At 54.0% G+C, this 57,671-nt stretch carries 45 protein-coding genes (1 of these 45 running past the window's edge); 32 read left to right on the top strand and 13 right to left on the bottom strand.

Annotation, left to right across the window (positions count from 1 at the left end; translation table 11 throughout):
- The 6 genes from tssG to V3W49_RS00200 form a co-directional block, all read left to right on the top strand.
- Positions 1-1,010, top strand: partial view of a type VI secretion system baseplate subunit TssG gene (tssG, locus tag V3W49_RS00225; RefSeq protein WP_500142876.1) — the 3' portion only. 91 nt of this gene lie to the left of the window's left edge; 1,010 of the gene's 1,101 nt are visible here — the last part of the coding sequence; its start codon lies beyond the left edge, outside the window; the stop codon is at positions 1,008-1,010.
- Positions 991-1,527 (top strand): type VI secretion system lipoprotein TssJ, encoded by a 537-nt coding sequence (gene tssJ, locus V3W49_RS00220; protein WP_500142875.1) that lies wholly within the window; start codon positions 991-993, stop codon positions 1,525-1,527. Before tssG ends, tssJ begins: the two co-directional genes overlap by 20 nt.
- Position 1,528: 1 nt before the next feature.
- Positions 1,529-1,966, top strand: coding sequence for a type VI secretion system baseplate subunit TssE (tssE, locus tag V3W49_RS00215; RefSeq protein WP_500142873.1), 438 nt, complete (start codon positions 1,529-1,531; stop codon positions 1,964-1,966).
- 44 nt (positions 1,967-2,010) lie between these two features.
- Positions 2,011-3,246 (top strand): VasL domain-containing protein, encoded by a 1,236-nt coding sequence (locus V3W49_RS00210; protein ID WP_500142872.1) that lies wholly within the window; start codon positions 2,011-2,013, stop codon positions 3,244-3,246.
- Positions 3,247-3,323: 77 nt separating this feature from the next.
- The gene (locus tag V3W49_RS00205; protein ID WP_500142870.1) at positions 3,324-3,536 is read left to right on the top strand and encodes a hypothetical protein; all 213 of its coding nucleotides are present in this window, start codon (positions 3,324-3,326) and stop codon (positions 3,534-3,536) included.
- A 566-nt stretch (positions 3,537-4,102) separates the two neighbouring features.
- Positions 4,103-5,278: a M20 metallopeptidase family protein gene (locus V3W49_RS00200; RefSeq protein WP_500142868.1), complete on the top strand. Its 1,176-nt coding sequence runs from the start codon at positions 4,103-4,105 to the stop codon at positions 5,276-5,278.
- Positions 5,279-5,318: 40 nt separating this feature from the next.
- Here the strand turns inward: V3W49_RS00200 and nifJ are convergent, their stop codons facing one another.
- The 4 genes from nifJ to V3W49_RS00180 all read right to left on the bottom strand — a co-directional run bounded on the left by nifJ (position 5,319) and on the right by V3W49_RS00180 (position 12,114).
- Positions 5,319-8,906 carry a pyruvate:ferredoxin (flavodoxin) oxidoreductase gene (gene nifJ / locus V3W49_RS00195; protein ID WP_500142867.1) on the bottom strand — a complete coding sequence of 1,196 codons (3,588 nt, stop codon included), beginning with the start codon at positions 8,904-8,906 and terminating at the stop codon, positions 5,319-5,321.
- Positions 8,903-10,399, bottom strand: coding sequence for an NAD(P)-binding protein (locus V3W49_RS00190; RefSeq protein WP_500143246.1), 1,497 nt, complete (start codon positions 10,397-10,399; stop codon positions 8,903-8,905). Before V3W49_RS00190 ends, nifJ begins: the two co-directional genes overlap by 4 nt.
- Positions 10,339-10,536: a hypothetical protein gene (locus V3W49_RS00185; RefSeq protein WP_500142865.1), complete on the bottom strand. Its 198-nt coding sequence runs from the start codon at positions 10,534-10,536 to the stop codon at positions 10,339-10,341. Before V3W49_RS00185 ends, V3W49_RS00190 begins: the two co-directional genes overlap by 61 nt.
- A 162-nt stretch (positions 10,537-10,698) precedes the next feature.
- The gene (locus tag V3W49_RS00180) at positions 10,699-12,114 is read right to left on the bottom strand and encodes a sodium:solute symporter family protein (protein ID WP_500142862.1); all 1,416 of its coding nucleotides are present in this window, start codon (positions 12,112-12,114) and stop codon (positions 10,699-10,701) included.
- 889 nt (positions 12,115-13,003) lie between these two features.
- Here V3W49_RS00180 and gcvT point away from each other — a divergent pair.
- The 13 genes from gcvT to V3W49_RS00115 all read left to right on the top strand — a co-directional run bounded on the left by gcvT (position 13,004) and on the right by V3W49_RS00115 (position 30,961).
- Positions 13,004-14,107: a glycine cleavage system aminomethyltransferase GcvT gene (gcvT, locus tag V3W49_RS00175; protein ID WP_500142860.1), complete on the top strand. Its 1,104-nt coding sequence runs from the start codon at positions 13,004-13,006 to the stop codon at positions 14,105-14,107.
- A gap of 68 nt (positions 14,108-14,175) precedes the next feature.
- Positions 14,176-14,562, top strand: coding sequence for a glycine cleavage system protein GcvH (gene gcvH / locus V3W49_RS00170; protein WP_500142858.1), 387 nt, complete (start codon positions 14,176-14,178; stop codon positions 14,560-14,562).
- Between the two features lie 59 nt (positions 14,563-14,621).
- On the top strand, positions 14,622-17,501 hold the full coding sequence (gene gcvP, locus V3W49_RS00165; protein WP_500142856.1) for an aminomethyl-transferring glycine dehydrogenase: 2,880 nt from the start codon (positions 14,622-14,624) through the stop codon (positions 17,499-17,501).
- 157 nt (positions 17,502-17,658) lie between these two features.
- Positions 17,659-19,071 carry an alanine/glycine:cation symporter family protein gene (locus tag V3W49_RS00160; protein WP_500142855.1) on the top strand — a complete coding sequence of 471 codons (1,413 nt, stop codon included), beginning with the start codon at positions 17,659-17,661 and terminating at the stop codon, positions 19,069-19,071.
- Positions 19,072-19,120: 49 nt separating this feature from the next.
- On the top strand, positions 19,121-20,791 hold the full coding sequence (locus tag V3W49_RS00155; RefSeq protein WP_500142853.1) for a formate--tetrahydrofolate ligase: 1,671 nt from the start codon (positions 19,121-19,123) through the stop codon (positions 20,789-20,791).
- 15 nt (positions 20,792-20,806) lie between these two features.
- The gene (folD, locus tag V3W49_RS00150; RefSeq protein ID WP_500142852.1) at positions 20,807-21,652 is read left to right on the top strand and encodes a bifunctional methylenetetrahydrofolate dehydrogenase/methenyltetrahydrofolate cyclohydrolase FolD; all 846 of its coding nucleotides are present in this window, start codon (positions 20,807-20,809) and stop codon (positions 21,650-21,652) included.
- Positions 21,653-22,109: 457 nt separating this feature from the next.
- Positions 22,110-22,901, top strand: a complete 792-nt coding sequence (locus tag V3W49_RS00145) for a class I fructose-bisphosphate aldolase (protein WP_500142850.1) — start codon at positions 22,110-22,112, stop codon at positions 22,899-22,901.
- A 14-nt stretch (positions 22,902-22,915) separates the two neighbouring features.
- Positions 22,916-23,497, top strand: a complete 582-nt coding sequence (locus tag V3W49_RS00140) for a glycerol-3-phosphate responsive antiterminator (protein WP_500142849.1) — start codon at positions 22,916-22,918, stop codon at positions 23,495-23,497.
- Positions 23,487-25,025, top strand: a complete 1,539-nt coding sequence (locus V3W49_RS00135; RefSeq protein ID WP_500142847.1) for an FGGY-family carbohydrate kinase — start codon at positions 23,487-23,489, stop codon at positions 25,023-25,025. Before V3W49_RS00140 ends, V3W49_RS00135 begins: the two co-directional genes overlap by 11 nt.
- A gap of 12 nt (positions 25,026-25,037) precedes the next feature.
- On the top strand, positions 25,038-25,799 hold the full coding sequence (locus V3W49_RS00130) for an SDR family NAD(P)-dependent oxidoreductase (RefSeq protein ID WP_500142846.1): 762 nt from the start codon (positions 25,038-25,040) through the stop codon (positions 25,797-25,799).
- A 17-nt stretch (positions 25,800-25,816) separates the two neighbouring features.
- Positions 25,817-26,812, top strand: a complete 996-nt coding sequence (locus V3W49_RS00125) for a 2-hydroxyacid dehydrogenase (RefSeq protein WP_500142845.1) — start codon at positions 25,817-25,819, stop codon at positions 26,810-26,812.
- Between the two features lie 91 nt (positions 26,813-26,903).
- Complete coding sequence (locus tag V3W49_RS00120; RefSeq protein WP_500143245.1) at positions 26,904-28,166, top strand: PTS galactitol transporter subunit IIC; 1,263 nt, start codon at positions 26,904-26,906, stop codon at positions 28,164-28,166.
- 359 nt (positions 28,167-28,525) lie between these two features.
- Positions 28,526-30,961, top strand: a complete 2,436-nt coding sequence (locus V3W49_RS00115) for a glucose/quinate/shikimate family membrane-bound PQQ-dependent dehydrogenase (RefSeq protein WP_500142843.1) — start codon at positions 28,526-28,528, stop codon at positions 30,959-30,961.
- Between the two features lie 55 nt (positions 30,962-31,016).
- On the opposite strand, the gene V3W49_RS00110 is transcribed toward V3W49_RS00115, so the two are convergent.
- Entirely contained in the window at positions 31,017-32,291 is a 1,275-nt protein-coding gene (locus V3W49_RS00110; protein WP_500142841.1) for an MFS transporter, read from the bottom strand.
- Between the two features lie 552 nt (positions 32,292-32,843).
- Between V3W49_RS00110 and V3W49_RS00105 the strand changes: the two genes are divergently transcribed.
- The 6 genes from V3W49_RS00105 (at position 32,844) to V3W49_RS00080 (ending at position 39,705) form a co-directional block, all read left to right on the top strand.
- A complete protein-coding gene (locus V3W49_RS00105; protein ID WP_500142840.1) occupies positions 32,844-33,455 on the top strand; it encodes a hypothetical protein in 612 nt (203 codons plus the stop codon).
- 74 nt (positions 33,456-33,529) lie between these two features.
- Positions 33,530-34,108, top strand: a complete 579-nt coding sequence (gene ecpA, locus V3W49_RS00100; RefSeq protein ID WP_500142839.1) for a common pilus major fimbrillin subunit EcpA — start codon at positions 33,530-33,532, stop codon at positions 34,106-34,108.
- Between the two features lie 69 nt (positions 34,109-34,177).
- Positions 34,178-34,855, top strand: coding sequence for an EcpB family pilus assembly chaperone (locus V3W49_RS00095; protein ID WP_500142838.1), 678 nt, complete (start codon positions 34,178-34,180; stop codon positions 34,853-34,855).
- Positions 34,856-34,863: 8 nt separating this feature from the next.
- A complete protein-coding gene (locus V3W49_RS00090) occupies positions 34,864-37,398 on the top strand; it encodes a TcfC E-set like domain-containing protein (protein ID WP_500142836.1) in 2,535 nt (844 codons plus the stop codon).
- Positions 37,388-38,995 (top strand): fimbrial adhesin EcpD family protein, encoded by a 1,608-nt coding sequence (locus tag V3W49_RS00085; RefSeq protein ID WP_500142834.1) that lies wholly within the window; start codon positions 37,388-37,390, stop codon positions 38,993-38,995. Before V3W49_RS00090 ends, V3W49_RS00085 begins: the two co-directional genes overlap by 11 nt.
- 11 nt (positions 38,996-39,006) lie before the next feature.
- A complete protein-coding gene (locus V3W49_RS00080) occupies positions 39,007-39,705 on the top strand; it encodes a molecular chaperone (protein WP_500142831.1) in 699 nt (232 codons plus the stop codon).
- A 21-nt stretch (positions 39,706-39,726) separates the two neighbouring features.
- Here the strand turns inward: V3W49_RS00080 and V3W49_RS00075 are convergent, their stop codons facing one another.
- Together V3W49_RS00075 and V3W49_RS00070 are read right to left on the bottom strand one after the other, a co-directional pair.
- On the bottom strand, positions 39,727-39,996 hold the full coding sequence (locus tag V3W49_RS00075; RefSeq protein ID WP_500142829.1) for a LuxR C-terminal-related transcriptional regulator: 270 nt from the start codon (positions 39,994-39,996) through the stop codon (positions 39,727-39,729).
- Positions 39,997-40,005: 9 nt separating this feature from the next.
- Positions 40,006-40,323, bottom strand: coding sequence for a hypothetical protein (locus tag V3W49_RS00070; RefSeq protein ID WP_500143243.1), 318 nt, complete (start codon positions 40,321-40,323; stop codon positions 40,006-40,008).
- A 464-nt stretch (positions 40,324-40,787) separates the two neighbouring features.
- Between V3W49_RS00070 and V3W49_RS00065 the strand changes: the two genes are divergently transcribed.
- The gene (locus V3W49_RS00065) at positions 40,788-41,438 is read left to right on the top strand and encodes a hypothetical protein (protein ID WP_500142827.1); all 651 of its coding nucleotides are present in this window, start codon (positions 40,788-40,790) and stop codon (positions 41,436-41,438) included.
- A gap of 2 nt (positions 41,439-41,440) precedes the next feature.
- Here V3W49_RS00065 and V3W49_RS00060 read toward each other — a convergent pair whose 3' ends face one another.
- Positions 41,441-41,794, bottom strand: a complete 354-nt coding sequence (locus V3W49_RS00060) for a nitrous oxide-stimulated promoter family protein (protein ID WP_500142825.1) — start codon at positions 41,792-41,794, stop codon at positions 41,441-41,443.
- Positions 41,795-41,973: 179 nt separating this feature from the next.
- On the opposite strand from V3W49_RS00060, the gene V3W49_RS00055 reads away from it, so the two are divergent.
- On the top strand, positions 41,974-43,251 hold the full coding sequence (locus V3W49_RS00055) for a mechanosensitive ion channel family protein (RefSeq protein ID WP_500142823.1): 1,278 nt from the start codon (positions 41,974-41,976) through the stop codon (positions 43,249-43,251).
- 307 nt (positions 43,252-43,558) lie between these two features.
- The gene (gene agp, locus V3W49_RS00050) at positions 43,559-44,806 is read left to right on the top strand and encodes a bifunctional glucose-1-phosphatase/inositol phosphatase (RefSeq protein ID WP_500142821.1); all 1,248 of its coding nucleotides are present in this window, start codon (positions 43,559-43,561) and stop codon (positions 44,804-44,806) included.
- A gap of 61 nt (positions 44,807-44,867) precedes the next feature.
- On the opposite strand, the gene V3W49_RS00045 is transcribed toward agp, so the two are convergent.
- Together V3W49_RS00045 and wrbA are read right to left on the bottom strand one after the other, a co-directional pair.
- Entirely contained in the window at positions 44,868-45,095 is a 228-nt protein-coding gene (locus tag V3W49_RS00045; protein ID WP_500142819.1) for a YccJ family protein, read from the bottom strand.
- Between the two features lie 24 nt (positions 45,096-45,119).
- Positions 45,120-45,716, bottom strand: a complete 597-nt coding sequence (wrbA, locus tag V3W49_RS00040) for an NAD(P)H:quinone oxidoreductase (protein ID WP_500142817.1) — start codon at positions 45,714-45,716, stop codon at positions 45,120-45,122.
- 385 nt (positions 45,717-46,101) lie between these two features.
- Here wrbA and V3W49_RS00035 point away from each other — a divergent pair, with 385 nt between their 5' ends.
- Positions 46,102-46,278, top strand: coding sequence for a con-10 family general stress protein (locus tag V3W49_RS00035; protein ID WP_138096901.1), 177 nt, complete (start codon positions 46,102-46,104; stop codon positions 46,276-46,278).
- A 158-nt stretch (positions 46,279-46,436) separates the two neighbouring features.
- Positions 46,437-47,072, top strand: a complete 636-nt coding sequence (gene rutR, locus V3W49_RS00030; protein ID WP_500142815.1) for an HTH-type transcriptional regulator RutR — start codon at positions 46,437-46,439, stop codon at positions 47,070-47,072.
- Here rutR and V3W49_RS00025 read toward each other — a convergent pair.
- Together V3W49_RS00025 and putA are read right to left on the bottom strand one after the other, a co-directional pair.
- The gene (locus tag V3W49_RS00025; RefSeq protein ID WP_500142814.1) at positions 47,069-47,464 is read right to left on the bottom strand and encodes a lysozyme inhibitor LprI family protein; all 396 of its coding nucleotides are present in this window, start codon (positions 47,462-47,464) and stop codon (positions 47,069-47,071) included. The genes rutR and V3W49_RS00025 overlap by 4 nt on opposite strands.
- A gap of 56 nt (positions 47,465-47,520) precedes the next feature.
- A complete protein-coding gene (putA, locus tag V3W49_RS00020; protein WP_500142812.1) occupies positions 47,521-51,495 on the bottom strand; it encodes a trifunctional transcriptional regulator/proline dehydrogenase/L-glutamate gamma-semialdehyde dehydrogenase in 3,975 nt (1,324 codons plus the stop codon).
- 423 nt (positions 51,496-51,918) lie between these two features.
- Between putA and putP the strand changes: the two genes are divergently transcribed.
- Both putP and phoH read left to right on the top strand, forming a co-directional pair.
- On the top strand, positions 51,919-53,430 hold the full coding sequence (gene putP / locus V3W49_RS00015; protein WP_500142810.1) for a sodium/proline symporter PutP: 1,512 nt from the start codon (positions 51,919-51,921) through the stop codon (positions 53,428-53,430).
- A 507-nt stretch (positions 53,431-53,937) separates the two neighbouring features.
- Positions 53,938-54,726: a phosphate starvation-inducible protein PhoH gene (gene phoH, locus V3W49_RS00010; protein ID WP_500142809.1), complete on the top strand. Its 789-nt coding sequence runs from the start codon at positions 53,938-53,940 to the stop codon at positions 54,724-54,726.
- Positions 54,727-54,783: 57 nt separating this feature from the next.
- On the opposite strand, the gene V3W49_RS00005 is transcribed toward phoH, so the two are convergent.
- Entirely contained in the window at positions 54,784-56,862 is a 2,079-nt protein-coding gene (locus V3W49_RS00005) for an EAL domain-containing protein (RefSeq protein WP_500142808.1), read from the bottom strand.
- Between the last annotated feature and the right edge of the window lie 809 nt (positions 56,863-57,671).

The raw sequence follows: 57,671 nt of genomic DNA, 5'->3' as shown, positions 1-57,671 counted from the left end.
TTTGCCAGCTACTGGAGCAGAGTCAGCCGGAACAACCGGTTATCGGTAGCACCTGGCAGGTGGGTCTGGAGCCGGTACGCTTTCGTCCGCATCCCGGTATGGGTTTTCCTGCCTCGGAAATTAAGGGGCTGGAGCAGCCTGAGCATCCGCATCTGCCGCCCACTGTCAGAATCACCTTTATGGGGCTGTATGGGGTGGAATCACCGCTGCCCACGCACTATATCGATGATATCGCCCAGCGCAGGGAAGGGGTTGAGGCGACCACGGATTTCCTGGATATCTTCAACCACCGCCTGATCGCCCAGTATTACCGGATCTGGCGCAAGTACTCGTATCCGGCCACCTTTGAGGCCGGGGGAAAAGACCGAACTTCACAGTACCTGCTGGGGCTGGCAGGGCTGGGAATTGACGGCTGTGCAGAGAATATTGCCACCCCGGCGTCGCGGTTTCTGGCGCTGCTGCCGGTCATGCTGCTGCCGGGGCGCACGGCGGAAGGCATGAGCTCCCTGGTCAGTCTGCTGGCGCCGGATACCCGGGCACAGGTCTGGCATCACGACCGGCGCAGGGTGGCGCTGAAAAAAACGCTTGCCATGCGCGTACGTCAGCCGGTCAGTCTGAAAGGGCGCCCGGTGATGGGCGCTTACGCGACCGACGTTAACAGCCAGGTGCTGATGCGCCTGACCACCACTAACCCCGACGAGGTACGGGGCTGGCTGCCGGGTGGCGATTTGCACACCGATCTGATGGCGCTGCTGCATGTTTACCTGGGGGCCCGGCTGGATGTCCGGCTGCAATTGTGTGTGAAACGCAGCCTGTTGCCGGATGCGGCGCTGAAAGCCCGGTCGGGACAGGGGGGAGTACAGCTGGGGCGTACCTCCGTGCTGCGTCCGCTGAGTCGGGAAGCAGAACAACAAGAACACACCATAACCATCAACCTGGGGCGCTATGAGCGGGTTCAGGAGAATGTTCGCCGAAGGGAGGCCGATGAAGATGGCGATTATCACTGGTAAAACGGGCAACCTGTTACTGGCGCTGGCCGCGGTAAGCGCGCTGAGTGGCTGTGGGTTGACGCAGAAGGTCACCGATGGCACGGTCGCTGTGACAAAATCGATTTTTTATAAGCAGGTGAAAACCCTGCATCTGGACATTCGCACCCGCGAGGCGGTCAACAGCAATGCCCGGGGTGAAGCGCTCTCCACGGTGATTCGTATCTACCAGTTGAAAGACCGGAAAACCTTTGACGCCACGGATTACCCGTCGCTGTTCGCCAGCGACAGTCAGGCAATAAAAGCGGACCTGGTGGCGCAGAAGGATGTTCGCCTGACGCCCGGCGGCGCGGTGATGGTAGATATGCCGATGGAAGAGAGCGCGCAGTACGTCGCGGTGGCGGCGATGTTTATGGCGCCGGACCAGCAGAATGACACCTGGCGGCTGGTGCTGTCCCGCGACTCCCTCGATCCGGATAAAGCGCGTGTTATCGAGGCCGGTGATAACCGCCTGACCCTGAAACCGGTGAAGGATGACTGATATGTCGCAGCCCTCACTCTACGAAACCCTCTATGGCAACTTCTCCGGCGGTCTGGATCTGCACCAGGTCAGCGAAGAAAACCAGGTGATTTTGTCGGTACTGGACAATATGCAGCGAATTCTTAACTGCCGTGCCGGCACCCTGGCGCATCTGCCGGACTACGGCCTGCCGGATATGACCAAAATCCTGCAGGGGATGCCCGGTACGGCGCATCAGCTGATGACCACGTTTTCTGACGTGTTACTGAAATATGAACCGCGCCTGAAGCGCATCGAGGTGGTGATGCTGGAACAAAAGGTGCCCGGCGAGCTGCGTTACGCCATCGATGCCGAACTGAAAGGCGTGGGGCTGGTGCGCTACGGCACCGAATTTATGCCGGAAGGGCGGGTGCTTATCCGCCATCTGAAGCAGCAGTATCTTGATAATCGTATGGTGTGAACTGCCGTTTTGCCCTTATTTTCCTGCCTGATGGATAATATCCCGTGAAGAATCGTAATCCTCTGACAACCGGTGGCGATCCGCGCCAGCTTCCCGACTATGCTGCGCTGCGCGATGAACTGGCGAAGCTGAACCATCCGGCCCGGCCGGATGTGGACTGGCAGCATGTGGAGCAGCTGAGCCTGTCGCTGTTTCGCCACAATGGCGTTGAATTACAGACCGCGTGCTGGTACACCCTGGCCCGCACCCACCTTGCCGGTATGGCCGGGCTGAATGAGGGGCTGGCGATACTGGATATGCTGTTTACCCGCCAGTGGGACAAGATGTGGCCGCAGCCGGTTCATGCCAGAATGGAAACGCTTGCCGGATTCAGCCAGCGCCTGCAGCAACTGATGCGCACGCTGACGCTGCATTATGCTGACCTGCCCCTGATTTATCAGGCTGAAAAGCATCTCAGCGCCCTGTGTGAGGTGCTGCAGCGTCAGGAACTGAGGCATATCAGCCAGCTACGGGGATTGTGCACCTTTATGCAGAATGCCGCGGCCCGGCTGGAGGATAGCGGCGGGGGCCACACGGAAGAAGGGGAGGTTACCCTGCCGGCGGCCATGGCAACCAAACCCACGCCGGAGCCAGCCGCCCCCTTTGAACCCCTAGTCTATACCGTTCATGAAGCCTCTTCCGTTCCGCAAGCGGCGGCGGCCGCGCCTTCTCACGGGCGCCCCTGGCGGGCTTTTACTGCCGGAATGCTGACGATGCTGGTGGCAGGGGGCGCCGGGATATGGGGCTGGCAGGTTACCCATCCGGCACCGGACACGCCGTTACCCCTGGTCGCCAGCGAAGCCTCGCTGAAGACGTTGGGCCAGCTCCCGCCGCTGTGGCGCCAGGATTATGGCTTCGTGCTGGCGGCCCGGGCAGCGCCCGGAGAGGCGGAAAAACTGAACGCCCGGTGGCAGCAGTATATCGATGGAAACGCCCTTCCGGCTGAGACGCTCACCGGCTGGTATCAGGGAATGGAAGGGTTACAGGCGCTCACCCGCCGCCTGAATACGCTGGATGAGCGCCGGGGAAAATACCTGACCGGCTCTGAGCTGAAATCCATGGTGTTTACCATCACGCAGAATTTTGCGCGCGCGATACCGGTTGAAGAGCAACTGCGCCAGTTGAGTCTGACGAAAGCCGGAACGCCGCTGCCGGAAGCCTTACTGCTACAGACGGATATCCATATTAATCAGTTACTGAATCGCTATGTGCTGATAAAACAGCAGGCAACCGCGCCGTGATACAGGGAGCGCTACGCGGATAATTTACTGCTAGTACTGATCAGGCTATTCCATGGACAGTCCAGGAGCTTCAGTATGTGGAAAAACACTACAAACACCAGCCTGTGGACGCCATTGCGGCGGAGCCGGGAAGAAGCGTGGGGAGTGTAAGAAGGATGGCGGGTATGCCGGGTTGCAGCGGCAATAGCTGGAGCGATGATGAGAAGCGATTTCTGAAAAAAACTACGGCCATCAGCCGACCCGGGATATTGCGACCGTTCTGGGAAGAAGCGAGAGCGCAATCCGAATGATGGTGACCAGGCTGAACCTGGCCCGGGGGCCGAGCCGTCCATGGACAGAAGCGGAAATGGCGGTGCTGAGAGAGCGCTTCCGGAAGGAGATATACCGCCGCTAAGGCACCTGCCCGGGTTGATGCCGGTGGATTTGATATAGCCTGACCGAATGGTCGTGGTTTTTTAGATTTCTTCGGATGGTATTGTATCGGTATAAGGCGGACTGCGCTGTCGCCATATTTAAACCCCATGATGCAGAGCATTATGGGGTTTTTCTTTATGTACGGAATGGGATATGTCAACCGTCCGTCGCTGTGTCAGCGCCAGCCACCAGCTTTTCAGGTTACATTTATCGGCTGAGCTCGTTTCATGGCGTGATGGGCCGACCGGGGCAGGGGAATATCCTGCCCGGTATCTAAATGATAATGCCTGAACGATGATCCCTTCCCTTTTGGATAGCGACCGGCTTTCCCTGGGTAGGGCGTGTTGGGGGAGTTGCCGGTTCCAGGAAGGATCTCTCTACCAGTACCCGGACTGGCACGTTTGATGCTGCATGTATCCTTTCTGCGTAAACGGAGACGATCATGACTTTCGATCCCAACTGGCAGCGGCTCTACCAGCAAATGTGCGACTGGCGCGCCGCCATTCATCGCTATCCGGAACTGTCGCACCAGGAGACGGCGACCACTGAATATATTATCCGGCAGCTTTCGGCCTGCCCGGCGTTGCAGATTACGCGCCCGGCGCCAACCGGCGTCGTTGCTCGGCTGAAGGGCGGGCATCCGGGAAGAACGCTCGCTTTTCGCGCCGATATTGACGCGCTGCCGATAACAGAAAAAACCGGTCTGCCTTTTCAGTCCATAAGACCCGGTCTGATGCATGCCTGTGGACACGATATGCATACCGCTATGCTGATGGGGGCCGCGAGCGCTCTGGCTGATTGTCAGCAACAGCTGAAAGGGGAGATTGTTTTTATTTTTCAGCGCGGCGAAGAGATGTCGCCGGGCGGCGCAAAAGAGCTGGTTGAGTCCGGCGCCTTAAAGGGCGTGGAGATGTTTTTCGCGCTGCACGTTTTGCCTGCCCTGGCCTGCGGCACTATCGCCCTGAAGCGCGGCATCGCGACGGCGAACCGGGATACCTTTCATATCCGGCTGCGGGGTAAAGGGGGGCACAGCTCCATGCCGCATCTGGTTATTGACCCCTGTGTGGCCGCGGCTGAAACGCTACTGGCGTTGCAGACGATAGTGGCGCGGGAAGTGAATCCCAGCGATAGCGCCGTGCTCTCTGTATGCAGTCTGGTGTGCGGCGATGGCACCACCGCGGCGATTCCAGACGACGCCCGCCTCTGCGGCACCAACCGTACCTTTAGCGCGCCGGTTCGTCGGCAGCTTAAGCAGGCGATGACGCGCATTGTGCAGGGCGTCGCACAGGCTCATCGCTGCGAGGCCGAGGTGATTTTCGACGACTGGGACTACTCGGCCATAGTAAATGATGAAGGATTATGTGATATCGCCGCTGATGTGATACGGCATCTGGTGGGTGAGTCTGGTCTCAGGCTGGAGCCCGAGCCCATGTGCGTCGGCGAGGATTTTTCAGAATATCAGGCGCTGGCGCCGGTCTGTTTTGCCTGGCTGGGCGTTGGAAACGGTCAGAGGGAGCAGCCCGCGCTGCATAACGCCCACTTCAATCCCCGGCAGGAAGCGATGCTGCTGGGGGTTAAATATTATGTGGAGCTGGCGCATCGGCTGCTGATGTCGTGATGACAGGGGGCCGCCGTCGGCGACCCCCGATCCCGAACGGCTAGCGGCGGGCATCCGGATGGAAAGCGCTTGCCGGTCTGGCGGCAATGCTTTCGTAGGTGGCCCATTTTTGATGGGCCACGTGTTGCGCAATCTCCATCAACCGCTGCGCCTCTTCGGGATTCTGGCGCATCAGCGCCAGGAATCGCGTTTCATGCCTGCGGTATTCATACAGCGGTAGGGTGGGGCGCAGGCAGTCGAGGGTGAACGGATTATGGCCTGATTCGCGCAGTATCGGGTTATAGCGAATAAGCGGCCAGTGTCCGGAATCTACCGCGCGCTTCTGTTGCAGCAGCCCCAGCTGCATGTCGATACCGTGCGCGATGCAATGGCTGTAGGCGATAATCAGCGAAGGGCCGGGGTAGGCTTCGGCTTCGCGCATGGCCTGTAGCGTCTGCTGCGGATTCGCGCCGAAAGCCACTCTGGCGACATAAACGTTGCCGTAAGAGATGGCCTGGAGCGCGATATCTTTTTTCGCCATGGTTTTCCCCCCCACGGCAAACCTGGCGGTTGCACCCAGCGGCGTGGATTTGGACATCTGCCCGCCGGTGTTGGAATAGACCTCGGTATCCATCACCAGCACGTTGACGTCGCGACCGGAAGCCAGTACGTGATCCAGCCCCGAGGAGCCAATATCGTAGGCCCAGCCGTCTCCGCCGACTATCCAGACGGAGCGACGAATCAGGTGATCCAACAGGCTGGACAGATTCAGCGCCTGCCCGGAAGTGTCGTTGGCCAGCCGCTCGCGCACTTTTGCCAGCCGCTGGCGCTGGCGCTGGATATCCGATTCAGTCTGCTGGGGCGCGTTGACTATCTCGTCGACCAGCGTTTGTCCCAGGCGCTGCGCGAACGCCTGTAGCGCCAGCGCCGCCTGGTGGCGGTGGTGATCGGCCGTCAGACGGAATCCCAGGCCGAATTCGGCATTATCCTCAAACAGCGAGTTGGACCAGGCGGGGCCTTTCCCTTCACGATTTTTCGACCACGGCGTGGTAGGCAGATTACCGCCATATATGGAGGAGCATCCTGTCGCGTTAGCCACCATCATGCGGTCGCCGAACAGCTGAGTCAGCGTTTTCAGATACGGCGTTTCGCCACAGCCTGAACAGGCGCCGGAGAACTCAAACAGCGGCTCCAGATACTGCACGCCGCGCACGCTGGAAAAGTCGATGGTGGAGCGTTCGGGCCAGGGCAGGCGGCGAAACCACGCCAGCGAATCTTTTTCTCGCGCCAGTATGGGCAGTTTATCCACCAGGTTGATAGCCCGAATCTCATTTCCCGCCTCATCCCGGGCGCGTACCGGACAGGCTTCGACGCAAAGATTACAGCCGGTACAATCCTGAGGGTACACCTGCAGGGTATAGCGCGTATCGGGGAAGCCGCGGGCGCTAATCGGCGCGCTTTTGAAGCCCCGGGGCGCGTTATCGAGCCTGTCCTGGTGATAAAATTTCGCCCGGATGGCGGCATGGGGGCAGACAAACGAACAGTTTCCGCACTGAATACAGAGATCCTCGCGCCATTCCGGGATCTCCAGGGCGATGTCGCGTTTTTCCCAGCGCGCCGTCGCGGTAGGCCAGGTGCCGTCGGCGGGCAGCATCGACACAGGAATGCGATCGCCGCGATCCTGCAGCATCTCGGCAGTGACTTCACGCACAAAACGTGGCGCCTCCGGCGCGATGGTCCATCCCGCTTCCGTCGCGCCGGTTATCTGCTGCGGCACCGTTACCTGATGCAGGTTAGCCAGGGTCGCGTCGACGGCGGCAAAGTTTTTATCGACCACCGCGCGCCCTTTCCTGAGATAGGTTTTCTCGATGCTCTTTTTAATCAGCCTGATGGCTTGCTGTTTGGGCATCACCTCAGACAGCGCGAAAAAGCAGGTCTGCATGATGGTGTTAATGCGCGAACCCATGCCGGTATCGCGGGCCACCTCAGCGGCGTTAATCACATAAAAAGAGAGTTTCTTCTGTTGAATCTGGCGCTGGACGCTGGCTGGCAGATGGGCCCAGACCTCATCGGCGGAATAAGGGCTGTTTAGCAGAAAGGTCGCCTGTGGGGCGGCCCAGGCCAACAGTTCCAGATTTTCCACAAAGTTGAACTGATGGCAGCCGATAAAGTTTGCCGAACCTATCAGGTAAGGCGCGTCGATAGGCTCGGGGCCAAACCGCAGGTGGGATGTGGTACGCGAACCCGACTTTTTCGAATCGTAAACAAAGTAGCCCTGGGCGTAATATTCGGGAAGCTCACCGATAATCTTAATGCTGTTTTTATTGGCGCCGACGGTGCCGTCGGCCCCCAGCCCGAAGAACAGCGCGCGAACCTGGTTATCCGGTTCAATATGCCAGCTTTCGTCCAATGCCAGGCTGAGGTGCGTAACGTCGTCGTGAATCCCAATCGTAAAGAAGCGCCGGGCATCCGGTTGCTGCTGGCTTTCCAGCACGGCTTTCACCATGGCCGGGGTAAACTCTTTTGATGACAGGCCGTAGCGGCCGCCGCTCAATACCGGCAGTCGGGAAATTTTCCCTTGCTGTAACGCTGCGACCAGCGCGGCCAGCGTATCGAGGTAGAGCGGCTCGCCATTGGCGCCCGCCTCTTTGGTGCGATCCATCACCGTCACGAATTTCGCGGTGGCGGGGAGGGCATCGACCAGGGCTTGCGACGGGAACGGGCGGTACAGATGCACGGTGATGACGCCGTATTTGCCGCCCCGGGCATTCAGAATGTCAATCGTCTGACGTACCGTAGAAGCGCCGGAGCCCATAATCACCATGACCTGTTCGGCATCGGGCACGCCATGGTAATCGACCAGGTGGTAGCGTCGGCCGGTTATCCTGGCGAAACGAGCCATGGTTTGTTCGACGATCTGCGGCACGCGGTCGTAGTAAGCGTTCACGCTTTCACGCCCCTGAAAGTAGGTATCCGGGTTCTGCGCCGTACCGCGCATCACCGGATGGTCGGGGTTAAGCGCCCGGAAACGGTGTTCGCGCACCAGGCGATCGTCAATCATGGCGCGGATCTGCTCATCGCTAAGGCGTGATATTTTGTTGACTTCGTGAGAGGTGCGAAAGCCGTCTAAAAAGTGAATGAAAGGAATTCGCGCCTCCAGCGTCGCCGCATGGGCGATCATCGCCATATCCTGCGCCTGCTGGACGGACGCGGCAGAAAGCATGGCGAACCCGGTGGTTCTGGCGGCCATAACGTCCTGATGATCGCCGAAGATGGATAATCCCTGAGCCGCCAGCGACCGCGCCGCAACGTGGAATACCGCGCTGGTGAGTTCGCCGGCGATCTTATACATGTTGGGCAACATCAACATCAGCCCCTGGGAAGCGGTAAAGGTGGTGCTAAGGGCGCCGGCCTGTAACGCGCCGTGTACCGTGCCCGCAGCGCCGCCTTCATGCTGCATCTCCATAATGGTCGGTACGTCGCCCCAGATGTTCGTCACCTGTCGGTTCGCCCATTCATCGGCCAGCTCCGCCATGTTGGAAGAGGGCGTGATGGGGTAGATAGCGCAGATTTCGCTGACTTTATAGGCGATCCAGGCGGCAGCCTCGCTGCCGTCTGCCATCACTATCGTATTATGCTGTTCACTCATGACCGGGCCTCCTCTGCGACCATTTCAATAGCGTGACACGGGCACTGCTGGAAGCAGGCGGCGCAGCCGGAACAAAGGGCATAGTCGAAGCGGTATCGTAACCCTTTGCCCAGCTTAATCACGGCGCCTTCCGGACAGGCGCCGTAGCATCCATCGCATTCAAAGCAGTTGCCGCAGGAGTAGCAGCGGGTGGCTTCGTAACGCGCCTGAGCCTCGGTCAGCCCACCGATGATTTCATCGAACCCTTCACGTTGCTGCGGGGTAATTTCGGGCTGGTGGGTGGCATCGGCATCGGTGTTGTACCACAGGTGCAGGCCGGGATATTCCATGACGGGAACCGGTTCAGGTTTGCTGTAAGGCTGGCCGCGTAGCCAGCCGTCGATATGGCGGGCCGCTTTTTTGCCGTGGCCGGTGGCAATGGTGACGGTACGTTCAGAGGGCACCATATCGCCGCCGGCGAAAATACCGGGGACGCTGGTCATCATATGCGGATCGACATCGACCACCCCGTCATCAAGCAGTGCGATGCCGGGAATGCGCTTCAGCACCGAGAGATCGACCTCCTGACCCAGCGCCAGAATCAGGCTGTCGGCGTTGAGCGTTTCAAAACGACCGGTGGGTTGAGGACGCCCGTTGGCATCAACCTCCATCTCTTCAACGGTCATGGTTTCGTTGTCAAACTGGCGAATGGTGCGCAGCCAGTTAATTTTAATGCCTTCTTCTATCGCCTCATCGGCTTCAAAGGCGTGGGCTGGCATATGTTCCCGATCGCGGCGGTAGATGATCATCACCTCTTCGGCGCCCAGGCGGCGCGCGGTACGCGAGGCGTCCATCGCCGTGTTCCCGCCGCCGTATATAGCGACACGTCGCCCCAGTTTCGGCGCTTCGCCGCGCTCAACGGCATCCAGGTAGCTTACGGCGTCCAGAATTTTTCCCGCTTCCCTGGCGGGGATATCCACTTTTTTCGCCAGATGGGCGCCAATAGCCATAAAGACGGCGTCAAATCCGCCGCGCTGTTTCTCCGCCATCACGTCTTCCACTTTGTGATTCAGCTTCAGCGTGACGCCGGTATCCAGAATCTGCTGGATTTCGCGATCCAGAATGTCTCTGGGCATACGGTAGGCCGGGATGCCGAAGCGCATCATACCGCCAGCCATTGGGCCGGCTTCGTGAATTTCGACCTGATGGCCCAGGCGCCGCAGATGCCAGGCGCAGGAAAGCCCCGACGGCCCGGCACCGACAATCAGCACTTTTTTACCGCTGGGCGTTGCGTTCCATGTCGGCTTCCAGCCGTTTTTCAGCGCCTGATCGCCAAGAAAGCGTTCGACGGCGTGAATACTGACGGATTGATCCACCTGGGCGCGGTTACAGCTGTTTTCGCACGGGTGGTAACAGACCCGGCCATGGACGGCAGGCATGGGATTATTTTCAATCAGGCTTTGCCAGGCTTCTTCATTGCGTCCTTCCTGCGCCAGCGCGAGCCAGGCCTGGATATTTTCGCCTGCCGGACAGGCGTGGTTACAGGGGGCAGCGAATCCTGATAGACAGGTTTATGGCGACGAACCGGACCGGTGCCGGAAAGGCCGGACAGGTCGGGGGGGAGGGTCATATCTTTTTTGCTCTTATTCATAACATTGCTTATTTCTTATAGGGCTTTAACAATGATTAACCCGGGCGTTGCGCTGGATATCGGTGGGTTTATGTTCCGGTATCCGGCGCCGCTTGCCGTGTTTGCCGGCGGCGGCTTACGGCCTGGGATAATCCCGAAGAAACAGCTGAAAAGCGGGTATGGCTATGGTTTTTTTTCCGTGAATGGCGCCCCGGGAACGCCCCGGAGCCTGTCGTATTTCACAACCAGCAGAAAGCTGAACAGACTCACCAGTGAGCCGATAATCACGGCGTAAACGCCAAAGGGCTGCCCGGCTATCTGCCAGGCCAGACCGGCCAGGGTTCCCGCGATAATCGAAACCAGACCGGCGTGGGGGGTGACATAATCGGCCAGCAGGCCAAAAAGATAGGCGGCAAATGGCCCGGTGGCGCGAATCGTAAAAGCGAAAACCAGCAGCTCAATAATTTGTCGGCTAAAAAACGCGATAATAATGCCGATAATTCCAACCGCGATGACGACCCGTTTGCTGTTTTTTAGCTCTTCGCCGGGTAGCGGGGAGGCGCCGCGATAAATAAAACCGTAATAGATATCCTTCACCATAATGCTGGACGCGCCCAGCAAATCGCCGGAGCCGCTCGACATAGTGGCGAACAGCACCGCAGAGAGTACGACACCGGCGAAAAGCGGCGGGAGTTTTCCGACCGCGACGGTGGCCAGCGCATCGTTGGCGGCGATGTCGGGGTAGCTGGCGAAGGCGATGAGCCCGAACAGGGCGGGAACGAAGGCATACAGCGTTATGACGATGCCACACAATAGCGCGCCGTGAATGGCGACCTTTTCATTTCTGGCTGAATAGAAGCGTTGAACGGCCTCCTGACCGGTGCAGAAGGTCATAAAGTACATGACAATCAGGCCAATGATGGCCCCCCAGCCCAGGTGCGTAGTAGAAAGCTTTTCAGGGGGAAGCGTCGCGAAAACGCTATTCCAGCCCTGCGGATCGCGCAGCAGGATATAGATAATCGCGAATGAAAATCCGAATACGATGATAAAGAACTGAATGAAGTCGGTGAGCGACAGGCTCCACATTCCCCCCACCCAGGTATAAAAAACCAGCAGGCAACCGGCAATCAGAAGCGCCATGGTAAAGGGCATATTGAGCATGACGCTTACGACGGTGGCGCAAGCCGTAATTTGCGCTGCGGCCAGGGAAATAAGCGAAATTACCGACAGAATGCTGGTGATAAGGTAGCTGCTTTTGCCGTAGCGGCGGCCGATAATTTCCGGCACCGTCGTGGCCATCGCGCGGCGCATGTAGGGCGCGATAAATGCGACAAGAAAGATGCCGATACCAGTCGCAATCACATACCATGCCGCCGAAAGCCCCCAGGCGCCGTAGGCTTTGGCGGTAACGCCAATGGTGCTGCCGCCGCCGATTTCCGTCGCGGCCAGCGTGCCGGCCAGCATGATGGTGCCAAGGCGTCGACCGGCAAGATGGTAATCGTCGTTATTTTTGATTCTTGATCTCGCATACAGCGACACGCCTGTCATGATGATGATATAGATAACGATCGTGGTTGCGATGATGATATGGCCACTCATCGGATTTTCCTCGTTGCCAGGAGACACCGAATAAGAGCAAGCATTGGGCCAACTTAAGGCGCTGCGAGTGCTTTTTGACGGGGGCATAAAGATTTTTATCCACTTCGCGCCCGGGAATGCGCCTGCGGGTCGCCAGGAATAAAAAAAAGATTTTGTGAAATTTAGTCAGGAAAATAAATGAATTCCTAATAATTAACAGTGTGATAGACCACTTTACGGCATGGGAGGGGCTAAGATTTCGTTCCCACATCCGCATCAGGCCCCCGGGCTAAACAGGAAAAAGCGAGCCGGGCTTCTCATAATGATACGAATTTACTGAAATGATAATATTCTTCTCGCTAAGTGCAGGAAGTCGCCGGTTATCCGCGCGTCTGTTTCGGGTCCCGTTTCTGATACGCCTGAAATAAAAAGGATAACCTGCCGAAGATCAGCGTTTCGGTTCAGATGTCCCGGTGAATAGCCGGCCTAAGCCACGGGCTGCGTCAATGAAATATAGGGCTGAAACGAGGTTATCTGCGTCTTTTTATTATGCCGCTCCATTAACGATCAAATAGTTTTGTGGCTATTGCGAATAATAAAATGATATGAAACGAGTCAGCTTTAAAATCTATGTAAGTGATTCTGGAATATGTTTTTTTAACCGTGCTTGACGTTATTTTTTCGCATGCGATCACTGCGGTAAATTTTCTTTTATTGTATCTATATAACAACAGGTTAACTGTTGTTCGCGTATCAACGCGGTTTTGGCGAATAGTGTTTTTTTATTTGAAATATATCAAATGTGATTATCCTCACACTTTTATTTATTATCAGCAACGACAATCCATACCTCTATTTATTGTGTGGTTACTTTTCTTTGCCTGATATGAATGCTTACGAGGGGGGGGTAATGTCCGACCTTAAGAAAACTGCATTATATATTCAACATGAAAAAAATCGGGCGCTAATGGTCGATTTTCATGGCTGGTTAATGCCTTTGCACTATGGCTCGCAAATTAATGAGCATCATGCAGTGCGGAATGACGCAGGTATGTTCGATGTCTCCCACATGACAATCATCGATTTACATGGTGATAAGACATTTATATTTTTACGCGAATTATTAGCGAATGACGTTGCTAAGTTGACGATACCGGGAAAGGCACTATATTCGGCAATGTTAACGCCGGAAGGCGGAGTTATTGACGATCTGATTGTCTATTTCTTTACGCATAAATTTTGCCGCATGGTCGTGAACTCGGCGACCCGGGAGAAAGATCTTGACTGGATAAAAACGCATGCCGGGCGCTATTGCGTTGCGATCGATGTTCGTGACGACCTCTCTTTGATTGCGATTCAGGGGCCGAATGCCCGGGATAAAGTTTCGCAATTGCTTACGCCCGCTCAGCGCGAGGATGTGGCAGGTATGAAACCATTTTTTGGTATTCAAACCGGCCAGCTATTTATTGCCACTACCGGCTATACCGGAGAAAAAGGCTATGAAATAGCCCTGCCTTCGGAACTGGCTGAAGACTTTTGGCAAAAGCTGGAACAGGTCGGCGTCCAGTGCTGTGGCCTGGGGGCGCGAGATACGCTTCGCCTGGAAGCCGGCATGAATCTCTATGGTCAGGAGATGGATGAAACCACCTCGCCGCTGATTGCAAATATGGAATGGACGATCGGCTGGGAACCTCAGGACCGCGATTTTATCGGCCGAAAGGCACTGGAAAAACAGCGAAACGCCGTCAGCGAGCAGCTTATTGGTCTGGTGATGCAGGGGAAAGGCGTTTTACGGCGGCACCTTCCGGTGATATGTACCGATAGACAAGGCAATACATGTCATGGCGTGATAACCAGCGGTTCATTTTCCCCCACGTTACAACGCAGTATCGCTCTTGCGCGGGTACCGATGAACGTGGTCGAGCATGCGACGGTCGTTTTACGGGGCGCGCCGCAGGCGGTTCGCATCGTAAAACCCGTCTTCGTTCGCAATGGCACCAGCGTTATTGATTAGTTTTTTCAGGGCGCTTCGCAAATTCAGAATGGACAACAGACAGAGCCTATAACAGGGGAACCAGAATAATGAGTAATATTCCGACAGAGCTTAAATATACGACTACTCACGAGTGGCTAAAAGATGAGGGTAATGGTTTATATCGGGTAGGTATTACTGAGCATGCGCAGTCGCTATTAGGGGATATGGTTTTTATTGATTTGCCCGAATGCCAAAGACGCTATGGTGAAAATGAAGAGTGTGCCACTGCGGAGTCAGTGAAGGCCGCTTCAGACATTTATTCACCGCTCAGTGGAGAAGTGGTTGAAGTTAACACCAGACTTGAAGACGCGCCTGAGCTAATTAATCACTCTCCCTATGATGAAGGGTGGATATTTGTTATTAAGGCCAGTGAGTCACTTCAATTTGATGACTTCCTCAGCCCTCAGGAGTATCAAACGCTTATCGCTGATTAATTCATTATCTCAATCGCCAGGGCAGGGTGCCAGCTCGCGACCAGTAAGGATAATATCTTATGACAACTTCATTAAGCCGGTTGGAAAATCGTGATGAATTTATTCATCGCCATATTGGGCCATCGGAGCAGCAAATATCAGAAATGTTGGCGGTTTTAGGGTTAACAACACTAGAGCAGTTGATCGCTAAAATCGTGCCCGCTGATTTATTATTAGAAAATGATATCCAGGTTGGTGAGGCGACTCAGCAACATCTTGCTCTGGCTGAATTAAAGAAAATCGCAGAGGGAAATCAATACTACAAATCATTTATTGGTATGGGCTATTACGATACGCTGATGCCTGACGTCATTCGAAGAAATTTATTGGAAAATCCTGGATGGTATACCGCGTATACGCCTTATCAACCAGAAGTCTCCCAGGGGCGTCTGGAAGCGTTATTGAATTTTCAGCAGGTGACGATGGATCTTACTGGATTGCCTGTTGCGTCCGCCTCTTTGCTGGATGAAGCCACCGCGGCTGCGGAAGCGATGGCAATGGCCTGGCGCGTGTCGCCGAATAAAAATGCCCGGCGCTTTTTCATCTCTCGCGATATCCACCCGCAGGTTCTGGATGTCATTAAAACACGGGCTGAAACGCTGGGATGCGATATCGTCGTGGGAGATATCGACCCGGATGCGGTCGATATGACGTTTTTTGGCGCGTTATTGCCCGTTACCGGCAGTAGCGGCGAGCTGTACGCGCTCGATGCCGTAATTGACGCCTTCAAAAAGCACCGCATTGTTACCTGCGTTTGCGCCGATCCCATGGCGCTGGTGTTATTAAAATCTCCCGGGGAAATGGGGGCCGATATCGTTTTCGGCTCTGCGCAGCGGTTTGGGGTTCCGATGGGTTATGGGGGGCCTCATGCCGCTTTCTTCGCCTGCAGGGAAGAACATAAGCGTGCGATGCCGGGCCGTATTATCGGCCTGTCCAGGGATGCCGCCGGGCGTCCGGCATTACGTATGGCCATGCAAACGCGAGAGCAACATATTCGCCGTGAAAAAGCCAACTCCAATATATGCACTTCTCAGGTGTTGCTGGCGGTAATCGCCGGTATGTATGCCGTTTATCATGGCCCGAAGGGGCTTATGCGTATCGCTTCGCGCATCCATCGGCTAACGGACATTCTGGCTATGGGGCTCAGGCAGGCGGGGTTTTCAATCCTTAATCGTCATTGGTTTGATACCCTGACCATAAAAGTTGCCAATAAGGCGGATATACTGCGCCGCGCTCAGGATTATCGCATTAATGTACGCAGCGATATTCCCGATTGCGTGGGAATCTCCCTGGATGAAACCACAACGCGCGAGGATATTTTAACGATCTGGTCGGTTCTGGTGGGGCAAAAGCACGGGTTCGATGTGGAAGCGCTTGATGACCAGGTGATGCAGGCGCCTGCGACTCTTGACGAAACGCTACGGCGCGTTGAGCCTATTCTCGTCCATCCTGTTTTTCATCGCTACCGCAGCGAAACAGAAATGATGCGCTATCTGCGAAGGCTTGAACAGAAGGATCTGGCGCTGAATCAGGCGATGATCCCTCTGGGATCCTGTACCATGAAGCTTAATGCGGCGGCCGAAATGATACCGATTACCTGGCCTGAATTCAGCCGTCTTCATCCTTTCTGTCCGATAGAGCAGGCGCAGGGGTATCAGCAACTGCTCGAACAGCTTTCCCGGTGGCTGCTGGCCATCAGCGGTTATGACGCTATCTGTATGCAGCCTAACTCGGGGGCTCAGGGAGAATATGCCGGCCTGTTGACGATCAGGCGTTATCAGCACAGCCTTCAGCAGCAGCAGCGCCATATCTGTCTGATTCCCGCCTCCGCGCACGGTACTAATCCGGCATCGGCCCACATGGCGGGAATGACCGTGGTGGTGGTCGACTGCGATGAGCATGGGAATATCGATATTGCCGACCTGGAAGATAAAGCGGCGCAGGCGGCAGAGTCCCTTTCCTGTATTATGGTGACTTACCCTTCCACACATGGCGTCTATGAAGATGGTATTCGCCGCGTTTGCCAGATAGTCCACCAGTATGGCGGTCAGGTCTATTTAGACGGCGCTAATCTAAACGCGCAGGTTGGTATCAGCTCTCCTGGCTACATTGGCGCAGACGTCTCTCATTTTAATTTGCATAAAACTTTTAGTATTCCCCATGGCGGGGGCGGCCCAGGCATGGGCCCTATTGGCGTAAAAGCTCACCTGGCCGATTTTGTGCCCGGGCATTGCGTTGTACACGCGCAGGGAAGAATCACGCATCAGGGCGCGGTTAGCGCAGCGCCTTTCGGCAGCGCCTCTATTTTGCCCATTAGCTGGATGTATATTCGTATGATGGGGACTCAGGGATTAAAGAAAGCAACGCAGGTCGCCATTCTGAATGCAAATTATATCGCCAGAAAGCTCAACGATATTTTCCCCGTGCTTTATCATGGCGCCGAAGGTTACGTTGCGCATGAATGTATTCTGGATATACGGCCATTAAAAGCGCGCTGTGGCATTAGTGAGATGGATGTCGCTAAACGCTTAATTGATTATGGGTTCCATGCGCCAACCATGTCATTTCCCGTCGCAGGTACGCTAATGGTTGAGCCGACTGAGTCAGAAAGTAAGGAAGAGCTCGATCGCTTTATTTCAGCGATGCGCGCGATTTACGCTGAAGCCCAATGCGTCGCTGGCGGAGATTGGCCGGAAAACGATAATCCGTTGCTAAACGCGCCACATATTCAGGAAGAGCTGACAGAAAAATGGACGCATCCCTATAGCCGGGAACAGGCTGTCTTCCCGGGTAAAAATAAGACCGGCGTCAAATACTGGCCAGCGGTGAAACGTCTGGACGATGTCTATGGCGATCGTCATCTGTTTTGCGGTTGCCTGCCGGTTGAACCCAGTCTGTAGAGCAACGACGGGACGCCCGACCGTGTGCGTCCTGTCGTGGCGTTAATGCTCTATGCCATCGTTATTGAATAGTTAGTGCGTACTAAAACCACGATTGAAAAGGTGGGGTATATAACAGCGTCGCTATTTGTCAGTAATCCAACAAGAGACAGACAAGATGAATACCTTGATTTATTTCGTTGGCCAGATTAATGATTTATTATGGAATACATTATTGATCTTCCTGCTTTGTGGAGTCGGTATCTATTACACAATTGCGTTAGGTTTTGTCCAGATTCGCTATTTTAAAAATGGCTGTCGGTGCCTGTTCGGTAACATTTCTCTGTTTGGTAAACGCGCTGATAAAAAAGGCATGAGCTCTTTTCAGGCCGTCACCACAGCTATTGCCGGCCAGGTTGGCACCGGCAACCTGGCTGGGCCTGCCACAGCGATTCTGGCGGGTGGCCCTGGCGCTATTTTCTGGATGTGGATCTCTTCGTTTCTGGGTATGGCGACCATTTACGCTGAGGCGATACTGGGGCAGAAATTTCGCACTACGGATAAAGCAGGGCAGGTTGTTGGCGGCCCTGCCTGGTATATTCAAAATGGACTGCACTGCAAATGGCTGGCCGTTATTTTTGCCGTGCTTGTTGTTTTAGCGCTTGGGTTTATCGGTAATATGGTTCAGTCGAATTCAATTGCCTCAGCATTTCATGGTTCGTTACATATACCGTTATGGGTTTGTGGGTTAATACTGGCGGCGTTAACGGGCTTTGTCATTATTGGCGGTATCGGTAGTATTGCCTCTTTTGCGGAAAAGATAGTCCCGATCAAGGCCGTGTTCTATCTGCTGGGTACGCTTGTTATCTTAATTTATAACTACCAGTATATTATTCCGGCATTTAAGGCGATTTTTATCGCGGCCTTTAACCCGCAGGCCGTTCTTGGCGGTGGAGTCGGCATTGCGATTCAGGAAGCGATGCGCTTTGGTATTGCCCGAGGGCTTTTTTCTAATGAAGCCGGTATGGGGTCAACGCCGCACGCTCATGCGCTGGCCAGGGTTGAACGTCAGGAAGAACAAGGATTTATCGCCATGATGGGGGTTTTCGTCGTCGCCGTCATCGTAACGCTCACCGCGCTGGCGATTATTACTTCTGGCTTGAGTATGTGGGACCATAGCGGCCGAAAAACCGCATCATTTATGTCGGTATATTCAGGGCTGCAAGGAATAGAACTAACTCAGTTGGCTTATCACTATGTATATGGATGGTTTGGTAGCCTTTTTATATCTTTTGCGCTGCTGTTTTTCGCTTTTTCAACCATCATTGGCTGGTACTATTACGGGGAAATTAATATCCGTTATCTTTTTGATAGCCAAAGAGCTGTAAGAATTTATCAGACCATTGTCATTATTTTTATATTTTGCGCTTCGTTATTTAAGGTCGATCTTGTCTGGAGTATGGCGGATATGTTCAATGGACTGATGGTACTGCCTAATTTAGTCGCCTTAATAATATTGTCACCGATGGTGATTCGTTTGACCCGAGCGATAAAGCCAGCACTGAAAGATAAAAATGGAATATCGCAGTGAACGTCATGTTTTGTGCTGCTGATAAAAATTATACAGAGGAGAAGTAAAAATGAAATCAGATATTCAGATTGCGCATGAAGCCAGACTTATGCCGATTCAGACCATTGCGGAAAAATTACATATTAATCCGGATGATATCGAACTTTTTGGAAAGTATAAGGCAAAGTTTAGCAATGACCTTTGGCCCAGGATAGCCGCGAAAAAAAATGGCAAGTTAGTGTTGGTGACCGCCATCAATCCAACGCCAGCCGGCGAAGGTAAAACGACGGTAACGGCGGGTTTAGGTCAGGCGCTCAACGTCATCGGGAAAAATGCCGTTGTGGCCCTGCGCGAACCTTCGCTTGGGCCCTGTTTCGGGATCAAAGGCGGCGCCGCAGGAGGCGGCTATGCGCAGGTAGTGCCAATGGAAGATCTCAACCTCCACTTTACGGGGGATTTTCATGCGATCACATCGGCAAATAATTTGCTGGCAGCCATGCTCGATAACCATATTTTTCAGGGAAACGTACTCAATATCGACCCCAGGAGAATCGCGTTTAAGCGCTGTATGGACATGAACGATCGCTCTTTGCGCCATATGGTGATTGGGTTGGGCGGCGTAAAAGATGGCGTGCCCCGTGAGGAGGGATTCGTCATTACCGTCGCTTCTGAAGTCATGGCTATTCTCTGCCTGGCCCGTGACATTAACGATCTTAAGCAGCGCCTGTCCCGTATTATCGTGGCCTGGTCCCGTGACGGGAGGCCCGTTACCGCCGGCGATCTTAATGCTGTCGGTGCCATGGCAAGTTTGCTAAAAGATGCCATTAAACCCAACTTAATCCAGACCCTGGAAAATACGCCAGCGATTATCCATGGCGGGCCTTTTGCCAATATCGCCCATGGATGCAACAGCGTCAGAGCCACGACACTTGCCCTGAAGCTTGCTGATATCGTGGTGACTGAGGCGGGGTTCGGCGCGGATCTGGGCGCCGAGAAGTTTTTTGATATCAAGTGCCGCATGAGCGGTTTACGCCCTGATTGCGCCGTACTGGTGGCGACGACGAAAGCATTAAAATATAACGGCGGGGTAGGGAAAAATGAATGGCAGAGCGAAAATATGGCTGCCCTGAAAAAGGGCATTGTTAACCTTGGTAAGCATATAGAAAATATAAAAAAGTATGGTTTGCCAATTGTGGTAGCGCTGAATGCCTATACCTCAGACTCACCTGAAGAACATGAGTTTATTCGTCAGTATTGTCAGGAAATGGGCTGTCGATTTGCTCTGACTACCGTTTGGGAAAATGGCGGCGAAGGCGGTGTGGAACTGGCGAATCAGGTTGTTGATGCATTAGCGCATGATTCTGCGCATTTTCAGCAGCTCTATCCGGATCAGATGCCATTGAAGGATAAGATTGAAACCATCGCGAAAGAAATTTATGGCGCCGATGGCGTGACGTACAGCGAAGGCGCTCGCAGGATGCTGGAGAAGATAGAAGATATGGGCTTTGGCCACTTTCCAATATGCATGGCCAAAACCCAGTATTCTCTTTCTGACGTGCCGACATTACTCGGTCGCCCGACCGGGTTTACGATCAACGTCCGTGAGGTCTATGCCTCCGCAGGCGCTGGCTTTGTCGTCGCGTTGACCGGTTCGATTATGACGATGCCGGGCCTGCCCAAAATACCGGCGGCGAATGTGATAGATGTCAATGAGAACGGCGAGATTAGCGGACTTTTTTAAAGGGAGAGAGACATCATGGAACTGATTAATGGAAAAGCTATTGCCGCTGAGATTAAAGAGGAATTAAGGGCGCAATTGATTAGTGGTTCGTATCGGGTAACGCTTGCCGTTATTCTTATAGGAAATGACCCTGCATCAGCGATTTATGTAAAGAATAAGCATCAGAGCTGTGAGGCGATTGGAATACGTTCTTTAGTGCTCTCCTTTCCCGAATCATTCACCCAGGCGGCTCTGCTGGAACAAATTGATATGCTTAATCAGCGTGATGATGTCGATGGCATACTGGTACAGCTCCCGCTGCCGCAAGCCATCGACCAGCAGGCGGTGATTCAGGCTATCCGGCCCGATAAAGACGTAGACGGTTTTCATCCGCAAAATATTGGTGCTTTGAGCACGGGGCATCCTGGGTTTTCTCCCTGCACGCCGGCAGGAATTATCGAGTTACTGAAGCGTAGCCATATCGAAATTGCCGGAAAAGAGTGTGTCGTAGTAGGGCGTAGCAACATTGTCGGCAAACCTGTCGCACAGCTGCTGCTGCGTGAAAATGCCACTGTTACCCTTTGTCATTCACAAACCCGGCATCTTGCGCAAATCTGTCAGCGTGCCGATATTTTAATTGTCGCCATAGGAAAGCCCCGTGCTATCAATCGGGATTATATTAAACCCGGTGCGGTGGTCATTGATGTCGGAATTCATCGCGATAACGCGGGAAAACTGTGTGGCGATGTTGATTTTAATGACGTTAAAGAAATAGTGAGTGCGATTACGCCGGTTCCTGGAGGCGTGGGGCCGATGACTATCGCCATGCTAATGAAAAACTGCCTGAGAGCGGCCCGCCTGCATCAGTTGACCCACGTATGATGATAAAGCACAGCGTTGGAACAGGGAGCGTGGACATTTCGCGTTATCACACGGCCGCTCTGGGGATCCACTAATCTTTCAGCGTCGGCAGAAAAGCGCTTCCGTATGGGAAATCCCCGCCGTGTTAATTTAATGTGCGTGCTATGTATGCGGGAGTTAATATATTTTTATATATCAGTTTTTATTTTATTTTTACGACCGGATACCATCAATGATGTGATGAGTATCTCATTTTGACATCAGGAGATAGACATAAAAACAGCCGTTGTGCTAGATATTAATCACGCGATGGGCGTGGTTTTACATTCAACGGATTTAGAACCTGCCCATTGAGATGAAAAATTCCGGATAATGGTTTGGTAATCTGAATCATTATCATCAGGGTCAGTGAAGAGAAAGCCCTCAGAGACGCGAGTCTCTGAGGGCTTTTTTTGTTTTTCTTGCTAAGGAGTAAACCATGTCTAAACAACGTCGCCTTTCTCGCATTTTTGCAAAAGATGGTAAATCCGTCACCCTGGCTCTGGATGGATACTACTTTTCTACCAAAACCGATGGTATTGATAATACGCTTCGCCAGCTCCCTTCACTGGTCGAACAGGGGCTGGATTGTGCCCTGGTAACCTATGGGATGCTTAAAAACTTTAAGGATGAACTTAATGCTGTTCCCATTGTGTTACGCGTTGATGGAACCGTGAATATTTTTGACAACACCGTCCCCGATACCGCCCAGGTTTTTTCCGTTGAAGATGCGCTGAAGGTGGGGGCTGATGGGGTGGTATGTATGACCTTCCCCGGAGCCTTCAATGAAGAGAAAACCCACAATCTGGCCATGCGTCTGGCGCAGGCGGCCGATGCCTGGAATCTGCCTTTGATCGTTGAATCGCTGCCTTACGGTTACCCGGTAACATCCGATGACTCAAACAATCCAGCTGTGATTGCCGCTGCCGCACGCGCGGCGGTGGAGCTGGGCGCGGACGTTATCAAAACCCGGTTTAGCGGCAGCGTGGAAGACAGGCTGATTGTAGAAGCCGCCGGCGTTCCGGTGCTGGCGCTGGGTGGCCCCAAAACCGGAATCGACGGTTACTTTAGGTTCGTTCACCACTGTATGCAGATGGGGGCGAAGGGGGTTGCGGTTGGGCGCAACATCACTCAGGACCCTCATCCGGCGAAGGTGGTTGCTGGTCTGAATGCGATTATTCATCAAGGCGCCACGCCGCAGGATGCATACAGCCTCTATATGGCTAAATAACTTCAGGAATTATTATGCAGTTAAATAACACCATTATACCTTCAGTAAGAAAATATAAATATTTTGAAAAAGCGCTTGCCAGTCAGTCGGATTATATTCTGCTTTCTGAAGCCAACATCGGTAATTTACAGTCGCTGATCGGCCGCTGCCATCAAAGCGGTAAACAGGTTCTGGTTCATCTTGAACTATTGGGTGGGTTTAAACCCGATCAATCTGGCGTCAGCCTTCTGAAATCTTACTATAAGGTGGATGGTGTTATTTCTTCTAATCTTTCCGCACTCAGGTATGCGCAGAAGGAGGGATTATTAACAATTTTCAGGGTTCTGTTAATTGATTCCCGATCGCTTGACCAGTCGCTGGATGTCATTAAACACAATCCGCCCAACGCTATTGAAATATTGCCTGCGGAATATGCCTGTCAGTGCCTGGAATTGATCAGTCGGAATCTTAAAGGCTTTGATGTGAAGTTTATTGCCGGTGGTTTTGTGAAACGCAGCTACCAGGTAGAAAAAATATTCCATGCCGGATTTAGCGGAATAACGACCAGTGAATCTGGCCTGTGGAAAGAAAAAGGAGTCCACGGTTATGAAAGATGAATTCGTAATGGGCATTGATAATGGTGGCACCGTCACCAAAGCGGCTATTTACGATAGCTGCGGGCGTGCGGTGGCAATGGCTTCCAGATCAACCGTCATGCTGACGCCCGGGGAGTTTCACACCGAGCGCGACATTGACGAACTCTGGGCCGCGAATGTCGAGGTCATCAGACAGGCTATTGAAAGCGCGGGAATTAATGCTGCACAGATTAAAGGCGTGGCGGTGACCGGTCACGGCAATGGCCTCTATCTGGTCGACGGCGAAGGGAAACCCGTCAGAAACGGTATTATCTCTACCGATAGCCGGGCAAAGGCCTGGGTGGCGCGCTGGCAGAGCGATCCGGCTTTTGTCAGTGAGGTATTACCTAAGACCATGCAGTCGATCTGGGCGGGTCAGCCGGTGGCTTTGCTGGCGTGGCTGAAGGATAACGAACCGCAAGCGCTGCGAGATACCCGCCATATTTTTATGGTGAAAGACCTGATTCGCTTTTATCTGACCGGTGAAGCCTTTCTGGAACTGACCGATATTTCCGGCACCAACCTGATTAACGTGCGCGACTGCTGCTATGACGATGCGCTTCTGGAATGGTGGGGGCTGGCCGATATCAGAGACAAACTGCCGCCGTTTCGAATGTCGACAGAATGCTGCGGTTATATCACGCAGGAGGTGGCGGAGCTTACGGGGCTGCGTGCGGGAACGCCGGTGTCCGGCGGCGTGTTTGATATTTCGGCCTCATCCATTGCCTCGGGCATCAACGGCCTGAATAAGATGGCGATCATCACGGGAACCTGGAGCATTAACGAGTACGTGACCGATCGGCCGGTGATAGACGAAGCGTTGTTTATGACCTCAGTCTATCCCATTGCCGGGAAATGGCTGATTACCGAAGCCAGTCCCACGTCTGCCAGTAATCTCGAATGGTTTATCAATAATTTCATGGAGAGCGATAAGAAGGATGCCATCGCCCGGGAGCGTTCAGTCTACGAGCTCTGCAATTCGCTGGTGGCCTCAACCACGCCGGAAGAAAGCCATCTGCTGTTTTTCCCGTTTGTCTTTGGCTCCAATGCGATTCCGGATGCGTCGGCGGGGTTTATCGGCGTCAATAGCTTCCATAAGAAAGCCCATTTTCTGCGGGCGATTTATGAAGGCGTGGCGTTCAGCCATCTGTACCACACGGAACGGCTGCGCAACCTTAACCCTTCCCTGAGCCAGACTATCCGGATTGCCGGCGGCGTGACCAATTCGCCCGTCTGGCTACAGCTATTCGCCGATATCTTTCAGTCCACGCTGGAAATTGTGGATGTGAAGGAGCACGGCACACTGGGAACCGCCATGACCGCCGCCGTAATGGCCGGCTGGTATGACGACGTATTTGCCGCGTCGAATGCGATGGTGCGAGTGGCGCGAACCGTTACGCCGAACCCGGAAAACCGCCAGGTCTACCAGGACAAATATCAGCTTTACAAACATCTGTTATCCGAAATGCAGTCTCCGTGGAGATCCTGCAGTAACTACGTCACGCACTAAGTGAGGAAACCTATGGATCTGAATCTGAAAAACCGTACGGCCATGATTACCGGCGGCGCGACCGGGCTGGGAAAAGCGTTTGTCCATGCACTGGCCCGGGAAGGGGTCAATATCTGCTTTACCTGGATGAGCGAGGAAGAAAACCCGCATCAGCTGGTGGAAAGCATCCGCGACTGCTACCCGGTTTCCATTATCGCGGTGAAAACCGATCTGGCTGATGAGCAAAGCCGTGAAAATCTGATGGCGACCTGCATCGACAAGCTGGGCTGTGCCGACATTCTGGTCAATAACGCCGGCATCTGGCTGTCGGGCTACGTCAGTGAAATCAGCCAGCAGGACTGGGATAGGGTGATGAACGTCAATCTGAAGGCGGTATTCCATCTTAGCCAGCTGTTTGTGAATCACTGTATTGCGACCGGCCGCAAGGGCAGCATCCTGAATATTACCTCACAGGCCGCTTTCCACGGTTCGACCACCGGTCATGCCCACTATGCGGCGAGCAAAGCCGGGCTGGTGGCGTTTTCCATCTCGCTGGCGCGCGAAGTGGCACGGCTGAACATCAACGTTAACAATATCGCGGTCGGCATGATGGATACCGCGATGATACGCAAAAACCTGGAGCGTGACCCTGATTATTACGTTAGCCGAATCCCCGTAGGGCGGGTATCTCAACCCGAAGAGATCGCCGATATCGGCGTCTTCATGGTATCGCCAAAGGCCAGTTATATGACCGGTGCGACCCTTGATGTGACCGGCGGGATGTTAATGCGTTAATTCATGGAGAGTGAAAAATGAAATGTCTTGCGATAGCCGATCTGTTTATTAATCATTCGATGATGGACGCCGGCCTTAGCCTGCTCCGCGCCAGGGGCATCGAGGTGGTGGTGCGTGAATGGCATCATCCGTCTATTGAAAAGCTACAGGAGGATAACCTGCGGGTAGAGCAGGAGGGCGCCGAAGCCGTGGCGCTGCCCGGCGAACTGCTCCAGGGGGCGGAGGACGCCGACATCCTGATTACCCAGTTCGCGCCCGTGAATAGCGCGGTGCTGCAGGCGCTGCCGCAGCTTAAATATATTGGGGTGCTGCGCGGCGGCACGGAAAACGTCAATGGTGAAATCGCCCGGGCCAGGGGTATTGAAATCCTCAATACGCCGGGGCGTAATGCCCGCAGCGTGGCGGAATTCACCGTGGGGATGATTCTGGCGGAAATGCGCAACATCGCACGTTCTCATGATGCCCTGCGCGATCGTTTCTGGCGCAAAGATAATCCGAACCAGAGCGCGATTCCGGAGCTGGGTAACAAGGTGGTTGGTCTGGTCGGCTTTGGGCATATCGCCCGACTGGTGGCCCGTTTTCTGGAAGGGTTTGGCTGCGAAATTATCTTCTATGACAGATATGTTTCAGGTCATGAGCGTTACAGGCAGGTGGATGAACTGGACGAGCTGGTGCGTCAGGCGGATGTGGTTTCATTGCATGCGCGCTTAACGCAAGAGACGCATCATCTGATCAACGCTCACCATTTCCGGCTCATGAAAAACAGCGCCATCATTGTCAATACGGCACGCTCAGGGCTGATTAATGAAGGCGATATGATAGCTGCGTTGCAGGCCGGCGACATTATGGGGGCGGCACTTGATACCTTCGATGATGAACCCTTTCCTGACGATAGCGCGTTTTATTCACTGGATAACGTCACGATAACGCCGCATATTGCCGGAAGCACTATCGACGCATTCAGTCATTCGCCGAAATTATTTTCTGAGATATTGCTCAATAAGCTCAGCTAATAACTGAAGGTCCAGGCTGTAATATCAGCTGCCCTTTGGGCACGGCTCTGCTCGTGTCCAAAGCGGCGCACCTTTTTTGAGGGAATAAATGATGGATATTATTAACAGCATTATTAGTCTGGGGGCATCGGTAATGATGCCGGTAATATTCTTTATTATTGCGCTGTGTTTTGGCGTAAAAATCGCAACGGCGTTTAAGGCCGGTATGCTGGTTGGGATCGGCTTCGAAGGGGTAGGGCTGGTCATTGGACTGTTGCTGACTAACCTTGGCCCGGCATCGCAGGCTATGGTGGAGCGCATCGGTTTGCCGCTGACCGTGGTCGATACCGGCTGGCCGACGGCCTCGACCATTGGCTGGGGGTCGCCGTTGATGCTGCCGGTGGTTATCGGCTTTATTGCGATAAACCTGGTGATGCTACTGCTTAAGCTGACGAAAACCGTCAATATTGATATTTTTAATTACTGGATTTTCCTTATCATGGGATCGGTAGTGTATGCTGGCACCCATAATTACTGGATGGCAGTGGGCATTACCTTTGCTATTTTTATCTTAACGCTACTGGCGGCGGATTTGACGGCACCCTATTTACAGAAAAATTATAATTTAAAGGGAATTTCATTTCCTCATCTTACCTGTATAACCTACGTACCGTTCGGCATTATCTGTAACTATATTATCGATAAGATCCCTCTTATTAATAAGATTAACATTGACCCGGAGAGCATCAATAAAAAGTTTGGCGTATTTGGCGAACCGCTGACGCTGGGATTTGTTCTGGGGCTGCTGCTGGCGCTGCTGGCTGGTTATGGGGTTTCCGATGCGGTTTCTCTGGCGATTAAGGTGTCCGCCGCGATGTTGCTGTTGCCTAAAATGATCGAAATTCTGGTGCAGGGGCTGCTTATTGTCCGCGACGCTGCCGAAGCAAAGCTGAAGGCCAAATTCCCGGGGCGGGATTTCTATATTGGCATGGATACAGCGTTGCTCATTGGCGAACCGTCAGTGCTGGCGACCGGATTACTGCTTATCCCCATGGCGGTGGTGCTGTCGATTATCCTGCCGGGAAATCGGGTATTACCCTTTGTCGACCTTGCCTCGCTAATGTTCCTGCTGGCCATGGTTACACCGTTCTGTAAGCGCAATATGTTCCGGATGTTTATAACCGGCATGTTGATTGTGACCTGTATTCTGTATGTCGGTACTGATATCTCGGCGGAATATACTCAGGCGGCCGTGAACTCCAGCATACCCGTTCCGGAAGGGATGACTGAAATCACCAACCTGGTCGGCGGCGCGACAACGCCTGTGGGGTGGCTGGCGGTTAAAATCGGCGAGCTGTTTAGTGCGGCGCCATAAGGCGCTCGCGATCTCCTGAATTCCGGCTCCCTGGTTTTAACGGGGAGCCGTTTATCGGCGCTCTTTCTTAGTTCCTCCTGCTGCTATCCCTTCATTTTTTACAATTTGGCAACCGATGATAAAAATAAAAATCACCTTTAGTTACATTCTGTTAAGCCACGATTTTATCCTTTAAGGCTCTTTTGATTCATGGAGTTATGTTGACGAACCAAAAGATTCGTCGCATCATTTACACGCCGATTTGTAAACAACTGTACAGGAATACAGGAGGAAACCGATTGGCGCCCGCGTACCGCTCGGGCCCTCAGGGAAAGCGGAGAGTATGGATGAAAGATGACTTATTCAGGAGATGCTTTGTTATGTCTGACTCGTCTTCCGGACCTGGCACAAAGCTTAAGCTATGGTGTTATTTACTGGCCGTGATTTTGCTTGCCACGGGAGGTTTTTTCGCCATCGGCGGCGCTAAGCTGGTGCTGCTGGGGGGAAGTTGGTACTTCCTTATTGCAGGTATTGTCACGCTGCTTTCCGCGCTACAGTTCCTGCGTGTTAAATCGTCGGCCGTTGTGCTGTTCCTGCTGGTGTTTACAGGAACCCTTATCTGGGCGCTGGCGGATGCCGGTCTGGAATTCTGGCCGCAAATTTCCCGTTTGATGGTGCCTTCTGGACTGATGTTGCTGGCTTTCGCCACCTGGCCCGCGCTGCGTAAACGCGAGGGCCGGGCGCCGCTGTCTGCGCTCAGCTACGGGCTGTGCGCGCTGCTGGCTATTGGTATGGTCGCCGCATTCAGTCAGATGTTTGTGCCGCATCCAACCGTTGCCTTTAGCGGTAAGCCGCGACCGCTGGTACCGGTCGACAAAGCCGGGGCCCAGAAAAACTGGGATAATTACGGTAACACGCCGGGCGGCAGCCGCTTTGTGGCGCTGGATCAGATCAACCGCGATAACGTGAAGGGGCTGAAGGTCGCCTGGACGTTCCATACCGGCGATACCCCGATCAGCCCGGACGGCAACGGCGCGGAAGACCAACAGACGCCGTTGCAGATAGGCGATCGCGTCTTCCTCTGTACGCCGCACAATAACGTGATTGCGGTCGATGCCGACAGTGGCAAAGAGATCTGGAAGCGGGAAATCAACGCCAAATCTCAGGTCTGGAATCGCTGCCGCGGTCTGGCATATTTCGACGCCACCAAACCGCTTACGCAGCCGAGCGCACCCGGCTCTACGCCAGTCGCCGTCCCTGCGCTGTCGGCAGGCGACACCTGCAAGCGTCGTATCCTGATGAACACTATCGATGCGCGTCTGATAGCGATTAATGCCGATAACGGCGAATTTTGCGCTGGCTTCGGCCATCACGGCGTCGTGGATCTGAAAGCCGGTCTGGGCGATGCGGCGGATCCTAAATATCAGCTGACCTCGGCGCCGACTCTGGCCGGTACCACTGTCGTGGTCGGCGGTCGCGTGGCTGATAATGTGCAGACCGATATGCCAGGCGGCGTGCTGCGTGGTTTCGATGTGATTAGCGGTGAGATGCGCTGGGCGTTCGACCCGGGCCGTAACGACCCTAATATGAAACTGGCGCCGGGCCAGACCTTTGCCCGCAGCACTCCGAACTCCTGGGCGCCGATGTCTTACGATCCGGCCATGAATACGGTATTTATCCCGATGGGCAGCTCCTCTGTGGATCTGTGGGGCGCTAACCGTACGCCGCTGGATCATAAGTATGCCACTTCGGTGATGGCGCTGGATGCGACCACCGGTAAAGCGCGCTGGGTGTACCAGACGGTACATAACGACCTGTGGGACTTTGACGTCCCGATGCAGCCCAGCCTGATCGATTTTCCGCTGGATGACGGGTCAACCAGGCCAGCCGTGGTTTTTGGTACCAAAGCGGGGCAGATTTTTGTCCTGAATCGCCTGACCGGCAAACCGCTGACCGAGGTTAAAGAAGTTCCGGTAAAAACCTCGGACATTCCGAATGAGCAGTATTCCCACACCCAGCCGGTTTCCGTCGGTATGCCGCAGATTGGCACCCAAACCCTGAAAGAGTCCGATATGTGGGGAGCAACGCCGTTCGATCAGCTAATGTGTCGCATCAGCTTTAAATCTATGCGCTATGACGGGCTGTTTACGGCGCCGGGTACCGATGTCTCTCTGAGCTTCTCGGGTTCACTGGGTGGGATGAACTGGGGGAGCCTGTCGACGGATCCGAATAATCGCTACATCTTCGTTAACGATATGCGTCTGGGCCTGTGGGTTCAGATGATTCCCCAGAAGGTGGATGCCACTGTTGCCGCCAGCAATGGGGGGGAGTCGGTGAATACGGGTATGGGCGCGGTTCCGCTGAAGGGCACGCCTTATGCGGTCAATAAAAACCGCTTTATGTCGCCGTTGGGCATTCCGTGCCAGAAGCCGCCGTTCGGCACTCTTTCCGCCGTGGATCTGAAGACGCGTAAAGTGGTCTGGCAGGTACCGGTAGGCACGGTGCAGGACTCCGGCCCATTCGGCATCAAAATGAAGATGAAAATGCCGGTGGGTATGCCGACGCTCGGTGGAACGCTGGCCACCCAGGGCGGGCTGGTATTTATCGCCGGTAGCCAGGATTACTACCTGCGTGCCTATGATTCTTCCACCGGTGAAGAGCTCTGGAAAGCCCGTCTGCCGGTTGGCAGCGGCGGTGGCCCGATGAGCTATGTTTCGCCGAAGACCGGCAAGCAGTACATCCTGATTTCGGCAGGAGGCGCACGCCAGTCTCCGGATCGCGGCGATTACGTTATTGCCTACGCGCTGGATGATTAAGCGATTGTGCTAAGGCAAACGCCCTCTTCTTTAGAAGAGGGCGTTTTTCTATGAACTAACCCTGAGTCGCGAGCCTGGCTGTTTGTTCTTCTGGCTCCCGAACAAGAGACCAGAGCAGGATAGCGCCAATCAGATCCATCACGCTCAGAATCATAAAGAACGGATTGTAGCCCACGGTGTGAACCAGGGAGCCCATAATCAGCGTACAGAGCAGGATCCCTGTCCAGCCAGCCGTTCCGGCGAAACCGCTGACGGTCGACGTCTCATTGCGGGGAAACAGATCCGTCGCCATGGTAATAACCTGAGTCGAGAGCATCTGATGGGCGAAGCCGCAGACCGACACCAGGGCAATCGCCAGGTAAGGGCTATCGACAAAGCCGACCAGCGCCAGCGGCAGCATCAGAAAAGCGCCTGCCGTAAAGCCGACCCGACGGGCGTTGACCGTAGAGATCGTCGAACGTTTCATCATCAGGTTATTCAGAAAACCGCCCGCCATGCCGCCAAAGTCGGCCGCCAGAAAGGGGAGCCAGGCGAACAGCGCGATATCTTTCAGCGGTAAATGACGCACGGTCATCAGATAGACCGGCAGCCAGAAGTTAATGGTGCCCCAGGCGGGATCGGCCAGAAAGCGAGGCAGGGCGATGCCCCAAAAATTACGCTGACTGAGAATCGCTTTAATGGAAGGGCGGGCTGCTGTCGATTTGAGATGGGCCTCCTGGCCCTCATCGATCAGCGCCTTTTCCCGGGATGTTAATGCGGGATGCTTATCCGGTGAGTTATAGCCAAACCACCAGATGGCCGCGAAGACCAGCCCCAACGCACCGGTGATGACGAAGGCCATTTCCCAGTTGTAAGCCATAATGGCCCAGGCCACCAGCGGCGGCGCCAGCATCGCGCCGACAGAGGTACCGATATTGGCGATGCCGCCGGCGATTCCGCGCTCCCGGGCAGGGAACCATTCGGCGTTGCATTTCACACCGGCCGGGATCGCCGACGCTTCGCTCAATCCCATTAAGGCGCGCAGAAAAGCCAGACCTCCCCAGGAGTGGCAGGTCGCATGCGCCATATTCACTACGGACCAGATGACTATCATAATGAAGAAGCCCAGCTTCAGCCCCATGATATCGATCAGAAACCCGCAAATGGGCTGAGCGATGGTATAAGCGAGCTGAAACGCGCTCAGGATCCAGGCGTACTGCTGTTCATTAATGTGTATATCCGTGAACAGGGTTGGCGCCGCCACGCTGAGTGAACTACGCGCCAGGGCATTAATAATGGTTCCCATCGACACCAGGGCTATCATCCACCACCGTAAATTTTTTATTTTCATCTTATATATTCCATTCTCTTGCCAGACTTTCCTTATGTACCATACAAGAATGGTCAAAAATGGCTATGCGATCACATTAGCGCAAGGTCAGGGGGCAGTGGGAATGCCGTGGGCAGGTGCTTTGCATAGAGACTGGCAAATGGTTTTCATTGTTTATCATATCAGTAGCGATAATGTTCGGATTCAAAAAGCGCATTATCGCTAATAAAGACTCTGGCGTTGTCCGGGTTATGTGACACTTAAGATTTCGTTCGAAGATGCTTTTTAACATTTTGTGCTTTCTGCTTTTAACCCTACCAGGTTAAATTCATGGGAAAAATCCTGGTGTCGTGATGAGAAAATCCGAATGTCCGGAAATTTGTAGCGAGAACCGATAATGCCCATCACCTGGAATAGAAGCATGTCGTAATTCCTGGGTTATTTTTCATTAGGATTTTTCCATTTACTTTAATGGTGCTAACCATTAAAGATAAAGTTGTCAGGTAACCAATGAATAAATAAAATAGTCATCACAGCGAGTTAACAGGATGTTACCGGGGGAATATTCCATCTATGCTGACCGGGATAAACAAATCTGTACACTGCCTGAGTTGTCATTTTAATTGTGAACTCGGAAATTTTGAATCCATAAAAAAGCTTAACTGTATTGATAGTAAATATGGCGTATGGCCAGAGAATAATTTCTATTTAACCCTGGGTGTTGAGTCATTACTTATCAGGCCAGACTATAGACATATTCAAAGGGGATTTATCTTTGTTGATTTCTCCTGGTATCACATCAGGCGCTTTACTAACGGCCTGTGGCTTGAATACCTGGCTAAAACCGGATTAAAGCTAATTCTGATTGCAGATAAAAGCATGGAGGCATTGGCCTCTTACTGGTACAGCGTTAGCGTTGATATCGCTATGGTGATTTATATCACCGAAGGTAAGTTAGTCATTGAGAGAAAAATTGAACGTATTGTCTGTGGGCGGATGATTCGCGACCCTCGTCGCAAAAAACTCAGTGAGCTGGAAATTATGGTGCTTCATCTGTTTCTTAAGGGATGCACCGTTCAGAAAATTTCCGTTATGCTCAATTTAAAGCCCAAGCGGGTCTATAACATTAAGAGTATATTGCAGAATAAAATAGGAGGCAGGCTTAATACGATTATTTCGGGATGAAACGGAATCACCTTTATTGTTATATGAATCAACTCCTGTAAAGGACTCAATTTATTTATTTTAAGGAAATAAAAATGAACAAAATCGTATTGGCGGGTTTTGCCGCCGCGGCGCTGGTCTCTTCTCAGGCAATGGCTGATGTTACGGCTTCGTCAACCGCCAGCTGGGATGCTACGGCAACCAAGGATACGACCAGCGCGCTGGTGGTCACTCCGCTGAAATCCCTGAATTTTAAATACGCTGAAGGTATCAAAGCGTTTAATACCCAGAGCGGTGCTTTTGATATCACGATTCAGGGGCAGTCCGGCGCGACTGACTTCACGCTGACCTCTCAGATAGTGAGCAACACTCTGACTCGCAGCACCGATGCTTCCACCCTGGATATCGGCGTCGACTGGAATGGCAGCAAGCTGAGTAAAACGGCCGCCACCACCATGGTTGATACGGCAAATAACATTTCAGCGGGTCTGGATGCGCTGGCCGTGAGCACGGCTTATGCCGGTAGCGATCGCGTCAGCACCCAGGGCAACTTTACTTTCTCCGTTGACTCCGCCACTTCCGACGGTTCTACCGTGGCGGCATTTAAAGATCTGACTGACGGTTACTGGAGCGGCGATGTCCGCGTTCAGTTCACCGCTGTGTGGACTATTTAAATCCTTCCGGGCATGCGCCTGCCCGTCTGTATGATAAGGAGGTCGTCGACCTCCTTTTAAGGATGTCCGATGAAGTTGATTACGTTACTGCCTCTGCTTATTTCACTCCCGTTTAGTTTTTCCGCCCGGGCGATTAATGTGGGCGAAGTGACTGCCATGATGGGCGCTGACGCTTCCAGCCTGGCAAAAGAGATTATTAACACCACGGATATGGCGCGTTACGTCAGCGTCAGGGTCGAACGTATTTCGTCTCCAATGGCCGGCGGTGAAACGATCCCGATGGAAAGTAAAGGCGAGCTGCTTTCAACCCCCGCCAGTATGATTATGCCCGGGCAGGCTAAAGAGCATTTTCGTTTCTTTTACCAGGGGCCCGCCGACGATCGCGAACGTTATTATCGCCTCTCCTGGACCGACGAGCCCGTGACGGAATACGGTCAGGATAAAAATAACAAAACCGGTCAGGCGACAACGTCCGCCATTATCGGCACTATTCTTGTTGTGGCGCCACGCCAGCAGCGCTTTGACTATCACCATAGCGGAGATGCCGTTACCAATACCGGTAATGTCTCTTTTCGCGTTATCTCATACGGCCCCTGCCGGAATAAGCAAAAAGATAGCGGTCAGGGTTGCCGTGAACGTTACTACCTGATGCCAGGCGTAACGGTAAAAATCAAATATACCGACCTTACCAATAAACGGACGCGTATTGGCATCTGGCACGACGGGCAATATATAAACGTTAACTGAGAAATGATATGGACAGTCAGGGGTATGTTAAAGGGACGCTATTTGCCGGCCTGCTGCTTACGGCTTATCCGGCGTTTCCGGAGTCAATAACGGCACCGGTGAGAGTCAATGATTATGTGATCCCCGCGGTATTTGCCAACGCGCTGTATCAGGGGATGACGGTACCGGTCTATATTCGCTACGCGGGTGATGCCGATACCCGACGCAGCCAGCAGAAAATCGCCGATGCGCTGTTAACGATTAAAGGTAATGAATTCCTGATTCATCGTCTGGCCCTGAGCGATCTTCCCGAACGTATTGAACTGACGGAAGAGTTAAAGGCGCTATTGGCCGGGCTTCAGGATAAAAGCATCGGTGACGGTCGGCGGGTTTATTTAAATAAAGATGCCGCTCTGTCGCTGGATACCCGATCTTTTTATCTGGAGCTGACCGTTAATAAAGCGGCGATGGCGGCGGCCATTTTACCGCGTACCAGTATCCTGGGGGAGTCGAGCGCCCGGGGATTATCCAGCGTACTGAACTACACCATTGGCAGCTATTACAATCAGTATCGCAGCACCGATAACGCCAGCAGTTATATCACCCTGGATAACACCTGGTCCTGGCGCGAGCACCATATTAATCTGAATGGTTCGCTGTATGGTCTGGGAACCAGTGAACGCAGCGCAGAAATGTATCGCGCTATGTATGAACGCGACTACAGTGGCCACCGTCTGGCCATAGGGATGGTGGACACCTGGAATTTACAATCGATCGCCAGTATGAGCGCGCTCAATTCCAGCCGTATTTACGGGGTGAGTTACGGCAACAAGAGCAGCACCCGGGTAGAGGATAACACCCTTTCACTGCTGCCGGTCACGGTTTTCCTGCCCGCAGCAGGGGAGGTGCATGTCTATCGCGATGGTAAGCTGTTAAGCATCCAAAACTTCCCCATGGGGAGTTATGAGATAGACACTTCTCGCCTGCCGTTTGGCGTTTACAACGTGGATGTTCAGGTGGTGGTCAACGGCCGGATAGCCAGCACTCGCAGCGCGCAGATCAACAAGACCTTTGCCCGCGGAACGAGCGTAACCGGAGATCTTTCGTGGCAGCTGTTTAGCGGTATGCTGGAATACAACCGCATGGACTACCGGCGCCACAGTAATCTTAACTACGGCAAGAAAGAGACCTGGATATCCGGCGTTGCGGCGGCGATCGGCCTGCCGTGGCTGTCGGGCGTCAATCTGAAATCCACGCTTTACGGCTTTGATAATAATGGCGTTAGCGAAAGTGAAGTCGCCATCGCTTTTAACGACCTGCTGAGTCTGAATCAGCAGGCGCTGCTGGCGTCGGATAGTAGCTGGCAGAGCATTTCGACCCTCAACCTCAATTTACCGGAAGGCTACGGCACCCTGTGGGGATCGCGGCAGTTCAGTCATATTGGCGCTAGAGTGTCGATGCAGAAAGATGATTTCTTTACCGTAGGGGCGACGGCCAATCTGCGTAAACTGACGCCGTGGCTTGGTTCGCTGACGCTTAGCCGTACCGATAATCGCTATACCCGCAATCGCTATACCAACGTGGATTACAGCCAGTCGCTGTTTTCCAACCGTTACGCTGCTGTATCCCTGCGCGCCGGAATTCAACGCTACCAGTATGACCGCAGCGAAAACCTGCGTGATAAATACGTGAATATTGATGTTTCTCTGCCGCTTTCCACCTGGCTGAGCGCCGGGCTATCGAGCGAAAACGGCAGTATGCTGGCTAACCTGACGCTGCGTAAGAATATCGACAACGGTGTGATTACCCAGGCAGGCGCGTCACTATCGAAGCGGGTTAAGCAGTCCGGAGATGATAATCGCTACCGTTCAGACGACTTTGCCGCCAGCGGTTATTTGAACTACGACACGAAATATAACGCCGGTACGCTTTCCGCCACCCGTTCATCAGACAACAGTTCAAATTTTAGCCTGAGCTCCCAGGGGAGTATCGCCTGGGCCAAAGACAACCTGGCCGCAGGCAAGGGAACCCAGCGGTCGGGGCTGGTGGTCAATACCGGCTTTAGCGAAAAGGGGAGCATGATAGCCCAGATTAACGGCCGCAACTATCCGCTGACCGGTAAGCGGAATTTCATCAGTCTGCCGCCTTACGCTGAATATCGGGTCGAGTTGATGAACGATAAACACTCACGCGATAGCGTTGATATTGTTAGCGGTCGCACCAGCCGCGTGGTGCTCTATCCGGGCAATGTGGGGGTGATCGATCCCCAGATCAGACAGTTGGTCACCGTATTCGGCCGGGTGAGAAAGCCGGACGGCGGCTATTACGCCAGCGCCGACATTCATAATCATATTGGCAAGACCCATACCGACGAGCGCGGTGAATTCGCCATGGATGTGGATAAACGTTACCCGATTGTCACGCTTACCGACAGCAGGGGAGCCGTTTGCGAAGCGGAGCTAAATCTTAAAGAGGCGCGCGGTGCGGTCTGGGTTGGCGATATCCAGTGCGATCCCCAGAAGCGAACCGCCCATCTTTCAGGAGAGTATCAGGATGTTTACTAAAGGGAAAATTGCGCTGGCCATCGTCGGATGGCTGCTGGCGATGCCGGCGCTGGCAGTAACGGCCACCAGCAGTGGTTCTGGTTCCAGCGATTATCTGTTTATCGAAAATAATGTCGATAATGAGTACTTTATTACCCCTGGCTCCCTGGACCCGCGCTTTTCCGGCGCCAATATCTGGACCCGCTACTCGACCAGGCAAACCAGTCTGGGATATATGGGATATGTGGGCTGGGCTTATGCCAGTCGCTATTTTGATATGTGGTTGAGCAATTCGCCGATAGCGCAGCCCTTTCAGGGGATCCGCTGTATGTCCAGCGGCAGCACCTGCCCATCGTCAGGCTATATCAAAGCGGACGCCACGGATGACGAGGGGTTTTACCACGCCCGTTCCGGCAGCAGCGTCTATAACGGTAGCTATGGATTTGCCTCATTTTCCCCCGCTGCCTATGAATATTTTCGCCAGCAGACGGTAGGCAGCAGTGACGCCTTTGTTTTAAACCTCTGTTACACCACGACCGACTACGATTACGCCTCTGGCGTGCGCTGTCGGGATCTGGCGTCCGGTGCTACCTGGCGTTATTACACGCTAACCGCCACTAAAGTAGGGCATCTGACGCTTAACAGCACCGGCGCAATGTCAGAAATTTGGGTCGCCAGCGACGGCAGTCCCAGTATTAACGGTGGCGGCGATCTCTGCCAGCTGGGGGTGGTTTCCGGGGCTTCAGGCGTGATATGTAAAATGGTCTCTTATTCGCTGCAGCAGACAAAGCGCGTTACTGCGTCTCTGAATTTCCGGATGGTGGTGGATACCGCTGAACTGGGTTTTACGCCAACGACCAGAGAGGTCATGTATAGTGGCGACGGCGTCAACTGGACGCGTTATTCTACCGCGACAACTTATACTAACGTTTTTACCACGACCGGTAATTATGTCTATGTTTTCCTGTCAGGTAGTTTCTTCAATAAAGTTTTGAATTCAGGTAAAGATCTGACCAATAAGGATTCGTTGTTTACCTTCTATTTTGATAACTCCATCACGCCGGAGTCTGGTTACTATCAGTTCACGGCTTCCAGCCAGCTCAATATTATCCCCAAAGAGTACGGCATCAGTATTGTCTCCAGCGATGGTAATTCCCACCCGTCCCGTTCCGGAAAAATCGGCGATCGGCAACCGATAGAGTTTGAATATAAGGTGACGACTTCGGCATCGCGCCAGGCCGATAGCATTACGGCCAGAGTTGTGGGCGATTCTACGACTATTCGCGGTGTGCCTTATTGTGTGTTCAGATCGGTGGATGGCACATTGCAGGTACCGATTCCGGCTTGGCTTTCCTGGACTTCCTCCAGCGGGGCGACGGTAAAAAAACGCAATAGCTGCGGCGACGCTGCCGTTGATATGACGGATGCCAACTGGGTGCAGACGAGCTGGAATGCCGCCGTGGATGATGGCTTCTTTTTCACCACCACGCTTAAGTTGCAATTTCCGATGGATGATTTACGTTCGCAGTTTACCCTGGACGGTATGGACTGGATGGGGACGGTCAGCGCCAGCGGCGATGTGGAAGTGACTGCCACCTGGATAGGCGTCGATCGTTAAGGAGGCTTGCAGTGCGCTTTAAACGATGGGGGCGGCTGGCGATATTGGCTTTTTCCTGCGCCGCAGCGCTACCGGCGCGGGCGGTACGGCTGGAATCGACGATCTATGATATAACGCCGCCGCAGAATTTTATCTCCTGGCCTATCCTGAACGACAGCTCGCGGGCCAACCTGTATACCATCGCGGTCTGGAAAATCGACCGGCCTGGAGCAGGGGGAGAGCGGCGCGTGGATGGCAGTGAACTGGAAGTGGTTTATTCGCCGCTGCGTCTTACTCTGCAGCCCGGACGTCGGGACTATTTTAAGCTTTACTACCGCGGGCCGCAGGACGAGCGTGAACGCTACTACCGGGTACAATTTAAAGAGACGCCGGTCACGCTAATTCCATGGCGTGAACAGCGCCAGGGGCTGGATGCCGTTCCGGTGGTTTCAGTGAGCGCTATTCTGGTGGTGCGTCCACGTAAAATGACTTTTCGCTATGAGCTTGATGAAGCAACGGGAATGCTGAAAAACAGCGGCAATACCTGGTTCAGGGTGATTGTGCAGCAGGGGTGTCAGGGCGATGATGAGAGTGCGACTCAACTGGCATTGCTGCCGGGAGACGTATGGCGTAATAGCGCGATCAACGCCCGCAACCGGAAATATATTGTCGCACTGGGGCGTTACCATCGGCTTGGGCAAGGGTGCTTTGCCGGGCTGCCCCCGCGATGAGGGCGACCCGTAGCATGCGAGTCACACCAGCGTGTGCATGGCGCGTAGGCGGCGCAACTGTGCCGCTCCGCCCAACTTACGGCCTATCGAATACTGGTGTTGATAGACGCTCTTCACGCTGCAGCCCAGTCGCCGGGCAATGGTTTTTGCGCTGTTTCCCTTCGATCTCTCCCTTAATATCATCACTTCCCTCGCGGTAAAGGCGGGCCCCTGATACGGCAGCGGATATCGGATCTGTTGCGCCAGACTGAATTTGCGGCTGAAGATGCTGTGCTGGCGGCTTTGCACCACTATGGTATATCAATTATGGTTCGTTCTGAGCCAGTAGTTGGCCAACGGTAGCATGACTGGCTCCACAACCAGCAGCACCGACAATGCCAGGTTATTAAGTTCCTGAAGCCAGTGTTCATGAATCAACAGCTGCAGATGGGCGCTGGAAAAATCGATAACGATAAAGCTCTCACACATTGTTTTGCGGTATGGCTTAAAAATAAGTTCGTTAATCGCCAGCTTGAAATAATAATTATCATCTGGCCAGATTATTAATTTTTCGTCATCACAGAATCTATTGCTAATTATTTGGTTGTTAATTAACTTACAACTTAAACCACATCCCATACAACAAAAGTACTGTGTTCCTATCATAAAATTAATAACTCGCCGTTGGATATTAAAACATATCAGCCGCTTCATCGACTGAACAAAGCCCGTCGCTATATTTTACTTTCGTGTCCTTGTCCTGCGTCCAGTCGCTGGTATGGTTGCGAACGCTCTACGGCTTAGTTAAGCAAGAGCCGGCGTATCTTGCGCGACAGGTCAGGATCTCCTGCATTTGTCGAAAAGTCGTTTTTATAACTTACCATGGGACATATCTCATTTGTTATTTTTTAGTGTTTATGACTAATGGTTATTTATATTAATGTCATTCGCTTCTGTTCCTTTGCAAGGATTCGGTTGTTTTTTGATTTTAAATGCTGCTTAACTAAGAATTTACTTATAAATAGCACATAACGAAAAAAAACGCCTTATGGCGAGTCGGTATCCTTAATTTAACCTTAATTTGCGTTATCCCTGTAGGTTCTATGCGTTTTGATAAAAAAATTTCTGCCGGCCCGCTGTTGCTGGGCGCCGCAGCGCTGATATTTCCGTTTTTCGCCGACGTGCACTTTCCGCTGCTCGGCGGAAAAACCGTCGCCTGGGTGGAAGATGCGCAGTCCTGCTGGCTTATGTTTGGTGCGCTGTTTACGCTGCTTTACATGCGTCCGGGAAGCCTTGAGGAGGGGCCACGTCAGTTCTGGCTGTGGTCGGTGGTCTGGTGGCTGACGCTGTTCGGCAGAGGAATTAGCTGGGGACGCGACTACTTTCCCGACGGCCCGAGAATGGTATTTCGGGCCATTTCGGTGGTGCTTATCGGTACGCTGGTGCTGTCACTGTTCTTCTCGCCGGCGCTGCGCCGCAATATTGTGGAACGGTTTCGCCATGACAGGCTGCCGTTCTGGACGCTGGCAGTGGTGGTGGTGACCTTTCTGATTTCCGATACCGTAGAGCATCATCGTGTACTGGCGCCGCTTTTTTTGCATAATCCCGCCTGGCAGGATCTGATTGAAGAACTCTACGAGCTGCCCTTTATGATCGGCCTGTTCATGATTGCCTTTTCGCTGATGAAGCACGAGAAGAGGGCTGAGTTCGATGCCCACGCGCTGCGCCGGGCCGACGAAGTTCCTGGCTACTGAAATTAGCGGGCCCGCTTTTTCGGCCGGTATTTTTCCGGTATGGGGGGAACCGGGCGTCGATCGTCTATCAGGTGGAACACCGTCAGAATGGGATGGCGCCACAGCATACGCGGGCCGGCCCAGCGCATAATTTCACGCATCTCTTCACGCGCTGCTGGCTGGTAGCAGTGGATCGGGCACTGGCGGCAGGCGGGTTTCTCTTCACCGAATGCGCAGCGCTCAAGGCGCTTTACGGCGTAGCCGTAAAGCTTTTGATAGTGTTCGGCGTCGGAACGGGCCTGGGGGCAAGCGCGCTGGTACAGCGCAATCATGCGGCGAATGGTGAGCTGTTCCCTGCGAATGCGTTTTCCTGCCATGACGGAACTCCGGCTTGTTAAAGGTGTATCTATTATGCATTTTAACACCTTTACCTTCCCGCTGACCAGCGCTCACTGATGTCAGCTTTATGGCGGCACTCTCGTGAACCCGGGCAAAGCAATTGCAACCAGCCTCCGGACAGGGCATGATATTTGCGCCTGAACAACAAGGAGTATTTATGCAGGAGTTAGTCTCTTTTTTTAGAGAATATGGATTAGCCGCTTTTCTTAAGAACCATGGGATAGAATTAAACCAGACGGTATTGTTGGTTATGGTTCTGGTCGTCATTTTTATTACGGCTTTAATTATTCATTTCATTCTGCACCGTATCGTGCTGAAAGCTTTCGAGAAGAAAGCGCACGCCAGCTCAAAGCTGTGGCCGCAGATAATTACTCAGAATAAACTATTTCATCGCCTGGCGCTGGTGTTTCAGGGGGTGGTTGTCAACGTTCAGTCCGCGGTCTGGCTGCATGGCAATGGCGCAGGTGAGGTGCTGTCCCTGTGTGCCCAGCTATGGATTATGCTTTACTCGCTGCTGGCGTTCTTTTCACTACTGGATGTTTCCCTTGGGCTGTCGCGCCGCTTTGCGTTTTCTTCACAATTGCCGCTAAGAGGCATTTTCCAGGGCGTGAAGCTGATTGCGGCCATTGTGGTTGGCATCCTGATGATTTCCCTGCTGATTGGTAAATCTCCGGCCATTCTTATCAGCGGTCTTGGCGCGATGGCCGCCGTGCTGATGTTGGTCTTTAAGGATCCCATTCTGGGGCTGGTGGCGGGCATTCAGCTATCGGCCAACAATATGCTGAGGATCGGCGACTGGCTGGAGATGACCAAATATGGCGCAGACGGCTCGGTTATCGATATCGGTCTGACTACGGTGAAGGTACAGAACTGGGATAACACCATTACCACTATCCCGACATATTCGCTGGTGTCTGACGCGTTTAAAAACTGGAGCGGTATGTCCCAGTCCGGCGGGCGTCGGATTAAACGTAGCTTTAATATCGATACCACCAGCGTTCATTTCCTGTCGCCGGAAGAAGAAGCTCGTCTGATCCGCAGCAATTTGCTGAAGCCCTATCTGGACGCCAAGCATAAAGAGCTGGGCGAATGGAATAGCCAGCACGAGACCGAGGTTTCGCCGCTTAACGGGCGGCGCATGACCAACATCGGCACCTTCCGGGCCTATCTGACCGAATATCTGCAAAATCACCCGCGCATCCGTAAGGATATGACGCTGATGGTGCGTCAGATGCAGCCGGACGACAATGGCCTGCCGCTGGAAGTCTATGCGTTTACCAACACTGTCGCCTGGCTGGAATATGAGGCGATTCAGGCCGATATTTTCGACCATATCTTCGCCATTATTGATGAGTTCGGGCTGCGGGTACATCAGTCTCCGACCGGGAATGATATTCGTTCTCTGGCGTCGCTTGCCCGCTCCGTACAGCCGTAAAGTTAACCGTAACGAATAAACGGGCCTGCGGGCCCGTTTTTTTTTGCCAAAAAAAAACCTGCCGGGAGAGGCAGGTGGAAGATAGCATTGACCTGAAAATCTACGTAAGTCCGGTGTACCAGGATCTCTCAGCACACGAAATCAGTATAGATGGTTTCGGTTTTTTTTATTTTATTTAAGAGTATTCCTGGTAATGAAAATCTTCAGGCGGGCTGTTACGCTATTTTGTGATAAGCGACAGAGGCATAGTAAATGATATTCGCCACACTTATGGCGTAGATAAACGTAAATAAAAAGGGATCACCGAATGAAAAAAAGAATAATTGCTGGCGTTCTTGGGGCATTACTGTCTTTACCCGTTCTGGGCGCAACGCAGGAAGCGCCGCAGGGTTACCAGCTGCGCCAGGTTTTGCTGCTGAGTCGCCACAATCTGCGGGCTCCGTTAGCCAATAACGGCAGCGTTCTGGCGCAGTCCACGCCCCGTTCCTGGCCTAAATGGGAAGTGCCTGGCGGTCAGTTGACCACCAAAGGCGGCGTACTGGAGATCTATATGGGGCGCTATCTGCGTCAGTGGCTGGAAGAGCAGGGATTGGTGAAAGGCGATAGCTGCCCCGACGATCGCCAGGCGTACTTCTATGCCAACAGCCTGCAACGCACGGTGGCGACGGCGCAGTTCTTTGCCGCGGGCGCCTTCCCGGGCTGTAATATCCAGGTTCATCATCAGGCTAAAATGGGAACGATGGATCCGGTCTTTAATCCGGTAATTACCCGGGACGACCCCGCTTTTAGCAAGGCGGCCGTGAGTGCGATGGAAGCCCAGCGTAGTCGCTATGCGCTGGACGACAGCTTTAAGCTGCTGGAAAAAATTGCCGACTATAAAGATTCTCCTGCCTGCAAAGAGAAACACCAGTGCGAGCTGAGCGGTGGCAAAGACAGCTTCAGCGCCAGAGTGCATGAGGAACCGGGGGTTAGCGGGCCGCTTAAGGTGGGTAACTCGCTGGTGGATGCTTTCACCCTTCAGTATTACGAAGGCTTTCCTGAGCAGGAGGTCGCCTGGGGCGAGATTAAGAGCGATCGCCAGTGGCAACTGCTGTCCGCTTTAAAGAATGGTTACCAGGAGTCGCTGTTTACCTCTCCCCAGGTTGCCCGTAACGTGGCCGCGCCATTGATCGGCTATATCGATAAAGCGCTGGAAGCGCCTGCGGATAAGGCGCCGGTGTTGACGATGCTGGTAGGGCATGATTCCAATGTCGCTTCGCTACTGAGCGCGCTGAACTTCCGGCCTTATCAGCTGCCCGGCCAGTATGAACATACGCCGATTGGCGGCAAACTGGTGTTTCAGCGCTGGCATGACGGGCGCGCTAATCGTGAGCTGATGAAGGTGGAGTATGTTTATCAGAGTAGCGATCAACTGCGAAAGGCCCAGCCGCTGTCGCTGGACAATCCGCCGCAGCGGGTTACGCTGGAGCTGGCGGGATGCCCGACAGACGATAACGGTTTTTGCCCGATGGATAAGTTTACTGCGCTGATGCGTCAGGCCGCTGCCGCTAAGTAATAGCGCCATATTTCCGCCCTCTCCGCAAGAAGGAGAGGACGGATGTCAGTCAATAGCAGGGTCAGACGTTCTGGCGTTCGATGGTCTGTTCGCCCCAGAACAGGGAGTCTTTGTCGGTGCGGGAAAAAGCCAGGGCCAGGACTTCATCGTTGCCTTCTTCCCAGATCTGTTCCGCTTTTTTCTCATCGTAGTCCGCAATTTCAAAAATCGCCTCGGCTATCTCCGGCGAGGTATTACGCAAGGATGCCCATTCGCCAACGTTATGCTTTTTGGACTCTTGATTTAACATGCTTTCCTCCCGTTGGGATCCGACTTAACCGTTCAGTTTTACAGCCAGCCCTGCGACATATTCGCCCTGGTAACGGGCAATCGCCAGCTCTTCTTCGCTCGGCTGGCGGGAACCGTCGCCGCCGGCGATGGTGGTAGCGCCGTAGGGGGTGCCGCCGCGCACCACGGAAACATCAAACAGCTCCTGGGCGGCGTAGCCGATGGGGACAATCACCATGCCGTGATGGGCGAGGGTAGTCCAGGTGGATGAGATAGTATGCTCCTGACCACCGCCAGTGCCGGTAGAACTGAAGACGCTGGCCAGCTTGCCGTAAAGCGCGCCGGATGCCCACAGCCCGCCGGTCTGATCCAGAAAGGTGCGCATCTGACCCGACATATTGCCGAAGCGCGTAGGGGTACCGAAGATGATGGCATCGTAGTCGGCCAGCTCCTGCGGCGTGGCGACCGGCGCGTTCTGGGTTTTTCCGCCCGCCTTTTCAAAGACGTCAGGCTTCATGGTTTCCGGTACGCGTTTCAGCGTGACTTCCGCGCCGTTTACCTTCTCTGCACCCTCGACGATGGCGCGCGCCATCGTTTCAATATGTCCATACATGGAATAATAGAGTACCAGTACTTTAGCCATTCGCCTTACTCCTTAGTTTTATGCGTAGCAGCACAACGCTGCCTTCATATAAAGATTATGACGTGCTGGCCAGAGTGCAAACCAGAGCGCACTTTCCATGACTTATCGCAAGCAAGCACGATAAATTCGGCTCTGTTCTGTAGCATCGGGACACATTTTTTCTGTCTGGCTTTTTGACTCCATAAGAGCGGCTTAGCGGATGGCGAAAATCGGGCGGGGCGGTAATTTCGTTATGGTATTACAAAATGTAACGGTGCTCTGATTAGCCGGGGCGGCTGAACTACCCTTGTAATGACGCGGGTAATACTGGCGTTTGTCGCCAGCCGCGGGGTTAAATCTTTTTGTGTAACGCACTCTCACCATTTCACAACTCCGGAGGTCGGAAATGGCAAACCATCGTGGCGGTTCAGGTAATTTTGCCGAAGACCGGGCAAGGGCATCCGAAGCGGGCCGTAAAGGGGGCCAGCGTAGCGGTGGGAACTTTAAGAATGACCCACAGCGTGCTTCTGAGGCCGGCAAAAAAGGGGGAAGAAACAGCCACGGCGCGCGTAACAGCGAATAATCGACCGGGCTGTTAACCACCAGACGTTCCCTGTCTCTAATGCCGCCGGGGCGAGAGTCCCGGCGGTTTTCTTTATGGAGGCGCTGTTGATCGACAGGTGTTTTGTCCGACGGTCGCCTTTTGCTATTCTGTCGCCAAAAATAGCAGGGAGTAGGCGCATGGCGGACAGCGCAACAAAACCAGGGCGACGTTCTCAGGCGGTCGCGGCGAAAAAAGCGGCGATTCTGAGCGCCGGGCTGGACTATTTTTCCCGTTTTGGCCTTCATGGCGCAAGCCTCGAACAGGTGGCGGAGCGGGCAGGCGTCTCAAAAACTAATCTGCTTTATTATTATCCGTCGAAAGAGGCGCTCTATGTGGCGGTAATGCGTCAGATTCTGGACGTCTGGCTGGCGCCACTGCGGGCCTTTCGCACCGATCTGGAGCCGCTGGTGGCCATCGGCGACTATATCCGGCTCAAGATGGAGGTTTCCCGGGACTACCCGCAGGCATCCAGGCTGTTTTGTCTGGAGATGCTTCAGGGCGCGCCGCTGTTAATGGGCGAGCTGGAAGGTTGTCTGCGGGGACTGGTAGCGGAAAAGTCGGCGATTATCAGCGGCTGGGTGGCCAGCGGTAAGCTGGCTCCCGTCGATCCCCACCACCTGATTTTTATGATCTGGGCCACAACCCAGCACTATGCCGACTTTTCCACCCAGGTCGAGGCGGTGACGGGCCAGACCCTGGCGGACGCCGACTTCTTTCGTCGGGCCGTCGCCAGCGTTCAGCAGATGATCCTGGATGGCGTGCGTCCGCGCTAGCGCTGGGACGGCACCGGGCAGCTCAGATCGCCTTCGTCGCAGTGGGAGAACGACGCCAGAAACCCGTTGCGTTCACGGGTTTTATCGGTCAGACACTGATTCCAGACCAGCGCCTGGGCGCTGCCGCCTTCGGCGCCGGAGCTGAGAAATTTACAATCGGCGTCGCGCACTTTAATCCATGCCTCTTCCGATAGCTTTAACAGCTCCTGCTGCTGGGGGCTGGCGCGTTGCAGCAGTGACTGATAAGTCTGATTCAACTGCTGGTCCGCTTTTTTATATTCGGCGGCAGCGCATTGATTCATGTCGGTTTGCGATTGGGCATCCGCGCAGTCCGCGGCCCAGGCGGACTGACCCAGCAACAGGCTGGCGGCAATAAGATAACGATATTTCATAGTACTCCCCTGAAAAAGGCTCCTTTAACAAGGAGCCTTTTCACTGTAGCGAAGCCTTAGCCGATTGTCATCAGGCTGGCGTTACCTCCCGCCGCCGCGGTATTGACGCTCAGGGAGCGTTCGACGTACAGCCTTTCCAGCAGCAGGTTAGTTTCGCCGTGGGCGAAGCCCTGTACCGTGACAATGGCGCCGTCCCGGGCAGCAACGAATTCGCACAGCTTGCGTAACTGGTCGGAATCGCCGTGGAAGATGACCGCATCGAAGGGCTGGCTGAATAGCTTATCGGCGGTGGCGAAATCGATACGCTGGCTGACGCTCTGGGGCAGGCGTTTAGCCAGAGTGCGCTGCATTGGTTCATCGGGCCACAGCGCCCGGCTGCCCACAGCAGTGACCGCAGCCAGTTGGATCAGCGCATCCTCTTCGTTATCGGCCACGCACAGCACCCGCGTTCTGGGCATCAGGGTCCAGGTGTTACGCTCGCCGGTGGGGCCAGGCAGGGAACGCAGGCTGCCGCTTTGTGCCTGTTCGGCAAAGTGCTGGCACAGAGCGTGAAATTCCGGGCGCTCTTCCGCCCAGTCGGTCAGGGCGCTGTGGGCCTCCTGCAACGCCGCCTTCAGATGCATATTCGCCGGATACATTCGGTCATGGCGGGCAAGGGTGGTCAGCACCGCATCGTCCGGACGGCTGCTCAGCAGTCGATAGAGATAGAGCGGGCCGCCCGCTTTCGGGCCGGTGCCGGAAAGCCCCTCGCCGCCGAAAGGCTGTACGCCGACTACGGCGCCGACTATGTTGCGGTTAACGTACATATTGCCGACATGGGCCTGTGAGGTGACCTGGGCGATGGTTTCATCAATACGGGTATGAACCCCGAGCGTCAGGCCGTAACCTGCGTCGTTAATCTGCTGAACCAGCGCGCTCAGTTTGGCGCGGCTGTAGCGCACCACGTGCAGCACCGGGCCAAACACTTCGCGCTTCAGTTCGTCAAAACTTTCCAGTTCGATAAGCGTCGGCGGCACAAAGGTGCCACTCTGCCATTCGCGTACGTCCTGGCTGTTTTCCTGGGCGGCCTGGAATACCCGGCGCCCTTTGGCGCGCATGGCCTGGATATGGCGTTCGATATTCTGTTTGGCTTCGCTGTCGATGACCGGCCCGATATCGGTAGTCAGACGACCCGGGTTGCCCATCCGGCATTCGGCCATGGCGCCTTTCAGCATTTTCAGGGTGTGATCGGCCACCTCTTCCTGCAGACAGAGAACGCGCAGGGCGGAGCAGCGCTGGCCGGCGCTGTCGAAGGCGGAGATAATCACATCCTGTACCACCTGCTCGGTCAGAGCCGATGAATCGACGATCATGGCGTTCAGGCCGCCGGTTTCTGCGATGAGCGGCGTCGGGCGACCCTGGGGGTCGAGGCGACTGGCGATGTTGCGCTGCAGCAGCGTCGCCACCTCGGTGGAGCCGGTAAACATCACGCCGCGCACCCGGGGATCCGAGGTCAGGCGAGCGCCGACGGTTTCACCACGGCCAGGCAGAAGCTGAACCACACCCGGCGGCACTCCGGCCTCCAGCAGCAGTTCAATGCCCTGAGCGGCGATAAGCGGCGTCTGTTCGGCCGGTTTGGCCAGCACGCAGTTACCGGCGGCCAGAGCTGCGGCTACCTGGCCGGTAAAGATCGCCAGCGGGAAGTTCCAGGGACTGATACAGACCACCGGCCCCAGCGGGCGATGGGTTTCATTGTCAAAATCATTACGTACCTGACAGGCGTAATAGCGCAGGAAGTCCACGGCTTCGCGCACTTCGGCAATGGCGTTACCGAAGGTTTTCCCCGCTTCGCGCACCAGAATGCCGATCAGCGGCTGCATCTGATCTTCCATCAGAATCGCGGCGCGTTCGAGAATTGCGGCGCGCTCGGCAGGTGGGGTGGCGAACCAGATATCGGCCTGATTGATCGCGTTTTCCAGCGCCTGTTCCACTTCTTCATCCCGCGCCTCGCGTACGTAGCCGACAATATCCGTCGGTTCGGCCGGGTTAATCACTGCCTGAAGTTCGCTTTCGTGTACTTTTACCGTCTGTTCCAGAATCGGCAGTGCCTGCCACTTCTGACTGGCGCTGTTAAGCAGCGCGGAAGAAAGGGAGGCCAGTCGGTGTTCATTGTCCAGATCCAGCCCCAGCGAGTTGGCACGCTCTTCGCCATACAGATCTCGCGGCAGCGGAATTTTCGGATGCGGCAGCCCCGGCAACCCTTCCCGGGCGCTTAGCTTATCGACGGCGACCACCGGATCGGCTACCAGTTCGTCGATGGAAAGCGTGCTGTCGGCGATACGATTGACGAATGAGGTATTGGCGCCGTTTTCCAGCAGGCGCCGCACCAGATAGGCCAGCAGGGTTTCATGGGTTCCCACCGGCGCATAGATACGGCACGGACGGTTCAGTTTGCCGTCGCTGATTTTCCCCACTACCTGCTCATAGAGCGGCTCGCCCATGCCGTGCAGACACTGAAATTCATACTGCCCCGGATAGTAGTTCTGTCCGGCCAGATGATAGATAGCCGCCAGCGAATGGGCATTGTGGGTGGCGAACTGAGGATAGATCAGGTTTGGTACCGACAGCAGTTTACGGGCGCAGGCCAGGTAGGAGACATCGGTATAGACCTTACGAGTGTACACCGGGTAGCCTTCCAGCCCCTCGATCTGGGCCTGTTTTATTTCGCTGTCCCAGTAGGCGCCTTTTACCAGACGGATCATCAGGCGGCGGCGGCTGCGGGTGGCGAGATCGATAAGGTAGTCAATCACGAACGGACAGCGCTTCTGGTAAGCCTGGATAACGAAACCGATGCCGTTCCAGCCTTCCAGCTCCGGCTCAAAACACAGCTTTTCCAATAGATCGAGGGAGATCTCAAGGCGACTGGCCTCTTCGGCGTCGATATTGATTCCGATATCGTACTGGCGTGCCAGCAGGGTTAATGCCTTAAGGCGCGGATAGAGTTCGTCCATCACCCGATCGAACTGGGCGCGGCGATAGCGGGGATGCAGGGCGGAAAGCTTGATAGAAATTCCCGGCCCTTCATAGATTCCACGACCGTTGGATGCCTTGCCGATAGCGTGGATCGCCTGCTGATATGACAGCATATAGGCATCGGCGTCGGCGGCGGTCAGAGCCGCTTCGCCCAGCATATCGTAGGAGTAGCGGAAGCCTTTATCTTCCAGGCGGCGGGCGTTGGCCAGCGCTTCGGCGATGGTCTCGCCGGTGACGAACTGCTCGCCCATCAGGCGCATCGCCATATCCACTCCTTTACGGATCAGCGGTTCGCCGCTCTTGCCGATAATGCGATTCAGCGAACGGGAAAGATTGGCTTCGTTATGGGTAGAAACCAGCCGTCCGGTCAGCAGCAACCCCCAGGTGGCGGCATTAACGAACAGTGACGGGCTGCGCCCGAGGTGTGACTGCCAGTTGCCGTTGCTGATTTTGTCGCGGATTAGCGCGTCGCGGGTACCTTTATCGGGGATGCGCAGTAGCGCTTCGGCCAGGCACATCAGCGCTACCCCTTCCTGTGAAGAGAGTGAAAACTCCTGCAGCAGCCCCTGCACCATGCCGGCGCGCCCGCCGGCGCTTTTCTGATTACGTAGCTTACTGGCCAGCTGATGGGCGAGGGTATGCGCCTTCTGGGCCACATCGGCAGGCAGACGTGCCTGTTCAAGAATCATCGGCAGCGCGTCGGTTTCCGGGCGGCGCCAGGCGGCGGTAATCGCGGCGCAGCTAACGCTCTGGGGCAGGATCTGCTCGGCGAACTCCAGGAACGGCTGGGGCGTTTCGTCGACTGGCGCGTTTCCTTCATCGATATCACCGCTATTGGCGGCTCCGGCCAGCAGCGCAGGCAGCTCCGGCAACTCCTCGTTATTTTCCAGGCGCTGAAGATAGTTAAAAATCGCCTGTTTAATCAGCCAGTGCGGCGTCCTGTCGATTCGTGAGGCGGCGGCTTTAATGCGCTCGCGGGTCTCTTCATCCAGTTTTACCCCCATCGTGGTGCTGGCCATGCCTGTGCTCCTGTCTGTGTTCGTAATGGTCTGTGAAAAAATATTGCTACCGGGCAATATCTAATATGTTGCAACTTTGTGCAACCACGTTAAATGTGACGAAGATAGCAACACTGAAACCGCGCAGAATTATTACCGCCGACAGTGGCATTATTTTTTCTGGATTTACCCGAAAGGGCGGTGTTTACTGACGCGCTTAACATTTTTTAAGGGTGCAACCTATAAAAGTGTGAGCCAGTGCAACCTATAAGAAAACTTAAGCTGAACCTGGGGCGAGCATGTGTAACTGATATGTTAAAGCATTTGTAAACACACTGCGCTTACGGCAGGATGGATCGCCGCGAGTGAAACGACAAACGAGACCCGTCACGTTCCGGCGGTGTCAACCTGGGGTTTTACCCGGAAACAACATCGGAGAATCGAATGAGTATTAGCACACCGATGCTGGTGACTTTCCTGATTTATATCTTTGGCATGATATTGATTGGTTTTATCGCCTGGCGTTCTACAAATAATTTTGACGACTATATTCTGGGCGGCCGTAGTCTCGGCAGCCTGGTCACGGCGCTTTCCGCTGGCGCTTCGGATATGAGCGGCTGGCTGCTGATGGGGCTGCCGGGCGCCATCTTTCTGGCCGGGATTTCAGAAAGCTGGATAGCAATCGGGCTTGCTCTTGGCGCCTGGCTGAACTGGAAGCTGGTCGCCGGACGTTTACGCGTCCAGACCGAGGCCAATGATAACGCGCTGACGCTGCCAGATTACTTTACCAGCCGCTTTGCGGATAACAGCCGCCTGCTGCGGATTATCTCGGCGCTGGTTATCCTTGTCTTCTTCACCATCTACTGCGCGTCCGGCATTGTGGCTGGCGCACGCCTGTTTGAAAGTACTTTCGGTATGGATTACACCACCGCGCTGTGGGCCGGGGCGGCGGCGACCATCGTCTACACCTTTGTGGGGGGCTTCCTGGCGGTGAGCTGGACCGACACCATTCAGGCGGCGCTGATGTTTTTTGCGTTGATAATAACGCCGGTGGTGGTGTTGTTTACCGTCGGTGGGTTGGGCGATTCCCTTGAGGTGATTAAACAGAAAAGCATCGAGAACATTGATATGTTCAAGGGGCTGAATATCGTCGCCATTATTTCGCTGCTGGGCTGGGGGCTGGGATATTTTGGCCAGCCCCATATTCTGGCGCGTTTTATGGCGGCGGACTCTCACCGTACCATCGTCAGCGCACGTCGTATCGGTATGGCGTGGATGATTCTGTGCCTGCTGGGCTCTGTAGGGGTTGGTTTCTTTGGCATTGCTTATTTTTCCGATAACCCGCAGCTGGCCGGGGCGGTGAATGACAACAGCGAACGTATCTTTATTGAGCTGGCGCAGATTCTGTTTAACCCCTGGGTTGCCGGTATCCTGATGTCGGCCATTCTGGCGGCGGTGATGTCTACTCTGAGCTGCCAGCTGCTGGTCTGCTCCAGCGCCATTACTGAAGATCTCTACAAGGCTTTCCTGCGCAAAGGCGCCAGCCAGCGCGAACTGGTGTGGGTAGGGCGCATCATGGTACTGCTGGTGGCGCTGGTGGCTATCGCCATGGCGGCAGACCCCAATAACCGGGTGCTGGGGCTGGTAAGCTACGCCTGGGCTGGATTCGGCGCCGCTTTCGGGCCGGTGGTCATTCTGTCGCTGTTCTGGTCGCGCATGACCCGTAACGGGGCGCTGGTTGGTATGATTATCGGCGCGGTGACCGTGGTGGTATGGAAACAGTTTGAATGGCTGGATCTGTACGAAATTATTCCGGGCTTCCTGTTCGCTACTCTGGGCATTGTGGTGGTCAGCCTGATGGGGAAAGCGCCATCTCGCGATGTGGTTGAGCGTTTTAATAAGGCGGATCAGCACTTCCGTGATATTCCTGCGGTTAAGCTACAGCAGGCCGAGTAATCTCTGCGGGCTGCCCCTGGCGGGGCAGCCTTATTTCTTCTGGCGTCCCTCCCATATCGCTGTCTGATTCCGCAGACCCTATACCTGTTATTGATTAAACATTAATGGCTGTATAAAAAATAGCCTTTCTGACGTTTATTAAATAATATGTTGCAATATTGATAACTTTTAGTGTAATTAAAGAGAAGAGCGGTAGTTCCCGGCAGTGAAAGCCATTTTCACAATGGAGATCGCGAATGGTAGCGTCCAGAACTGGACACCTGAAAACGACAATCCATACTCCCCAGCTGGCAGGCATTGCCACCGGCAATGCTCTCTTCACCGCTCCATATTTCTTCACGATACACACTGTCATCACCGATGCGGCATCTGCCTCATGGCAGCGATGTCGCGTCTCCTCAACCGGCAATTATTGGCTTAAAAGGGAGCCAACCTTCTTTGTTTGTGCGCATCATCGTGCCTGTAAGCAGGTGCGGGTAGTGAAACCAACCAGTCAAGGTGCCATCCATGGGAAGACAAAAAGCAGTGATCAAAGCTCGTCGCGAAGCCAGACGTTTGCTGAGACGGGACTCACGCAGCCACAAGCAGCGTGAAGAAGAGTCGGTCACCTCGCTTGTACAGATGAGCGGCGTGGAATCTATCGGCATGGCCAGGGACAGTCGGGATAATTCGCCCATTGAGGCGCGTAATGCCGCGCAGGAGCGCTATCTGAGAGCCATTGAACGCAAGAAGCTTATCTTTGCCACCGGCGAGGCCGGATGTGGCAAAACCTTTATCAGTGCGGCAAAAGCCGCAGAGGCCCTGATCCACAAAGATATCGACAGGATCATCGTGACCCGACCAGTATTGCAGGCTGACGAGGATCTGGGCTTTTTGCCCGGTGATATCGGCGAGAAGTTCGCTCCCTACTTCCGACCGGTCTATGACATTCTGCTACGGCGCCTGGGGGCTTCGTTTATGCAGTACTGCCTGCGACCGGAGATAGGTAAGGTGGAAATTGCGCCTTTCGCCTATATGCGCGGCCGTACCTTTGAAAACGCGATGGTGATTCTGGACGAGGCGCAGAACGTGACCGCCGCCCAGATGAAGATGTTCCTGACCCGCCTTGGGGAAAATGTCACCGTTATCGTCAATGGCGATATCACCCAGTGCGACCTGCCATCTGGCGTGCTGTCCGGGCTGGAGGATGCGCTGCGGCGCTTTAGCGACGATGAGATGATTAGCGTCATCCGCTTTACCAAAGAGGACTGTGTGCGTTCGGTACTCTGCCAGCGTGCGCTCAACGCTTACGCTTAACCTGAAAATGAATCATCACGGGCCCGGCACGGCGTGCCGGGCCCGTGCGTTTTTCGGTCAGACGGCTACAGGGAAGGGGAGCGGTTTACCAATAAAATAGCCCTGCATATGGCTGACTCCCAGCCGTTGCAGCAGTTCCTGATGCTGGTGGCTTTCGACAAACTCGGCGACCACCTGCATCTTTTTCTCGCTGGCAATCTCGCAGATGGATTTCACAATCTTCTGATCGAGGGTGTCATTCAGAATATTACGTACGAACAGCCCGTCTATTTTGATGACATCGGCCTGCAAACTCTTCATCCGTTCATAGTTGGCATAGCCACGTCCGAAATCGTCTATAGCGATACGAATCCCGCTTTCCCGCAAACGCGTCAGGTTTTCTCTGGCGCGCGCTTCATTCAGAAATAGCTGCTCTTCGGTCACTTCGATGGTGATGCACGAAGTGGCGACCTGATGACGCGCGAACAGGGCGAGAATCTTTCCGGCTATGCCTTCGCAGCCCAGAGTGGTCGGCATTAAATTTACTGAATAGTGACAGGTAATATCGTCACGCGCTGCAAGCGTCGCCAGCACTTTATCCAGCACCTGCATGTCGAATTTTTCACACAAATCGAATTCATCGATCAGCGGTAAAAATTTGTCTGGTGTGAGGATTTCGCTGCCATACGCCAGGCGAGACAGCACCTCGGCGTAGCTGGCGTGCGGCTCCTGCCCCTGAATTTTTTGCTGATAGAGCCGCAGGCCGTCCTGTTCCAGCGCCGCTTTCACTTTGTGGTAAAGGTGGGCGGTTTCCGACACCAGACGTGCCGTCTGATCCTGCTCACCATTCAGCGGACGTAACCTGGAGGAGCGATCGCCGGATTTGGCCAGATGGCCGAGTTCACAAATCAGCTGATAAAGATCGGCCTTATCGCTGGGGAGCGTGCCCCAGGCAATGGTGTAATCCAGTTCGACGGATTCACTACGCCAGTTGATTTCAATGCGCATCAGCGTTTGATGAATAAGCTGCAACCGGCGACGGATATTGTCGCCGTGCAGGGTGAACAGCGCGTAACAGCCGGGGATCTGATAAACAGATTCCCGCTTCTGTAGCCGGGATTGCAGGGCAATCGCCAGACGTCTGGCGACGTCAAGGCGAAAGGCGGGCCCGTACAGCTTTTCCAGACGCTCCAGCCCTGAAACCGAGACAAAACACAGGGTATCGGCGTTGCCGGCCTGCGGCAGTTCCTGCTCCAGCGCGCGCATGTTGGGAATATGTAGTAGCGGATCGGTCATGGCCATACTCTGGAGTTTTCTGGCCGCTTTTCCCAGTCCGAGTTGAATACCGGAGAGATAGATGTTGGCGATATTAAAGACGATAAACAGGGCAGAAAAGCAGACCAGCAGCTTTTCGCGATCTACCAGATCGGTAAATGCGTCATTGTTTTGAATCAGTAGGTAGATGGAGAGTGACCACAGTACGGAAATGAGACGATAGTTAACGTGAACCATACCGTAAATAAAGGTCAGAAAAATAAGCGGAATACAGTAACCGGACAGAATCATGGAAGTGCCGGCGGTACAGAAATAACTCAATAGCACCGTTAACATCAGAAGCCAGATTAGCGTCTTACTGCGCATTTCCGGCAGGATATAGGATAAGTAAAAACGCCTGGCGTAGGTCGGTGAGAAAAGCATCCTCAACAGGTGATAGAATGCGGCGGTAAAGGAGATAACCGGTAGCATAAAGCTTTGCAGATTAATAATCAGAGTAACGGCTTCATGCAGAGAGAAGTAGTACTGAAAATCATCCTGAATATTCATGACATACCCCACCAGATATAGCAGCATCTGGGCGATAACCGGGTACAATAGTCCATAGAACAGCAGGCGTGAGGCAATCGCATAACCGGAGCCAAAGCTGACGTGCGCCTTCTTACCCAGCCGCTGTTCCAGGCAGAAATACACCAGGCCTATTGGCAGGATCAAGGCGCAGACAATCAGTAGCGTTTCGCTGAGGCTGGAGTTCAGGGTTGACCACAGCGCAATAAAAAAACCAATAAAAAGTGGCGCTATCGCAGGCAGTCCGAAAATAGAAACTACGGCGACAGCGAAGCTAATCGGAATATAGGCGATATATTCCGGTGTCTGATTCAAAAGGACGATAGGGGATCCGGCGCGTAATAGAGGAACCGCGACGGCCGTCATCACAAGAATAATGATAAATTGTTTGGCGCTGGTGTAAATAACATTCATGTATGGTGTTAAGTAACTGACTTCACAAAAAGGCATGAGAAAAATCGGATGGCAAACGCAACGGAGTGCCTCCGGAGCAGCGGCAGACAGCCGGAGACAGGATGCCCCAGCAACATCAATGTGTATTATGTAGCACGCGTCACTTTTTTATGCAATATAACCTTGTTGGTTCTTATTGAACTTAACGACGGGATAACAATATTAATGGTTTAAAAATATAAATCTGGTGCAATTTATTTACCTCAGGGCGTTAATGGTTCAGTTATTTTCCACCGGTAGATGATTACCTGCAAAAAAAATGTGGTTTATTAAAAACAGACTGAGCGATGAACGGGATCGGCGTTGTTGGAAAAAACTGAGATGTTTTTTCACCTTTTCTGCTCGTTGAATTCAGGTTGAGTTCCTGTACGGCATGGGCAAAAAGCGGGCATTAGCCCGGGCTCTCTCTTTAAATATGGCGGTGAGGGAGGGATTGACTCGCTGCGCTCGCCCTGCGGGCAGTCTCCTCGCGGGCTCGTCGCCTGTCCAGCGGGCTGAAGCCCGCTGTCGAACCCTGTCGGGGGTTCTCACCCTCCCGGGTTGAGCGACATAAACGAAAAAGCCCGGGCATTAACCCGGGCTCTCTCTTTAAATATGGCGGTGAGGGAGGGATTGACTCGCTGCGCTCGCCCTGCGGGCAGTCTCCTCGCGGGCTCGTCGCCTGTCCAGCG

This window comes from Rosenbergiella sp. YN46 (assembly GCF_036620675.1).
GTDB lineage: Bacteria > Pseudomonadota > Gammaproteobacteria > Enterobacterales > Enterobacteriaceae > Jejubacter.
The sequence above is the reverse complement of the archived record's forward strand: the minus strand, read 5'-3'. Positions and strand labels throughout refer to the sequence as shown.

What these genes read in the sequence shown, in the direction of transcription:
- tssJ (WP_500142875.1), top strand. Translation starts at nt 991, where the DNA reads ATGGCGATTATCACTGGTAAAACGGGCAACCTGTTACTGGCGCTGGCC.
- tssE (WP_500142873.1), top strand. Translation starts at nt 1,529, where the DNA reads ATGTCGCAGCCCTCACTCTACGAAACCCTCTATGGCAACTTCTCCGGC.
- V3W49_RS00200 (WP_500142868.1), top strand. Translation starts at nt 4,103, where the DNA reads ATGACTTTCGATCCCAACTGGCAGCGGCTCTACCAGCAAATGTGCGAC.
- nifJ (WP_500142867.1), bottom strand. Translation starts at nt 8,906, where the DNA reads ATGAGTGAACAGCATAATACGATAGTGATGGCAGACGGCAGCGAGGCT.
- V3W49_RS00185 (WP_500142865.1), bottom strand. Translation starts at nt 10,536, where the DNA reads ATGAATAAGAGCAAAAAAGATATGACCCTCCCCCCCGACCTGTCCGGC.
- V3W49_RS00180 (WP_500142862.1), bottom strand. Translation starts at nt 12,114, where the DNA reads ATGAGTGGCCATATCATCATCGCAACCACGATCGTTATCTATATCATC.
- gcvT (WP_500142860.1), top strand. Translation starts at nt 13,004, where the DNA reads ATGTCCGACCTTAAGAAAACTGCATTATATATTCAACATGAAAAAAAT.
- gcvH (WP_500142858.1), top strand. Translation starts at nt 14,176, where the DNA reads ATGAGTAATATTCCGACAGAGCTTAAATATACGACTACTCACGAGTGG.
- gcvP (WP_500142856.1), top strand. Translation starts at nt 14,622, where the DNA reads ATGACAACTTCATTAAGCCGGTTGGAAAATCGTGATGAATTTATTCAT.
- V3W49_RS00160 (WP_500142855.1), top strand. Translation starts at nt 17,659, where the DNA reads ATGAATACCTTGATTTATTTCGTTGGCCAGATTAATGATTTATTATGG.
- V3W49_RS00155 (WP_500142853.1), top strand. Translation starts at nt 19,121, where the DNA reads ATGAAATCAGATATTCAGATTGCGCATGAAGCCAGACTTATGCCGATT.
- folD (WP_500142852.1), top strand. Translation starts at nt 20,807, where the DNA reads ATGGAACTGATTAATGGAAAAGCTATTGCCGCTGAGATTAAAGAGGAA.
- V3W49_RS00145 (WP_500142850.1), top strand. Translation starts at nt 22,110, where the DNA reads ATGTCTAAACAACGTCGCCTTTCTCGCATTTTTGCAAAAGATGGTAAA.
- V3W49_RS00140 (WP_500142849.1), top strand. Translation starts at nt 22,916, where the DNA reads ATGCAGTTAAATAACACCATTATACCTTCAGTAAGAAAATATAAATAT.
- V3W49_RS00135 (WP_500142847.1), top strand. Translation starts at nt 23,487, where the DNA reads ATGAAAGATGAATTCGTAATGGGCATTGATAATGGTGGCACCGTCACC.
- V3W49_RS00130 (WP_500142846.1), top strand. Translation starts at nt 25,038, where the DNA reads ATGGATCTGAATCTGAAAAACCGTACGGCCATGATTACCGGCGGCGCG.
- V3W49_RS00125 (WP_500142845.1), top strand. Translation starts at nt 25,817, where the DNA reads ATGAAATGTCTTGCGATAGCCGATCTGTTTATTAATCATTCGATGATG.
- V3W49_RS00120 (WP_500143245.1), top strand. Translation starts at nt 26,904, where the DNA reads ATGGATATTATTAACAGCATTATTAGTCTGGGGGCATCGGTAATGATG.
- V3W49_RS00115 (WP_500142843.1), top strand. Translation starts at nt 28,526, where the DNA reads ATGTCTGACTCGTCTTCCGGACCTGGCACAAAGCTTAAGCTATGGTGT.
- V3W49_RS00110 (WP_500142841.1), bottom strand. Translation starts at nt 32,291, where the DNA reads ATGAAAATAAAAAATTTACGGTGGTGGATGATAGCCCTGGTGTCGATG.
- V3W49_RS00105 (WP_500142840.1), top strand. Translation starts at nt 32,844, where the DNA reads ATGCTGACCGGGATAAACAAATCTGTACACTGCCTGAGTTGTCATTTT.
- ecpA (WP_500142839.1), top strand. Translation starts at nt 33,530, where the DNA reads ATGAACAAAATCGTATTGGCGGGTTTTGCCGCCGCGGCGCTGGTCTCT.
- V3W49_RS00095 (WP_500142838.1), top strand. Translation starts at nt 34,178, where the DNA reads ATGAAGTTGATTACGTTACTGCCTCTGCTTATTTCACTCCCGTTTAGT.
- V3W49_RS00090 (WP_500142836.1), top strand. Translation starts at nt 34,864, where the DNA reads ATGGACAGTCAGGGGTATGTTAAAGGGACGCTATTTGCCGGCCTGCTG.
- V3W49_RS00085 (WP_500142834.1), top strand. Translation starts at nt 37,388, where the DNA reads ATGTTTACTAAAGGGAAAATTGCGCTGGCCATCGTCGGATGGCTGCTG.
- V3W49_RS00070 (WP_500143243.1), bottom strand. Translation starts at nt 40,323, where the DNA reads ATGGGATGTGGTTTAAGTTGTAAGTTAATTAACAACCAAATAATTAGC.
- V3W49_RS00065 (WP_500142827.1), top strand. Translation starts at nt 40,788, where the DNA reads ATGCGTTTTGATAAAAAAATTTCTGCCGGCCCGCTGTTGCTGGGCGCC.
- V3W49_RS00060 (WP_500142825.1), bottom strand. Translation starts at nt 41,794, where the DNA reads ATGGCAGGAAAACGCATTCGCAGGGAACAGCTCACCATTCGCCGCATG.
- V3W49_RS00055 (WP_500142823.1), top strand. Translation starts at nt 41,974, where the DNA reads ATGCAGGAGTTAGTCTCTTTTTTTAGAGAATATGGATTAGCCGCTTTT.
- agp (WP_500142821.1), top strand. Translation starts at nt 43,559, where the DNA reads ATGAAAAAAAGAATAATTGCTGGCGTTCTTGGGGCATTACTGTCTTTA.
- V3W49_RS00045 (WP_500142819.1), bottom strand. Translation starts at nt 45,095, where the DNA reads ATGTTAAATCAAGAGTCCAAAAAGCATAACGTTGGCGAATGGGCATCC.
- wrbA (WP_500142817.1), bottom strand. Translation starts at nt 45,716, where the DNA reads ATGGCTAAAGTACTGGTACTCTATTATTCCATGTATGGACATATTGAA.
- V3W49_RS00035 (WP_138096901.1), top strand. Translation starts at nt 46,102, where the DNA reads ATGGCAAACCATCGTGGCGGTTCAGGTAATTTTGCCGAAGACCGGGCA.
- rutR (WP_500142815.1), top strand. Translation starts at nt 46,437, where the DNA reads ATGGCGGACAGCGCAACAAAACCAGGGCGACGTTCTCAGGCGGTCGCG.
- V3W49_RS00025 (WP_500142814.1), bottom strand. Translation starts at nt 47,464, where the DNA reads ATGAAATATCGTTATCTTATTGCCGCCAGCCTGTTGCTGGGTCAGTCC.
- putA (WP_500142812.1), bottom strand. Translation starts at nt 51,495, where the DNA reads ATGGCCAGCACCACGATGGGGGTAAAACTGGATGAAGAGACCCGCGAG.
- putP (WP_500142810.1), top strand. Translation starts at nt 51,919, where the DNA reads ATGAGTATTAGCACACCGATGCTGGTGACTTTCCTGATTTATATCTTT.
- phoH (WP_500142809.1), top strand. Translation starts at nt 53,938, where the DNA reads ATGGGAAGACAAAAAGCAGTGATCAAAGCTCGTCGCGAAGCCAGACGT.